Consider the following 57,671-nt stretch of genomic DNA (forward strand, 5'->3'; position numbering starts at 1 on the left):
CTTTCGTTCATGGAACCTCCAAGTTGGCGAAATCATATCGCCCTTAAGAGGTGTCCGGAATTATTAGGCCAGTTCAGGCTCGCTCCTACAGGGGGTCGGGTTTCAGGCGAGGGCTTTGAGGGTGGCGTCGATCTGCTGCAACACCTCGGCCTCGCCCTTCTCGCCCCAGTACAACGTGATCATTTGCTTGTCCGCCTCGACTTTGTAGACGTTGGCCGGCAATTTTTCGAAATGATCGAGCAGTGCCCTGTCTTCACAGATTTCCTGCCATTGATTGACCCAGACACCCGGTGATTTTTGCCAGTAACTCCAGCACGCCGGCTGATTGCCACGTCGAGGACGATGGTACTGGGCGCAGGGGCTCGGCGGCTCCTGGCTGAGCCAGTGCGGCCACTCCTGAGGCGCCAATTGCATGGCCAGCCCGATGCGCCGAGCCTCCATCCGCAAGGCGATGCGCCCGCTCTGAACTCGCGACGGCCGCAACCATGCCAGCGGACTCAGCACCACCAGCAGGATTGACACCACTATCCAGACCGTCATATCTGTACTCCCGAATTTGAATGAGCCCATTGTGTCACTTTGGAACCAATGCGCTTGAAACCAGCCATACTTACCAATATTGCATCCCTCAGGAGGAGCACCTCATGCCCTACAACCATATTCTGGTCGCTGTAGATCTGACCGAAGAGTGCGACCCTGTGATTCACCGCGCTCGCGAACTGTCGGTGAGCAACGGTGCGAAATTGTCGCTGGTGCACATTGTCGAGCCGATGGCGATGGCCTTCGGCGGCGACGTGCCGATGGACCTGTCACAACTGCAACAGCAGCAGTTCGATCAGGCCAAGGAGCGCCTTGACCGCTTGATCCTGAAATACCCGGAGCTCTCCAGGGAATACAGCCACCTGACCTACGGACAGCCACGCCAGGAGATCCACCACCTGGCCAAGGAGCAAACCTGCGACCTGATCGTGGTGGGCAGCCATGGCCGGCATGGTCTGGCACTGTTGCTGGGCTCCACCGCCAATGACGTGCTGCATGGCGCGCCTTGTGATGTGCTGGCGGTGCGTCTGCAAAACAAAAGCTGACAACACACCCTTGTAGGAGCGAGCCTGCTCGCGATGGTCGTCAACGATGACACGGGAAGCCTGACACCCCGCGGCGCTCTCAAGTTCATCGCGAGCAAGCTCGCTCCTACAGGGGGATTGCATTTCATATGAAAAGCCCGGCGTTCATCACTGAACGCCGGGCTTTTTTTGTTACCGGGTCAATCAGGCATCCAGCTCGGCCCAACGCTCGACCATGATGTCGAGTTCAGCCTGCAACTGCTCCAATTGAGCAATCACCGCAGCCGTTTCGGCCGCCGGACGCTGATAGAAGCCGGCATCCGCCATCTGTGCTTCAACGGCGGCAATCTGCTGCTCCATGGCCTCGATCTGCCCCGGCAACGCTTCCAGTTCGCGCTGCAATTTGTAGCTTAGCTTTTTCTTCGCCACTGGCGCTTCGACGGCTGCAGCAACCGGCGCAGGCTCGGCCTTCACCACCGCGGAGTTCAGGTCGGCCTTGCCGGACTTGCTCTCGGTCACACCCAGCAGACGCGGCGAGCCGCCCTGGCGCAGCCAGTCCTGGTAACCACCGACGTACTCGCGAACCTTGCCTTCACCTTCGAAGACCAGGGTACTGGTGACCACGTTGTCGAGGAATGCCCGGTCGTGGCTGACCATCAGTACGGTGCCGTTGAAGGTGAGCAAGACCTCTTCCAGCAGTTCGAGGGTTTCGACGTCGAGGTCGTTGGTCGGTTCGTCGAGTACCAGCAGGTTCGCCGGCTTGCTGAACAGCTTGGCCAGCAACAGACGGGCACGCTCACCACCCGACAGCGCCTTGACTGGCGTGCGAGCACGCTGCGGGCTGAACAGGAAGTCGCCGAGGTAGCTCAGCACGTGGCGGCTCTGGCCATCGATATCGATGAAGTCGCGACCTTCGGCCACGTTGTCGATCACGGTTTTTTCCAGATCCAGCTGATGGCGCAACTGGTCGAAGTAGGCGACATCGATCCTGGTGCCCTCTTCCACTTTGCCGCTGGTCGGCTGCAAGCCGCTGAGCATCAGTTTCAGCAGGGTGGTCTTGCCGGTACCGTTGGCGCCGAGCAGACCGATACGGTCGCCGCGCTGCAGCACCATGGAGAAATCCTTGATCAGGAACGGACCGTCCGGGTGAGCGAAACTCACGTTATCGAGGACCATTACCTGCTTGCCGGACTTGTCGGCGGTTTCCAGCTGGATATTGGCCTTGCCGGTACGCTCACGGCGCTCGCTGCGTTCGACACGCAAGGCTTTGAGCGCACGTACGCGGCCTTCGTTACGGGTGCGACGGGCCTTGATGCCCTGGCGAATCCACACTTCTTCCTGGGCCAGGCGCTTGTCGAACAGCGCGTTGGCGGTCTCCTCGGCCGCCAGTGCGGCTTCCTTGTGCACGAGGAAACTGGCGTAGTCGCCGTTCCAGTCGATCAGGCCGCCGCGATCCAGTTCGAGGATGCGGGTTGCCAGGTTCTGCAGGAAAGAACGGTCGTGCGTGATGAACAGCACGGCGCCCTGGAAATCCTTCAGCGCTTCTTCAAGCCAGGCGATGGCACCGATGTCCAGATGGTTGGTCGGTTCGTCGAGCAGCAGCAGGTCCGGCTCGGACACCAGGGCCTGGGCCAGCAGGACGCGACGACGCCAGCCGCCGGACAACTCGGCGAGGGTCTTGTCGGCCGGCAGTTGCAGGCGGCTCAAGGTGCTGTCGACGAGGGTCTGCAAGCGCCAGCCATCGCGGGCTTCGAGGTCGTGCTGGACGTGCATCAGCTTGTCCAGATCGGCGTCAGTGACGATGTTCTGGCTCAGGTGGTGATATTCGGCGAGCAAGGCGCCAACGCCGTCGAGGCCTTCGGCCACCACGTCGAACACTGTCCGCTCGTCGGCCACCGGCAATTCTTGCGGCAATTCGCCGATCTTGAGCCCGGGTGCGCGCCAAACGGAGCCGTCATCGGGCTTCTGGTCGCCCTTGACGAGCTTCATCATGCTGGACTTGCCAGTGCCGTTGCGGCCGATGATGCACACCCGCTCACCACGGGCGATCTGCCAGGACACCTTGTCCAACAACGGCATAGCGCCGAAAGCAAGGGACACATCGCTGAATTTGAGCAGGGTCATGAGCTTCTCCAAAAACCGGGCGCGCATTCTACCTGACTTGAGGCTTCAGAAGGCCGGCAATTTCACTCTCGTAGCACTCTGCATGACAAATGTTGCGAACTGATGCGGGAAGACCCGCAAAGCTTTCACCGGCTGCTGGCAAAAGGCTAAGCTACAGACAATTCAGCGCGGGCCTGGCCCGCGCTTGTCATGATTTTTCTCTGCCCGGACGTCTCATGCGCAGTCGCCTTTTCAATCTTTTATCTGCTTTTTTACTGTCTGCCGCTGCCGTTCAATCCGCCCAGGCGGTGGACCTGTCCACCCAACGCCAGTATTACGATGAAGCCAAGCGCGCCCTGGCCAAGGGCGATAGCGGCCCGTATTTCCGTTACAGCCAGGCCCTCGCCGATTATCCGCTGGAACCCTACCTGGCGTACGACGAGCTGACCGCGCGCCTGAAAACCGCGAGCAACGCCGAAATCGAGAAATTCCTCGCCGAACACGGCGACCTGCCCCAGGCCAACTGGATGAAGTTGCGTTGGTTGCGCTGGCTGGCGGAACGGGGCGACTGGGCGACCTTCGTCAAGTACTACGACCCGAAAATGAACTTCACCGAACTGGACTGCCTGAATGCGCAGTACCAGATCAGCCACAACCTCAAAGCCGAAGGTTACGCCAACACTGAAAAGCTCTGGCTGACCGGTAAATCCCAGCCCGAAGCCTGCGATGCCCTGTTCGGCATGTGGGCCGCCGATGGCCAGTTGACCGAGCAAAAACGCTGGGAACGCGCCAAACTCGCCGCCCAGGCGCGCAACTATCCCCTGGCCAACAGCCTGATCAACGGCATGACCACCCTCGCCCCTCGCGGCCGCTTGCTGGTGGACGTGGCGCAGAAACCGGAACTGCTCAACCAGCCGTCACGCTTTACCCCGGCCGATGAAGCCATGTCCGATGTGGTCAGCCTCGGCCTGCGCCGCCTGGCTCGTCAGGACCCGGACAGGGCCATGAATCTGCTCGACGGTTACGCCAGCAGCATGCATTTCTCCCGGGATGAAAAAGTGGCGATCGCCCGGGAAATCGGGCTGACCCTCGCCAAACGTTTCGACAGTCGAGCCCTGGACGTCATGACCAAATACGATCCGGAACTGCGCGACAACACGGTTTCCGAATGGCGCTTGCGCCTGCTCCTGCGCCTGGCGCGCTGGGACGATGCCTATCAGTTGACCCGCCGCCTGCCCCAGGACCTGGCCACCACCAACCGCTGGCGTTACTGGCAGGCCCGCACCCTGGAGCTGGCGCAACCGCAGAACCCGGAAGCCCAGACCCTGTATCGAAGCGTGGCTCGTGAGCGCGACTTTTATGGGTTCCTCGCGGCGGATCGCTCGCAGTCACCCTATTCGCTGAATAACAAGCCGCTGGTGATGAGCCAGGCGCTGATCAACAAAGTGCGCAACACCCCCGGCATACGTCGCGCCCTGGAGTTCCACGCTCGCGGGCAAATCGTCGACGGGCGCCGCGAGTGGTACCACGTCAGCCGTCACTTCAGCCGCGACGAAATGGTCGCCCAGGCCAAACTGGCCTACGACCTGAAATGGTACTTCCCGGCCATTCGCACCATCAGCCAGGCGCAGTACTGGGACGATCTGGATATCCGTTTCCCGATGGCCCACCGCAACACGCTGGTGCGTGAAGCGAAGAATCGCGGCCTGCATCCGAGCTGGGCGTTTGCCATCACTCGCCAGGAAAGCGCCTTCATGGAAGATGCCCGCTCCGGGGTCGGCGCCTCGGGCCTGATGCAACTGATGCCCGCCACCGCCAAGGAAACCGCACGCAAGTTCAGCATTCCCTATAGCTCGCCACAGCAACTGTTCAACCCGGACAAGAACATCCAGCTCGGCGCCGCATACCTGAGCCAGGTGCACAGCCAGTTCAACGGCAACCGCGTCCTCGCCTCCGCCGCCTACAACGCCGGCCCGGGCCGAGTGCGCCAATGGCTGCGCGGTGCGGACCACCTGAGTTTCGACGTGTGGGTGGAAAGCATTCCGTTCGACGAAACCCGCCAGTACGTGCAAAACGTGCTGTCGTATTCGGTGATCTATGGCGAGAAGCTCAACTCGCCGCAGCCAATCGTGGATTGGCATGAGCGGTATTTCGACGATCAATGATCACTGCAGGAGCGAGCCTGCTCGCGATGGACATTAGAGTGCCGCTGGGTGTCAGGCATCCCGCGTCATCGTTGACGACCATCGCGAGCGGGCTCGCTCCTACAAGAGTTCCCCAGCGTTAATCAATCCATCACTGAACTGCAACGCCGCCAACCGCGCATACAACGCATTGCTGGCAATCAGCTCCAGATGCGTGCCCACCGCCACCAGTTTCCCCTGGTCCATCACCGCAATCCGGTCGGCGTTTTTCACCGTGGCCAGGCGATGGGCGATCACCAGGGTGGTCCGGTTTTTCATCAGTGTCGGCAGCGCCTGCTGGATCAGGTGTTCGCTTTGGGCGTCGAGGGCGCTGGTGGCTTCGTCCAGGAGCAGGATCGGCGCATCCACCAGCAACGCACGGGCAATGGCCAGGCGTTGGCGCTGGCCGCCGGACAAGCCGAGGCCACCGTCCCCCAGATGAGTCTGGTAACCATTGGGCATGGCTTCGATAAAGTCATGGGCGTAAGCGATTTTTGCCGCTTCCTGTACCTCGGCCAACGTCGCGTGCGGATTGCCGTAGCGAATGTTTTCTTCAATGCTGCCGAAAAACAGCGCCGGGGTTTGCGACACCAGGGCAAAACAGCGACGCAGGTCCAGCGGGTCGAGTTGAGTCAACGGCACGCCATCGAGCAGGATGCGCCCCTCGGCCGGGTCGTAAAAACGCAGCAGCAAGTCATACACCGTGGATTTTCCGGCCCCCGATGGCCCGACCAGCGCCAGCGTCTCACCGGCATTGACGGTCAGGCTCAACCCGTCGACAGCATAATTTTCCGGCCGCGACGGGTAGGAAAAACGCACATTGTGCAGTTGTAGTTGGCCATTGACCCGCTCCGGCAGCTTCACCGCGTCCGCCACCGGCGGCAGGATGATGTTTTCCGAACGCAGCAACTCGGCAATCCGCTCGGCCGCGCCGGCTGCCCGCTGCAACTCGCCAATCACTTCGCTCAACGTACCGAACGCGCTGCCGACAATCAGGCTGTAGAACACGAACGCCGCCAGCTCGCCAGCGGAAATTCGCCCGGCGATGACGTCCATGCCACCAACCCAGAGCATCACCCCGACCGCACCCAAGACCAACACGATCACCAGGGTAATCAGCCAGGCCCGCTGGAAGATGCGTTTGCGCGCGGTGTTGAACGCCTCTTCCACCGTCACGGCAAACCGTCGCTCGTCCTGGGCCTGATGGTTGTAGGCCTGCACGGTCTTGATCTGCCCCAGGGTTTCGGACACATAACTGCCGATATCGGCAATCCGGTCCTGACTCAGGCGTGAGAGGTTACGCACCCGGCGTCCGAAGATCAGGATCGGCGCGATCACCAGGGGCAAGGCAACCACCACGATGCTGGTGAGTTTGGGGTTAGTGATGAACAGCAGGACGATCCCACCGATCACCATCAGCAAATTGCGCAGGAACAATGACAGCGAAGAACCGATGACCGATTGCAGCAGCGTGGTGTCGGCGGTCAGGCGGGACTGGATTTCCGAGCTGCGATTGTCTTCGTAAAACCCCGGGTGCAGGTAAATCAGATGATTGAACACGTTGCGGCGGATATCGGCGACGCAGCGTTCGCCGATCCACGACACAAGGTAAAACCGTGCAAAGGTTCCGATCGCCAATCCCGCCACCAGTAACATGAACAGACCGATGGACTGATTGAGCAGATGCGGTGACTGGGTCATGAACCCCTCGTCCACCAGCAGGCGGATGCCTTGCCCCATGGACAAGGTGATGCCAGCGGTGACGATCAGCGCCAGCAAGGCGCCAAAGGCCTGCCAGCGATATGGCGCGATGAAGCGACTGGCCAGGCGAATGGCACGGCGGTGACGGGCAGAGAGCATCGTAATCATCCTGGACAAGGCAATCATTAGGGTCAGCCTATACCGCTCAATGGGGTGGCTTGCTGCAAATCACAATGAGTCGGGTTAATTATGTCCGCCAACACTAGAGGCTAGACGCTATTGGTCTAAAGTTCGGGTAGCCACGTGGTGGCATTTCTGGTGGACTGGTTCTGCCCCCCAGGAAAGATCGCAGGGAGTTGTCATAGCCCGGTCACCTGGCGGTTCTACAGTAAGCACACAACCTGATGAGGAGACAGGCCATGTCCTTGCAACACAGCAGCGATGACAAGATTCAAGTGATCCGCACGCAACCAGACCAGTCTCTGGGTTGCTCGATTATTGACGAGCAGGGTCGCGAAGTACCGATCACTGAAGAAATGATCCAGAAAGCTTGCAGCGAACTGGATAAGCGATTGGTCAAACCTGCCAAACAAAAGTGATGTAGCCACCGTCTTCTTGACCCGGCCCATTGTTGGCCGGGTTTTTTATTGCCGGCAAAAAAGACAATTACCCCCTCTCTGTAGGAGCGAGCCCTGCTCGCGATGAACCTGAGAGCACCACGGGGTGTCAGGTTTCCCGCGTCATCGTTGACGACCATCGCGAGCAGGGCTCGCTCCTACAGGGGATTTGTGGTGCATGAAGATCCTGTGTGGGAGCGGGCTTGCTCGCGAAGGGGCCACCGCGGTCTATCAGATTGTCGTTGCCCCCAACGCCGCCACAATCCTCTGCAACTCAGGCGCATCCCCCTCGATCCGCACCTGCAATCCGTCGATCTCTCGACGCGAAGGATAATTCTTGCGCAACGCATCAAATGCCGCTCGCTGTTCGCTGACACTGCCGACAAGGCTGCGACGGAAGTCCGCATCGTCACGTCGCGGGTCATACACGCCACGGCACAGCATCGCCAACGCCCAGGCCGGGTCACTTTGCGCATTGAGGGTCACGTGCGACAGCCACGGCGCCGGCAGCAAATCGCCCAGGCTGACCCGGGCTGGCTGCCCAAGGAAATCGCAATAGGCCTGATAAATCTGCGCGGTGCCCCGCTGCTTGCCGTCGAGGCTGTAGCCGGCAATGTGTGGCGTTGCCAGCACGCAGAGTTCGGCCAGCGCCACGTCGACTTCAGGCTCGCCTTCCCAGACATCGAGCACCGCTTGCAGGTCTTCGCGCTCCAGCAGCACGTCGCGCAGTGCTGCATTGTTGACCACCGGCCCGCGACTGGCATTAATCAGCCAGGTGCCGGACCTGAGCTGGTTCAGGTGTTTTTCATCGAACAAATGCCAGGTCGATTGCTGACCCTGTTTAGTCAATGGCGTGTGCAGACTGATGACGTCGCACTCGTCGATGATCTGCTCGAGGCTGACGTAGTCTCCACCTTCCGCAGTTTGCCGTGGCGGATCGCACACCAGCACCTTCCAGCCCAGGCCTTGCAATACCTTGACCAGGCGTCCACCCACTTCGCCGGCACCGACCACGCCGTAGGTACGCCGGGTCAGGTCGACACCCTCGATTTCGGCCAGGGTCAGCAGACTGCCGAGCACATAGTCGACCACACCACGGGCATTGCAGCCCGGCGCGCTGGACCAGGTGATACCGGCCTGCTGAAAGTAATTCAGGTCCAGATGATCGGTGCCGATGGTGCACGTACCGACAAAGCGCACCTTGCTGCCCTCGAGCAGCGCGCGATTGACGTTGGTCACCGAGCGCACCAACAGCACATCGGCCTGCTCGACCGTGGCACGGTCGATGGCGCGACCCGGTACCCGGCGGATTTCACCGAAGCCTTCGAAGAAGGCATCGAGCAGAGGGATATTTTCGTCGGCAACAATCAGCATGGCAGGCTCCTTTGGCGGGTTGGCAGTGTAGGCGCAGAATTCATCTCTGTGTAGGAGCGAGCATGCTCGCCATGGGCGTTAACGATAACGAGGGCTGCCTGAATGAACGCGGCGCCCTCACATTCATCGCGAGCGAGCTCGCTCCTACAGAGAGAGCGGAGCGATTACAAATACCCAACACAGTCTTTTCCTGACCGAAGCGTCAACGCGTAGAATGCGCAGCCCTGCGCATCAAAACCTCTGGACGCTTCGCTTGTGAATTCCGTGACTGACACTACCGCCGCCCCACGCACGACCCCGGTTCGCCTGGAACTCAAGGGCCTGCTCGGCCTGGCCCTGCCGATCATGATCGCGCAACTGGCCACCACGGCCATGGGCTTCGTCGATGCGGTGATGGCCGGCCGCGTCAGCCCGCGGGACCTGGCATCGGTGGCCCTGGGCAATTCGATCTGGATTCCGGTCTACCTGTTGATGTCCGGCGTCCTGCTGGCAACCACACCCAAGGTCGCGCAACGCTTTGGCGCCGGGCAGTTTGACGAAATCGGCCCGCTGGTCCGCCAGGCGCTGTGGCTCGCATTGTGTGTCGGGTTGATCGGCAGCGGCCTGTTGCTCGGCGCCGAGCCGATCCTGCATTGGATGAAAGTCGATCCGCAATTGATCGAGCCGAGCATGGGTTACCTGCACGGAATCGCCTTCGGCTTGCCGGGCATGGCGTTCTATTACGTGCTGCGCTGCTACAGCGATGGCATGGGTCGGACCCGTCCGAGCATGGTCATCGGCTTGTGCGGCCTACTGCTGAACATCCCGCTGAACTACACGTTGATCTATGGCCATTTCGGCGCACCGGCCCTGGGCGGCGTCGGTTGCGGCTGGGCCAGCGGCATCGTGATGTGGTTCATGGCGTTGAGCATGGCCGGCTGGACCTTCTGGGCCCCGTTCTATGCCCGCACCCGTGTGCTGGTGCACTTCGACCGGCCGAAATGGGCCGTGATCAAGCGCCTGGTCAGCATTGGCCTGCCGATCGGTATCGCCGTCTTCGCCGAGTCCAGCATCTTCGCGGTCATCGCCCTGTTGATCGGCAGTCTCGGCTCCACCGTGGTGGCAGGGCATCAAATCGCCCTGAATATCAGCTCGTTGCTGTTCATGATTCCTTACTCGCTGGGCATGGCGGTGACCGTGCGGGTCGGCCAGGCACTGGGGGCCGGCAATCCTTGGCAGGCGCGCTTCGCGGCGAAGGTCGGGCTAGGCGCGGCACTGGTGTTCGCGGCGTTCTCGGCGGCACTGATCCTGCTCCTGCGCGAACCTATCGCCTCGATCTACACGCCTGACAAGGCCGTGATCCAGATTGCGTCGATGTTGATTGTGTATGCCGCGCTGTATCAGTTTTCCGATGCCATCCAGGTGATCTGCGCCGGCGCGCTGCGTGGGTACCAGGACACCCGGGTGACGATGATCCTGACCTTGTTCGCCTATTGGGGCATCGGCCTGCCGGTCGGCTACGTGCTGGGACTGACCGATTGGTTCGGTCCGGCCAGCGGCCCGAGCGGGCTGTGGGAAGGGTTGATTGCCGGTTTGAGCTGTGCGGCGCTGATGCTGTCGATCCGACTGACGCTCAGTGCGCGCCGGCGGATTCGTAACAGCCAGGGTTGATCGCCACAACCCTGTAGGAGCGAGCTTGCTCGCGAAGGTCGTGAACGATAACGCGCGAAAACCAGATGCCCAACGGCGCCTTCGTTATTTTCGCGAGCAAGCTCGTTCCTACAGGGGGGTTGTTGGTTAAACAGACTTCTTGCGAATCCAGTAGAGGTAGGTGCCCTCATCTTCGTGCTGTGCCACCAGTTCATGGTCGAGAAACACACAGAACTTGGGAATATCGCGACGGGTCGACGGGTCAGTGGCGATCACCTTGAGCAGGCCGCCGGGCACCAGATCACGGATGTGCTGGTGCAGCATCATCACCGGCTCGGGGCAATTGAGGCCGGTGGCGTCGAGGGTGCCGTCTACCGGCGTATCAAGCATTTCACTCATGATTCACTCCTGAAACTGGCCGGCATTGTCGCGCATTGCCGGGTGTAACGTCATCTGTGGCATTACGCCGCCCCCTTGTAGGAGCGAGCCTGCTCGCGATGATCGTCAACGATGACGCGGGGACCTGACACCCCGTGGTGCTCTCAGGTCCATCGCGAGCAGGCTCGCTCCTACAGGGGATTGCGGTGTTTCAGCGGGACTTGGGTTTCTTCACGTCCAGTCGACGCAAATGGCAGGTCACTTCCTCGCGGTCGTGGTACAGCTGCTTGCAGCCAATCTCGACCTTGATACCCCGGGCCTTGAAGCCATCGGCAATGCGCTCGAGCAAACGCTTCACTTCGGCATAGCGCTGTTTCATCGGCAGCTTGAGATTGACCACCGCCTCGCGGCAATGGCCGTCGCCGATCCACTCTTCCAGCATCGCGGCATTGCGCGCCGGCTTCTCGACGATGTCGCAGACCATCCAGTCCACCGGCTGCTTGGGCTTGAAGGTGAAACCGTCGGCCATCAGATGTTGCACCAGACCGGTGTCCATCAGGCTTTCGGCCATCGGGCCGTTGTCGATGGCGGTCACCAGCATGCCACGGTTGACCAGTTGCCAGGTCCAGCCACCAGGGGCGGCCCCCAAGTCAACGCCGGTCATGTCACCATGCAGGCGCTCGTCCCACTGGTCGCGCGGGATGAAGTGGTGCCAGGCCTCTTCCAGCTTGAGGGTCGAGCGGCTCGGCGCCTCGCGGGGGAACTTCAAACGGGGAATGCCCATCGGCCACATCGCCGAGTTGTTCGACTCCGCCAGGCCCATGAACACTTCACGACCGCTCTTGAACGTCAGCAGCAAACGCGGCTTGTGGGCATCTTCCACCAGCTTGCCGGCCGCCATCAGCGCCTTGCGCAGGTGCACTTCGAATTTCTTGCAGAAGTTCGACAGTTCCTTGCCGTCGTTGGTGTCGACCATTTCCAGCCACAGGCTGCCGCACAGCGGAAAGTCCGCCATGTGGGCGAGGATCACACTGATGCGGTCGGTTTCCGGCAGATCGATGAAAATCCCCCGGGCCCATTGGCGCGGGAAGATCAGCTCGGCAAAACGCTGCCCGCGCATCAGGCGCTCGGCGCCGTCTTCTTCGGTGCAGACAAACTCGGCGCAGGCAGTAGCCGCCTTGGCCTTGGCATAACCGGCCACGTTCAAGCGCGCGGCGAGGTCGGAAATCTCGGAACAGACTTCGCCTTCGAAGCCCGGCCGGCAATGCATAAAGAGGGTGTTCATTAATACTCCTGGACCCTGTAGGAGCGAGCTCGCTCCCACAAAGAGAGACCGCTTGCCCTGAAGCAAAGCCTGTCACGAAAACCGGCGCATGATAGCCGAGATCGGAAGCTGGAGCTTGTCGATAGAACCCGGTTATTAGCCAGCTACTGAAAACAGAGCTAGGTTTAATGTTCTGCCCATCCCCTCAGTCCGTAGCCGTGCGGACTCAAAGGAGTGATCGCAATGCCGTCCCTCGATAGCCTGAATACGCTCAAGACCCTGCAAGTCGGCAACAAGACCTACCACTACTTCAGCCTGCCCGAGGCCGCCAAAAGCCTGGGTGATCTGGACAAGTTGCCGATGTCGTTGAAAGTCCTGCTGGAAAACCTGCTGCGCTGGGAGGACGAAAAAACCGTCACCGGTGCCGACCTCAAGGCATTGGCCGCGTGGCTCAAGGAGCGTCGTTCCGACCGCGAGATCCAGTACCGCCCCGCGCGGGTGCTGATGCAGGACTTCACCGGCGTACCGGCGGTGGTCGACCTGGCCGCGATGCGCGCGGCGATGGCCAAGGCCGGCGGCAATCCGCAACGGATCAACCCGCTGTCGCCGGTGGACCTGGTGATCGACCACTCGGTGATGGTCGACAAGTTCGCCAGCAGCAGCGCCTTCGAGCAGAACGTCGACATTGAAATGCAGCGCAATGGCGAGCGCTATGCGTTCCTGCGCTGGGGCCAGAGTGCCTTCGACAATTTCAGCGTGGTGCCGCCGGGCACCGGGATCTGCCACCAGGTGAATCTTGAATACCTCGGCCGCACGGTCTGGACCAAGGACGAGGACGGCCGCACTTACGCCTTCCCGGACACTCTGGTTGGCACCGATTCCCACACCACCATGATCAACGGCCTCGGCGTGCTTGGCTGGGGTGTCGGCGGTATCGAGGCGGAAGCGGCGATGCTCGGGCAACCGGTGTCGATGCTGATTCCCGAAGTCATCGGTTTCAAACTCACCGGCAAGCTCAAGGAAGGCATCACCGCCACCGACCTGGTGCTGACCGTGACCCAGATGCTGCGCAAGAAAGGCGTGGTGGGCAAATTCGTCGAATTCTACGGCGACGGCCTTGCCGACCTGCCCCTGGCCGACCGCGCGACCATCGCCAACATGGCCCCGGAATACGGCGCCACCTGCGGTTTCTTCCCGGTGGACGACATCACGCTGGAATACCTGCGCCTGTCCGGCCGGCCCCCGGAAACGGTGCAACTGGTCGAGGCCTACAGCAAGGCCCAGGGCCTGTGGCGCCTGCCCGGCCAGGAACCGGTGTTCACCGACAGCCTGGCGCTGGACATGGGCAGCGTCGAAGCCTGCCTCGCGGGGCCGAAACGCCCGCAGGACCGGGTGACGCTGCCGAATGTCGCGCAAGCGTTCAGCGACTTCACCGACCTGCAATTCAAGCCCACCAGCAAGGAAGAAGGCCGCCTGGAAAGTGAAGGCGGTGGCGGTGTTGCCGTCGGCAATGCCGATATGGCCGGCGAAGCCGATTACGATTACGAAGGCCAGACCTATCGCCTGAAAAACGGCGCCGTGGTCATCGCCGCGATCACCTCCTGCACCAACACCTCCAACCCCAGCGTGATGATGGCCGCCGGGCTGGTGGCAAAGAAGGCCGTGGAAAAAGGCCTGCAACGCAAACCCTGGGTGAAGAGCTCGCTGGCCCCCGGCTCGAAAGTGGTCACCGACTACTACAAGGCGGCCGGCCTGACCCAGTACCTCGATGAATTGGGCTTTGCCCTGGTCGGCTATGGCTGCACCACTTGCATCGGCAACTCCGGGCCGCTGTCGGAGCCCATCGAGAAAGCCATCCAGCAAGCCGACCTCACCGTGGCCTCCGTGCTCTCGGGCAATCGCAACTTCGAAGGGCGGGTGCATCCATTGGTGAAAACCAACTGGCTGGCCTCCCCGCCACTGGTGGTGGCCTATGCGCTGGCCGGCACGGTGCGCACCGACCTCAGCCGCGAGCCTCTGGGCGATGGCAAGGACGGCAAACCGGTGTACCTGCGGGACATCTGGCCAAGCAGCAAGGAAATTGCCGACGCCGTGAATCAGGTCAACACCGCCATGTTCCACAAGGAGTACGCCGAAGTGTTTGCCGGTGACGAACAATGGCAGGCAATCAAGGTTCCGCAGGCGGCGACCTATGTCTGGCAGGACGACTCGACTTACATCCAGCACCCGCCGTTCTTCGACGACATCGGCGGCCCAGCGCCCGTGGTCAAGGATGTCAGCGGCGCCAGGATCCTCGCACTGCTCGGCGACTCGGTGACCACCGACCACATTTCCCCGGCCGGCAACATCAAGGTCGACAGCCCGGCAGGACAATACCTGCGCGACAAAGGCGTGGAACCGCGGGACTTCAATTCCTACGGCTCGCGGCGTGGCAACCATGAAGTAATGATGCGCGGCACCTTCGCCAACATTCGCATACGCAACGAAATGCTCGGCGGCGAAGAAGGCGGCAACACCCGCTACATTCCCACCGGGGAAAAAATGTCGATCTACGACGCCGCCATGCGCTATCAGGCTTCGGGCACGCCGCTGGTGGTGATCGCCGGCCAGGAATACGGCACCGGCTCGAGTCGCGACTGGGCGGCCAAGGGCACCAACCTGCTGGGGGTGAAAGCGGTCGTCGCCGAAAGCTTCGAACGGATTCACCGCTCCAACCTGGTGGGCATGGGCGTGCTGCCGTTGCAATTCAAGCTGGATCAGAACCGCAAGAGCCTGAAACTGGGCGGCAGCGAAACCCTGGACATCCTCGGCTTGACCGGCGTCGAGCTGACGCCACGGATGAACCTGACGCTGGTCATCACCCGCGAAGACGGCAGCCGCGAGAAGATCGAGGTGTTGTGCCGCATCGATACGTTGAATGAGGTGGAGTACTTCAAGTCCGGAGGGATTCTGCATTATGTGTTGCGGCAGTTGATCGCGTCTTGACCGACCGCTGACAAAGACACCGCCTTCGGGCGGTGTCTTTGTTTGGGCCACGAAAAGCCATGTGGGAGCGAGCTTGCTCGCGATATGGAGAGAACATTCAACATTGTTGCCGACAGTCGGTAAGCTATCGCGCGCAAGCTCGCTCCCACAGGGGTTTGACAGTGCATCGCAAATCCCGACAAAAGGACTTCAAATGATTGCCCTGCCATGGACGCTTCTGGCCCTGCTTTCCTTCGGCTACGGCCTGGCGCTGACCTACGGCCATCTCGGCTGGCTCTCAGCAATCTCGGTGTTCCTGTTGCTGGTCGCAGGTGTCGCCGTCCGCCAACGCGACATCCCTTTTGCCCGCAACCTCGGCCACGGCCTGTTCATCGTTCTGGCCCTGGCATTGGCGACGCATTGGCTACCCGGCTTCTATAACGGTCGCGCCATCGACCCCCAGCGTTTTACCGACAATGCCGTGTCATTCGCCATGCACCTGAACCTGGACAAACCGCTGATCGGCTTCTGGCTGCTACTGGTTTGCCCGTGGATTGTCGGCCGCCGTTCGCTTCGGTTGTCACTGTATGCCACCGTACTGGCCCTGACCTTGAGCGCCATGCTGGCATTGGGTGGTGCGCTGTTGCTGGGCGTAATCGCCTGGGCGCCGAAATGGCCGGATCAAGCCTGGCTGTGGTTGCTGAACAATCTGCTGCTGGTGACGCTGGTCGAAGAGGCGCTGTTCCGTGGCTACATCCAGGGCGGCCTGACCCGGTATCTCAAAGACCGGCCCTACGGTGAGCACCTCGCCCTGCTGCTGGCGTCATTGGTCTTCGGCCTGGCCCATGCCGGCGCGGGATGGCAGTGGGTATTGCTGGCAACGCTGGCCGGGGTCGGCTATGGCCTGGCCTATCGGTTCGGGGGGCTGGGTGCCGCCATCGCCAGCCACTTTGGCCTGAACCTGCTGCACTTCGGTCTGTTCACCTATCCGATGCTCGCCGGCTGACGCAAGGGTCATTTTGCGACGCATTGCCGATTATCGAAAAATAATCTCAACAATCCGCCAGCCTTGCCGATACAGCACTTGAAAGCCTTGCGGATTAAAAAAGCCATGCGTAACAACCAGCCAATTACACAACGCGAGCGGACCTTCCCGGCGCAGCAACGGTTGATTTCCACCACCGATGCCAAGGGCATGATCACCTACTGTAACGACGCTTTCGTCGAGATCAGCGGGTTTTCCCGAGAGGAATTGATCCGTGCACCGCACAACCTGGTCCGTCACCCCGACGTCCCGGCGGCGGTGTTCGCACACATGTGGGACACGCTGAAACAAGGCTTGCCATGGATGGGCATTGTCAAGAATCGCTGCAAGACCGGTGATCATTACTGGGTGAACGCCTATGTGACACCGATCTTCGAAGGCAATCAGGTGATCGGTTATGAGTCGGTGCGGGTCAAGCCCACCGCCGAACAGATCCGCCGTGCCGAAGCGCTCTACCAGCGCATCAACCAGGGCAAGTCAGCCATTCCCTCCTCGGATAAATGGTTGCCGGTCCTGCAGGACTGGCTGCCGTTCATTCTGGTCAGCCAATTGAGCTTCATGATCGGTGCCTCGTTGAACTCCCACTGGGGGTTTGCCCTGGCTGCCGGTCTTTCGGTGCCACTGGGCCTGATGGGCCTCCAGTGGCAACAGCGAGGCCTCAAGCGTTTGCTGCGCCTGGCGGAGCAGACTACCTCCGATCCGTTGATCGCACAGATGTACACCGACAGTCGCGGCGCCCAGGCGCGTCTGGAAATGTCCATCCTCAGTCAGGAAGCACGCCTGAAAACCTGCCTGACGCGTCTGCAGGACACGGCCGAACACCTGACCGATCAGGCCCGACAGTCCGACGCCCTGGCGCACAACAGCTCCAGCGGCCTGGAACGTCAACGGGTCGAGACCGAGCAAGTGGCCACCGCGGTCAACCAGATGGCCGCGACCACCCAGGAAGTCGCCAGCCACGTGCAACGCACCGCCGACGCCACCCAGGAAGCCAACCGCCTGACCGGTCGTGGTCGTGACATCGCCGGGGAACCCCGCGAAGCCATCCAGCGCCTGTCGGTAGTCGTCGGTGAAACCGGCGTGACCGTGACCCAACTGGCCAAGGACAGCAACGAAATCGGCGGCGTGGTCGACGTGATCAAAGGCATCGCCGACCAGACCAACCTGCTGGCCCTGAACGCCGCCATCGAAGCGGCCCGTGCCGGCGAAATGGGTCGTGGTTTTGCGGTGGTGGCCGACGAAGTCCGTCAGCTGGCACAACGCACCAGCGAGTCCACCGGGCAGATTCACGCACTGATCGCCAAGCTCCAGCACACCGCCGGCACTGCCGTGCAAACCATGGAAGCCGGGCATCGTCAGGCGGAAGAAGGCGTGGCGCGGGTACTGGAAGCGGACCAGGCCCTGGTGGGGATCAGCGAAGCGGTGGCCAATATCACCGACATGACCACCCAGATCGCCGCCGCGACTGAAGAGCAAAGTGCCGTGGCCGAAGAGATCAGCCGCAACATCAGCAACATTTCGGAACTGGCGGACCAGACCTCGGAACAGGCACAGAACTCGGCGTTGCTGAGTGAAGAGCTGACCAAGACTGCCAATACACAGTATTCGTTGGTGGAGCGGTTTAACCGCTGATTGCTGCTGGAATGATAAAAACCCGGACAGTGAGAGCTTCCGGGTTTTTTATTGAGCCGGTGACAGTGATGTTGTCTGGTAGTCCCCCATCGCGAGCAAGCTCGCTCCCACAGGGTTTTGAGCCACACCACAAATCACTGTGGGAGCGAGCTTGCTCGCGATGGGGGCCTTACAGCCCGCACAAAACCTCACTGAAGGAATGAAGCCACCTTCTGCGCCGCCGCCGCCAAATGCTGCTCATGGTTAAACCCCGAAGCCTTCAGCGGCTTCAAGTCATGATCCCCCGCCACCAGCCAGAACACCTCGATACCCGGCGATAGCGCGTAACCCTCGACCGCCTCCCGGTTGCCCAACGCATCGCGCTCACCTTGCACGATTAAGGTCCGCGCCTTCAACTCCGCCAAATGCTCAACCCGTGGCTTCTCCGGTTTACCCACCGCATAGAACGGATAACCCAGGCACACCAGCCCATCCGCGCCCAACTCATCCGCCAGCAGACTGGCCATGCGCCCGCCCATGGACTTGCCGCCGATGGCCAGCGGCCCAGTGACATGGCGTCGCACCTGGGCATACACCTCACGCCAGCATTCCAGCAGTTTCGGCGCGGGGTTCGGCGGACGTCTACCGCCATCGAGGCGCAGTTGCGCCATGTAGGGAAACTCGAAGCGCAACACGTTGACGCCTTGAGCGGCGAGGCGCGCAGCCATGTCGCTCATCCAGCCGCTGTCCATCGGTGCGCCGGCGCCATGGGCGAGGATCAGCGTCGCCGCTGCCTTGCCAGCGGCGGCATCCCACAACCATCCATGATCCCGCACGCACTGCGCCCATTGATCCCCGTCAATACCGGCCTTGTGCCCTTTGTCCATGCTTGCCTCGCTTTTAGTCTGCCTATAACTCCGGCCGAAGGGTGCACTGCCTTGCGCTGCGCGCTCACTTCGGCTGAACCGTGGATGGGGAACCATGAACACTTCTATCAGTACCGCCTACAACTACAAGGTGGTCCGCCAATTCGCCATTATGACGGTGGTGTGGGGCATCGTCGGCATGGGGCTCGGGGTTTTTCTCGCTGCCCAGTTGGTCTGGCCCGAACTCAACTTCAATTTGCCGTGGACCAGCTTCGGCCGCCTGCGCCCACTGCACACCAACGCCGTGATCTTCGCCTTTGGCGGCTGCGCGTTGTTTGCCAGTTCGTTCTACTCGGTGCAACGCACCTGCCAGACCCAATTGTTTGCGCCGAAAATCGCCGCGTTCTGTTTCTGGGGCTGGCAGCTGGTGATCCTGCTGGCGGCCATCAGCCTGCCGCTGGGCTACACCAGCTCCAAGGAATACGCCGAGCTGGAATGGCCGATCGACATCCTGATCACCATTGTCTGGGTCGCCTACGCCATCGTGTTCTTCGGCACGATCATGCAGCGCAAGACCAAGCACATCTATGTCGGTAACTGGTTCTTCGGTGCGTTCATCGTCACCGTGGCGATCCTGCACATCGTCAACAACATGGAACTGCCGGTCAGTTTCACCAAGTCCTACTCGCTGTACTCCGGTGCCACCGATGCGATGGTGCAATGGTGGTACGGGCACAACGCCGTAGGCTTCTTCCTCACCGCCGGTTTCCTCGGAATGATGTATTACTTCGTGCCGAAACAGGCCGAACGTCCGGTGTACTCCTATCGTTTGTCCATCGTGCACTTCTGGGCGCTGATCACCCTTTACATCTGGGCCGGTCCGCACCACTTGCACTACACGGCGCTGCCGGACTGGGCGCAGTCGCTGGGCATGGTGATGTCGCTGATCCTGCTGGCGCCGAGCTGGGGCGGGATGATCAACGGCATGATGACCCTGTCCGGTGCCTGGCATAAGTTGCGCAGCGACCCCGTCCTGCGCTTCCTCGTGGTGTCACTGGCGTTCTACGGCATGTCGACCTTCGAAGGGCCGATGATGGCGATCAAGACGGTCAACGCCCTCTCCCACTACACCGACTGGACCATCGGCCACGTACACGCAGGCGCCTTGGGCTGGGTGGCGATGATCTCCATCGGCGCGCTGTACCACATGATCCCGAAAGTCTTCGGACGCGAGCAGATGCACAGCATCGGCCTGATCAACGCGCACTTCTGGCTCGCCACCATCGGCACCGTTCTGTACATCGCCTCGATGTGGGTCAACGGCATCGCCCAGGGCCTGATGTGGCGTGCGGTGAACGAGGACGGCACGCTGACCTACTCCTTCGTCGAAACCCTGGTGGCCAGCCACCCAGGCTTCGTCGTGCGGCTGGTGGGTGGCGCGATCTTCCTCAGCGGCATGTTCCTGATGGCCTACAACACCTGGCGCACCGTGCGGGCCTCGCAGCCTGCCGAAGTCGCCGCTGCCGCGCAGATGGCCTGAGGAGTCCGCCATGAAACACGAAACTATCGAGAAAAACGTCGGCCTGTTGCTGCTGCTGATGATCCTGGCCGTGAGCATCGGCGGCCTGACCCAGATCGTCCCGCTGTTCTTTCAGGACGTGACCAACAAACCGGTGGAAGGCATGAAGCCCTACACCGCGCTGCAACTGGAAGGTCGCGATATCTATATCCGCGAAGGCTGTGTCGGCTGTCACTCGCAAATGATCCGTCCGTTCCGTGCCGAGACCGAACGCTACGGGCACTACTCGGTGGCTGGCGAAAGCGTGTGGGATCACCCGTTCCTGTGGGGCTCGAAACGCACCGGGCCGGACTTGGCCCGTGTCGGTGCGCGCTACTCCGATGACTGGCACCGCGCGCACTTGTACAACCCGCGCAACGTCGTGCCGGAGTCGAAGATGCCGGCGTACCCGTGGCTGGTGGCCAACCCGGTCGACAGCAGTCATACCGAAACCAAGATCAAGGCCATGCGTACCCTGGGCGTGCCGTACACCGACGAAGACATCACCGGCGCCGTCGCTTCACTCAAGGGCAAGAGCGAAATGGATGCATTGGTCGCCTACCTGCAAGTGCTCGGCACTGCCATCAAGAGCAAGAGGTGAGCCATGCCCCTGTCTTTTATAGAGATCGAATTGAGCACTGGAATGATCCGCGGCCTGGGCACCGTCGTGGTGTTCGTGGCCTTCGTCGGCCTGACACTGTGGGTATTCAACGGCAAGCGCAGCCCGGAATTCGCCGAAGCGCGCCTGCTGCCGTTCGCCGACGAGCCACAACCCGACATCACTGACGAATCAGCAACAAGGAGCACCCGGCCATGACCACCTTCTGGAGTACGTGGATCTGCGTACTGACCATCGGCAGCCTGATCGGCCTGACCTGGTTGCTGCTCAGCACCCGCAAGGGCGAAACCAAGGGCAGTGTCGACCAGACCATGGGCCACAGCTTCGACGGTATTGAGGAGTACGACAATCCGTTGCCGCAATGGTGGTTCATGCTGTTCGTTGGCACCTTGGTGTTTGCCGTCGGCTATCTGATCCTCTATCCGGGCCTGGGCAACTGGAAAGGCATCCTCCCCGGCTACGAAAACGGCTGGACCGGGGTGCACGAATGGGAAAAGGAAATGGCCAAGGCTGACACGAAGTTCGGGCCGATCTTCGCCAAATTCGCGGCAATGCCCGTGGAAGAAGTGGCCAAGGACCCGCAGGCTCTGAAAATGGGCGGCCGCCTGTTTGCCTCCAACTGCTCGGTGTGCCACGGCTCGGACGCCAAGGGTGCATTCGGCTTCCCCAACCTGACCGACAGCGACTGGCGCTGGGGCGGCAACCCGGAAACCATCAAGACCACCGTCATGGGCGGCCGGATGGCGATGATGCCGGCCTGGGGTGAAGTCCTGGGGGAGGAAGGTGTGAAAAACGTCGCCGCTTATGTGCGCCATGATCTGGCCGGCCTGCCGTTGCCCGCCGACAGCAAAGCCGACCTGCAAGCCGGACAGCAAGCCTTCAGCACCACCTGCGTCGCCTGTCACGGAGCCAATGGCCAGGGCACTGAAGCCATGGGCGCACCGAACCTGACCCACCCGGCCGGCTTCATTTACGGTACAAGCCTGACGCAGCTTGAACAGACGATTCGGCATGGTCGCCAAGGCCATATGCCGGCGCAGAACGAACTGCTCGGCAACGATAAGGTGCAGTTGCTGGCTGCGTATGTGTACAGCCTGTCCCACGGTTTGAATACCGAGCGCCTGCAGGCTGAAGACAACCGCAAATAAATTCCGACCGCTCTGCTGCCGCATTCTCCCGGATGCGGCAGTTCCCTGCCCCTTTGCGACCCATTGTCGCACCCTCGCACAGACTTTCTTTCGGAACCCCGGATTCGAGTCTAAGCTTCCCCCGATGCGGACTGGCCGGTGCCGGTTCCAGGTCGACCCTGAACGATGTGTTCGACGAATCTGCCCGATGACAGGCCGCAAAGGCTGGTAGATACCGGCTGTCGCGCCAGTTGCCTTCGGTCAGCCAAACGTTGCGTTTGAACACACCGCGTTACATCCGACCTGACCCCCTCGCCTGATCAGTCCGCCGGGACGTTTTGCCCACGGGCAATTTTGTCCCTACGCGGCGCATGGAAAGGCCGCAGAATCAGCTTTTGAAAGCATTGACCCAGGTCATGGCGCGTTGCAATGCCCCCCTGCTTTCTCCATACTTGCGGCCGATTTTTAATCCTAATAAAACACCCAAACCGTGGAACCTTAGAATGAGCACAGCAATCAGTCCGACTGCTTATAACTATAAGGTAGTCCGCCAGTTCGCCATCATGACGGTGGTCTGGGGGATCCTTGGCATGGGGCTTGGTGTCTTCATCGCCTCGCAACTGGTCTGGCCGGAGTTGAACTTCGGTCTGGCATGGACGAGCTTTGGACGCCTGCGCCCGTTGCACACCAACCTGGTGATTTTCGCCTTCGGTGGATGTGCACTGTTTGCCACTTCTTATTACGTCGTGCAGCGAACCTGCCAAACGCGACTGATTTCCGACAGCCTCGCCGCCTTCACCTTCTGGGGATGGCAAGCGGTGATCGTCGGCGCGATCATTACCTTGCCGATGGGTTTCACCACCACCAAGGAATACGCGGAACTGGAATGGCCCCTGGCTATTCTGCTGGCCATTGTCTGGGTCACCTACGGTCTGGTGTTCTTCGGCACCATCGTCAAGCGCAAGACCAAGCACATCTATGTGGGTAACTGGTTCTACGGCGCGTTCATCGTCGTGACCGCGATGCTGCACATCGTCAACCACATGTCGCTGCCGGTCAGCCTGTTCAAGTCCTACTCGGCCTATTCGGGTGCGACGGACGCGATGATCCAGTGGTGGTACGGCCACAACGCCGTGGGCTTCTTCCTGACCACCGGCTTCCTGGGCATGATGTACTACTTCGTGCCGAAACAGGCCGAACGTCCGATCTACTCCTATCGCCTGTCGATCGTGCACTTCTGGGCGCTGATCACCCTGTACATCTGGGCCGGTCCGCACCACCTGCACTACACCGCGCTGCCGGACTGGGCTCAGTCCCTGGGCATGGCAATGTCGATCATCCTGCTGGCGCCAAGCTGGGGCGGCATGATCAACGGCATGATGACCCTGTCGGGCGCCTGGCATAAGCTGCGCACCGACCCGATCCTGCGCTTCCTGGTCGTCTCCCTGGCGTTCTACGGCATGTCGACCTTCGAAGGCCCGATGATGGCCATCAAGACCGTCAACTCCCTGTCGCACTACACCGACTGGACCATCGGCCACGTACACGCCGGCGCTCTGGGCTGGGTTGCGATGATCTCGATCGGCGCCATCTACCACATGATCCCGAAACTGTTCGGTCGTGCGCAGATGCACAGCACCGGCCTGATCAACACGCACTTCTGGCTCGCAACCATCGGTACCGTGCTCTACATCGCCTCGATGTGGGTCAACGGCATCACCCAGGGCCTGATGTGGCGTGCAATCAACGATGACGGCACCCTCACCTACTCGTTCGTCGAAGCGCTGCAAGCCAGTCACCCGGGCTTCATCGTCCGTGCCCTGGGCGGTGCGTTCTTCGCCACCGGCATGTTGTTCATGGCCTACAACGTATTCCGTACCGTACGCGCCTCGAACCCGGCTGAAGCCAAAGCCGCCGAACAGATTGCCGTAGTTGGAGCTCACTGATGAAGCATGAAGCAGTCGAGAAGAATATTGGCCTGCTGGCCTTCTTCATGGTCATCGCCGTCAGCATCGGCGGCCTGACCCAGATCGTTCCGCTGTTTTTCCAGGATGTCACCAACAAGCCGGTCGAGGGCATGAAGCCCCGCACCGCCCTTGAACTGGAAGGCCGGGACGTTTATATCGCCAACGGTTGTGTCGGCTGCCACTCGCAGATGATCCGCCCGTTCCGTGCTGAAACCGAACGCTATGGCCACTACTCCGTCGCCGGTGAAAGCGTCTGGGACCACCCGTTCCTGTGGGGTTCCAAGCGTACCGGTCCGGACCTGGCCCGCGTCGGCGGTCGTTACTCCGATGACTGGCAGCGTGCGCATTTGTACAACCCGCGCAACGTGGTGCCTGAGTCGAAAATGCCAGCCTACCCGTTCCTCGTGGAAAACAAGCTCGACGGCAAAGACACCGCCAAGAAAATGGAAGTCTTGCGCACGCTCGGCGTCCCTTACACCGACGAAGACATCGCCGGTGCCAAGGATGCTGTGAAGGGCAAAACCGAAATGGACGCGCTGGTGGCCTATCTGCAAGGCCTGGGCACCATCATCAAAAGCAAACGGTGATCTAAATGGATATCGGGATGATTCGTGGCCTGGGCACCGTCGTTGTGATGGTGGCCTTCATCGGTCTGGCGCTGTGGGTATTCAGCCCCAAGCGCAAGTCTGAGTTTGAAGACGCGACCTTGCTGCCTTTTGCGGATGATCCCGAAGCCATCAAGCACGTCGAGCAAGCTTCTAGGAGTAACAAAGAATGACTACATTCTGGAGTCTGTACGTCACAGTCCTCAGTCTCGGTACGATCTTTTCCCTGACCTGGCTGTTGCTGTCGACCCGCAAGGGCCAGCGCAGCGAGCAGACAGACGAGACCGTCGGGCACTCCTTCGATGGCATCGAGGAGTACGACAACCCGCTGCCGAAATGGTGGTTCATGCTGTTCGTGGGCACCATCATCTTCGCACTGGGTTACCTGGTGCTGTATCCGGGCCTGGGTAACTGGAAAGGCCTGCTGCCGGGTTATGGCTACCTCGACAACGAGAAGCAGACCCCGTTCGCCAACGGCCAGACCGGCTGGACCGGCGTTCACGAGTGGGAAAAGGAAATGGCCAGGTCGGACGCCAAGTTCGGTCCGATCTTCGCCAAGTTCGCGGCCATGCCAATCGAAGAAGTGGCCAAGGACCCGCAAGCCCTGAAGATGGGCGGCCGCCTGTTCGCCTCCAACTGCTCGGTTTGCCACGGTTCCGACGCCAAGGGCGCCTACGGCTTCCCTAACCTGACCGACGCCGACTGGCGCTGGGGCGGCGACGCGCAAGCCATCAAGACCACCATCATGGGCGGCCGTCACGCGGTGATGCCTGCGTGGGCTGAAGTGATCGGAGAGCAAGGCGTGGCCGACGTGGCCGCGTTTATCCTGACCAACCTCGATGGCCGCAAGCTGCCGGAAGGCGCCAAGGCCGACCCGGCTGCCGGGCAGAAACTGTTCGCCACCAACTGCGTGGCGTGCCACGGTCCGGAAGGCAAGGGTACGCCAGCAATGGGCGCACCTGACCTGACTCACCCGGCAGCGTTCATCTACGGCTCGAGCTTCGCTCAACTGCAGCAGACCATCCGTTACGGCCGTCAGGGCCAGATGCCTGCACAAGAGGCAATGCAGGGTAACGACAAGGTTCACCTGCTGGCCGCTTACGTCTACAGCCTGTCTCACGGTGAGAAGGCAGCGGACGCCGAGTAAGGCAAACGCTTGAAGCAACAAAAAACGGCCCCGCCAATGTGAATTGGCGGGGCCGTTTTCATTTCAAGTCTACGCACGCTTATTTGCGCATAGTTCCATGGACTTGCTGGCGAGTCATCCGGGTTATTATTTTTCACGCACTCTTCGATCAACCAATGTAAAACGGCTTCGCCATTTTTAGTTGGCAAAACCGTTTTAGACGCTCATGAACACACTTCGCATTCATGCGTATTGGTTGTAATCAAGGAAGGTTACCGCCACCCAGACTGTCCAGACCACCAGTCCCTTTCTTGTTGCCTGAAGAGCGATTTTCCTGAACTTTTTTCGCCGTCGGCGCCATCATATCCACAGTCGTGGCTGGTGCCGGAATCGTGCAGTCTGTACCAGGCTCATGAGCTTCGACAGTGACTGGTCCAACAGACTGAGTTGCCCAGGTGCAATCTTTATCATTAATAGACATTTTTACTTATCCTTAAGTAGATTTTTAAATATACGACGCGCAATACCACAATCAAATCTTATTGCTGCCGCAGTGACAACTTATTAAATCAATAACCAAACATCCATCGACCAACAATCACAAAGTATGACCAAGGTTAAAAACATATTCTTTATACAGCAGACTTTTGATATCTCTTTCCACCCAGGCACCCGTCGACGCTCGACGGAGAAAAAAGATAAATCGTCTATAGTCAATTGACCTGCATCATGTTTTGTTACATCTGCTACACCATTCATGATTTTTCCCCAACGCGACCAAAGGTCGCACCCGCAGGCTAGAGCGACAGGCGTATCATTGCGCCACTGCAACACCCCTTTTTGACCGCGGTCGGCACGTACTGACCGAGGCATTTTTCCACTGCCGTGGGATGCAATGATGAGCAACCAGATTCCGGTACACGACGTCACTCCACCCACCAAAAACGCGAACAACAGCGTCGACCTCTACGCCTCCAGGGAAAAAATCTACACCCGCGCCTTCACCGGCCTGTTTCGCAACCTGCGGATGACCGGCGGAGCCCTGTTGTTCCTGCTGTACTTCGGCACGGTGTGGCTGGATTGGGGCGGTCATCAGGCCGTGTGGTGGAACCTGCCGGAGCGCAAGTTCTTCATTTTCGGCGCCACCTTCTGGCCTCAGGATTTCATTCTGCTGTCCGGCATGTTGATCATCGCCGCCTTCGGCCTGTTCTTCATCACCGTGTACGCCGGACGGGTCTGGTGCGGCTATACCTGCCCGCAAAGTGTCTGGACCTGGATTTTCATGTGGTGCGAAAAAGTCACCGAAGGTGACCGCAACCAACGCATCAAGCTCGACAAGGCGCCGATGAGCGCCAACAAATTTGTGCGCAAGTTCAGCAAACACAGCTTGTGGCTGTTGATCGGCTTCGTTACCGGCATGACCTTCGTCGGCTACTTCTCGCCGATCCGCGAACTGGTGTTCGAATTTTTCACCGGCCAGGCGGATGGCTGGTCGTACTTCTGGGTCGGTTTCTTCACCCTCGCCACTTACGGCAACGCCGGCTGGTTGCGCGAACAGGTGTGCATCTACATGTGCCCGTACGCACGCTTCCAGAGCGTGATGTTCGACAAGGACACCCTGATCGTTTCCTACGATCCGCGCCGTGGCGAAGGCCGTGGACCGCGTAAAAAAGGTATCGACTACAAGGCCCAGGGCCTGGGTGACTGCATCGACTGCACCATGTGCGTGCAGGTCTGCCCGACGGGCATCGACATCCGCGACGGCCTGCAAATCGAATGCATCGGTTGCGCCGCCTGCATTGATGCCTGCGACGCCATCATGGACAAGATGGACTACCCTCGCGGACTGATCAGCTACACCACCGAGCACAACCTGTCCGGACAGAAAACCCATAAACTGCGCCCGCGCCTGATTGGCTATGCCATTGTGCTGCTGGCGATGATCAGCCTGCTGGTAACGGCATTCTTCATGCGTGCGCTGGTGGGTTTCGATGTCAGCAAGGACCGCGTGCTGTACCGCGAGAACGCCGAAGGTCGGATCGAAAACGTCTACAGCCTGAAAATCATGAACAAGGACCAGCGCGACCATACCTACCTGCTCGAAGCATCCGGCCTGCCGGATCTCAAATTGCAGGGTCGACGCGAGATCAAGGTCGCGGCCGGCGAGATCGTCAGCCAGCCTGCCGAGCTGTCCGTTGCACCGGAAAAACTGCCGTCGAGCACCAACGAGGTGAAATTCATCCTCAAGGACGCCGATGACGACAGCGTCCACATTGAAGCCAAGAGCCGGTTCATCGGCCCACAGAATCGTTGAGAGAACTGAACATGCCCGCAGCAAATGCCGCAAGCCCCTGGTACAAGCACCTCTGGCCGTGGATCATCATCGGGATCCTGGCCTGCTCGGTGGCCCTGACCTTGTCCATGGTGACCATCGCGGTGAACAACCCGGACAACCTGGTCAACGACAACTACTACGAGGCCGGCAAAGGCATCAACCGCTCCCTCGACCGTGAGCTGCTGGCCCAGACCCTGAAAATGCGCGCCAGCGTTCATCTCGACGGCATGACTGGCGAAGTTGACCTGCGCCTGAGCGGCGACAGCCAGCCCAAGACCCTGGAACTGAACCTGATCTCGCCGACCCAGCCGGAAAAGGATCGCAAGATCACCCTGACCCGCAGCGAAACCGAACAGGGCCGCTACATCGGCCAGTTGAGTGACAAGATCGAAGGCCGGCGTTTTGTCGAGTTGCTTGGCACTCAGGACGAGCACATCTGGCGCATGTTCGAAGAGGAACCGGTCAGCCATGACAAGGATCTGCTGCTGGGTGACGAACCGCTGCAAGGTGCTGAAGACCTGAAAAAGTAAAGCCGCGCTTCGCGCATCGCGAGCAAGCTCGCTCCCACAGTTGATCCCTGTGGGAGCGAGCTTGCTCGCGATGAGGCCCTATCCGACGATAGAGATTCAGCAGTACTAGTGAATACTCCATGACCACCACCCCACTCCCCTGCTACCACTGCGCCCTGCCCGTCCGGGCCGGCAGCCGCTTCACCGCTGCGGTCCTGGGGCAAACCCGCGAATTCTGCTGCCCAGGTTGCCAGGCCGTGGCCGAGGCCATTGTCGCCGGCGGCCTGGAAAGCTATTACCAGCACCGCAGCGAAGCCTCGGCCAACCCTGAAGCGCTGCCGGTGCAACTGGTGGATGAACTGGCGCTGTACGACCGCGCCGATGTGCAGCAGCCCTTTGTCCGCCACGATGGCGAACTGGCCGAAACCACACTGCTGATGGAAGGCATCAGCTGCGCGGCCTGCGGCTGGCTGATCGAAAAACACCTGCGCAACTTGCCGGCCGTGGCCGAAGCGCGCCTGAACCTGTCCAACCATCGCCTACACGTACGCTGGGCCGATGGGCAGTTGCCGCTGAGCCAGGTCCTCAGCGAACTGCGTCACATCGGGTACGCCGCACACCCGTATCAGGCCGACCGGGCCAGCGAACAACTGGCCAGCGAAAACCGCCTGGCCCTGCGCCAGCTCGGCGTGGCCGGTCTGCTGTGGTTCCAGGCGATGATGGCAACCATGGCCACCTGGCCTGAATTCAACATCGACCTCAGCCCCGAACTGCACACCATCCTGCGCTGGGTCGCGCTGTTCCTCACCACCCCGATTGTGTTCTACAGCTGCGCGCCGTTTTTCAAAGGCGCCATGCGCGATCTGCGCACCCGCCACCTGACCATGGACGTTTCCGTGTCGCTGGCCATCGGCAGCGCCTACATCGCCGGGATCTGGACGTCCATCACCGGGGTCGGCGAGCTGTATTTCGATGCCGTCGGCATGTTTGCCCTGTTCCTGCTGGCCGGGCGTTATCTGGAACGCCGCGCCCGCGAGCGCACCGCCGCCGCCACCGCGCAGCTTGTGAACCTATTGCCCGCCTCGTGCCTGCGATTGACAGCCGACGGCCAGAGCAAACGCATTCTGCTCAGTGAACTGCGTGTCGGCGATCAGGTGCTGGTTCATCCGGGCGCCATTCTCCCGGCTGACGGCAAGATCCTCGACGGCCAGTCGAGTGTCGACGAGTCACTGCTGACCGGCGAATACCTGCCGCAACCACGCACCCTCGGCGACGCGGTCACCGCCGGCACAATGAACGTCGAAGGCGCACTGACCGTCGAGGTCCAGGCCCTGGGCCAGGACACTCGCCTCTCGGCCATCGTTCGCCTGCTCGATCGTGCCCAGGCGGAAAAACCGCGCCTGGCGGAAATCGCCGACCGCGCCGCGCAATGGTTCCTGCTGTTATCGTTGATCGCTGCCGCCGCGATTGGCCTGCTGTGGTGGCAGTTGGATGCCTCGCGAGCCTTCTGGATCGTGCTGGCGATGCTGGTGGCGACCTGCCCGTGCGCCTTGTCGCTGGCGACGCCGACCGCCCTCACCGCCGCCACCGGCACACTGCACAAACTCGGTCTGTTGCTGACCCGCGGCCATGTGCTGGAAGGCCTGAACCAGATCGACACGGTGATTTTCGACAAAACCGGCACCCTCACCGAAGGACGCCTGGCGCTGCGCTCGATCCGCCCCCTCGGCGCGCTCGACAGCGATCAATGCCTGAGCCTCGCTGCCGCCCTGGAAAACCGCTCCGAACATCCGATCGCCCGCGCTTTCGGTCGTGCGCCGACGGCTGCCGAAGAAGTCCACAGCACACCGGGCCTTGGCCTGGAGGGGCTGGTTGATGGGCGGCGTCTGCGTATCGGCCAACCGCGTTTTGTCTGCGAACTCAGCGGCGCCATGGTGCCATCGATGCCCGAAGAACCCGGCCAATGGCTGCTACTCGGCGACACCGACGGGCCGCTGGCCTGGCTCGTCCTCGATGATCGCTTGCGTGCCGATGCGCCCGCGCTACTCGCCGCGTGCAAGGCGCGTGGCTGGCGCACGCTGCTGCTGTCCGGCGACAGTTCGCCGATGGTCGCCAGCGTGGCCGCGGAACTGGGTATCGATGAAGCCCGCGGCGGCTTGCGTCCGGACGATAAACTGCAGGTCCTGCAACAACTGCACAAGGAAGGTCGCAAGGTGTTGATGCTCGGTGACGGGGTCAATGACGTGCCGGTGCTGGCGGCTGCGGATATCAGCGTCGCCATGGGCTCGGCCACCGACCTGGCGAAAACCAGTGCCGACGCCGTGCTGCTGTCCAACCGCCTCGACGCGCTGGTGCAAGCCTTCAGCCTGGCGCGGCGCACCCGTCGGGTCATTATCGAGAACCTTCTGTGGGCCGGGTTGTACAATGGCCTCATGTTGCCCTTCGCCGCCCTCGGCTGGATCACTCCGGTATGGGCGGCGGTGGGCATGTCGATCAGTTCGTTGACCGTGGTGTTGAACGCGCTGCGCCTGACTCGCATGCCGAGCGCGCCCGCCCCCGACACCACGCCAGAAACCCGCCCGCTGCCGGCCTGAGCCGCACGGGCATGGAGTCCAGATGCCAGCTCTTTACGTGATGATTCCCGCTGCGCTGCTGATCGTGGCCATCGCCGTCTATATCTTCTTCTGGGCGGTGGACAGCGGTCAGTACGACGACCTTGACGGCCCGGCCCACAGCATCCTGTTCGACGACCAGGACCCGAACCACACCGCCGCCGTCGACGAGGCCAGCGGCCAACCGGCCAAAACGGACGACAAGGCCCCGCCCCATGCTTGAATTGACGCCACTGCTGGTGTCTGCGGTGATCCTCGGCTTGCTCGGCGGCGGCCATTGCCTGGGCATGTGCGGCGGCTTGATGGGCGCGCTGACCCTGGCGATTCCCAAGGAGCAACGCAGCCGCCGCTTTCGTCTGCTGCTGGCCTATAACCTGGGCCGGATTCTGAGCTATGCCTGTGCCGGACTGCTGATCGGCCTGGCCGGATGGGCCGTGGCCAGCAGCCCGGCGGCGATGTTCCTGCGCATCCTCGCCGGCTTGCTGCTGATTGCCATGGGCCTGTACCTGGCCGGCTGGTGGAGCGGCCTGACCCGTATCGAAAGCCTCGGTCGAGGCCTGTGGCGGCATATCCAGCCAGTCGCCAACCGGTTACTGCCGGTGTCGAACGTTCCGCGTGCGCTGCTGTTGGGCGCGCTGTGGGGCTGGCTGCCGTGCGGCCTGGTCTACAGCACCTTGTTATGGTCGGCCAGCCAGGGCAACGCGCTGGACAGTGCGTTGTTGATGCTCGCGTTCGGGCTCGGCACCTGGCCGGTGCTGCTGGCGACAGGCCTTGCCGCCGAGCGCATCACCGCACTGTTGCGCAAGCGCAGCGTGCGGATGGCGGGCGGATTGCTGGTGATGCTGTTCGGCATCTGGACCTTGCCGGGGCCGCATCAGCATTGGCTCATGGGGCATTAAACCGGCGGCGCGCCCATCGCGAGCAAGCTCGCTCCCACAGGGGGAGTCGCTGTGTACACAAAACCTGTGGGAGCGAGCTTGCTCGCGATGAGGCCCTCACAAACGACAAAGATTCTGACCTTGATGCAAATCAAGATGCCCCACCCCGCCCTCGCATAAAGTGGCCGACACTGCCAGCCTATCCGGGGGAATGCCCGCATGATGCTCGACGCCATTCGTTGGGACACCGATCTGATCCGCCGTTATGACCTGGCGGGACCACGCTACACCTCGTACCCGACCGCCGTGCAATTCAACAGCCAGGTCGGCACCTTCGACCTGTTTCATGCCCTGCGCGACAGCCGCAAGGCCCAACGCCCGTTGTCGCTGTACGTGCACGTGCCGTTCTGCGCGAACATTTGCTATTACTGCGCCTGCAACAAGGTCATCACCAAGGATCGCGGGCGGGCGCAGCCGTACTTGCAGCGCCTGGAACAGGAAATCCAGTTGATCGCCTGCCACCTCGACCCTACGCAGAAAGTCGAGCAATTGCACTTCGGTGGCGGCACACCGACCTTTCTCAGCCACGACGAACTGCGCCAGTTGATGGCGCATTTGCGCAAACACTTCAATTTGCTGGACGACGACTCCGGCGACTACGGCATCGAGATCGACCCGCGCGAGGCCGACTGGTCGACCATGGGCCTGCTGCGCGAACTGGGTTTCAATCGGGTCAGCATCGGCCTGCAAGACCTCGACCCGGCCGTGCAACGTGCAGTCAATCGCCTGCAAAGCCTGGAAGAAACCCGCGCGGTGATCGACGCCGCCCGCACCTTGCAGTTTCGCTCGATCAATATCGACCTGATCTACGGCCTGCCGAGACAGACGCCGGAGAATTTCGCCCGCACCGTGGAAGAGGTCATCCGCCTGCAACCGGACAGATTATCGGTGTTCAACTACGCCCACCTGCCGGAACGCTTCATGCCCCAGCGGCGCATCAACAGCGATGAACTGCCGACACCTGCGCAGAAACTGGAAATGCTGCAGCGCACTATCGAGCAACTGATCAGCGCCGGCTACCGCTACATCGGCATGGACCACTTCGCCCTGCCCGACGATGAGCTGGCGATTGCCCAGGAAGAATCGACCCTGCAACGCAATTTCCAGGGCTACACCACCCACGGCCATTGCGACTTGATCGGCCTCGGCGTGTCGGCAATCAGCCAGATCGGCGACCTGTACTGCCAGAACAGCAGCGACCTGAACCAATACCAGAACGCGCTCGCATCCATGCAACTGGCCACCAGCCGCGGCCTGCTGTGCAATGCCGATGACCGGCTGCGGCGTGCGGTCATCCAGCAATTGATCTGCAATTTCAGTCTCGAATACGCTGACATCGAGCAGGCCTTCAACATCGATTTTCAAGGCTACTTCGGCGAACTCTGGCCTCAACTGCAGGACATGGCCAAAGACGGGCTGATCGAACTCGATCGCGACAGGATCACCGTCCTGCCCGCCGGGCGACTGTTGGTGCGCTCGGTGTGCATGGTGTTCGACGCGTACCTGGAACAACACAGTCGCCAGCGATTTTCACGGGTAATCTAATTCTGCAAGCTAGCGCCCCAGACTGGCCTCGATATCCTATGGTGAGTTACCCTTACGTCTTATGTGTGAATTCCCACAAGGATTGAAGAAATGTCCGAGCCAGTAAAACTGCGCGCTCATAATCAAGCCCATTGCAAGGATTGCAGCCTGGCCCCTCTTTGCCTGCCACTTTCGCTGAATCTGGAAGACATGGATGCGCTGGACGAAATCGTCAAACGTGGCCGGCCGCTGAAAAAAGGCGAATTTCTGTTCCGTCAGGGCGATACCTTCGATTCTGTCTACGCGGTCCGTTCTGGCGCCCTCAAGACCTTCAGCCTGAGCGACACCGGTGAAGAACAGCTCACCGGCTTCCACCTGCCCAGCGAACTGGTCGGTCTGTCGGGCATGGACACGGAAAAGCACCCTGTGTCGGCACAAGCCCTGGAAACCACCTCGGTGTGTGAAATTCCTTTCGAACGTCTCGACGAACTGGCCCTGCAATTGCCGCAGTTGCGCCGTCAGCTGATGCGGGTGATGAGTCGCGAAATCCGTGACGACCAGCAGATGATGCTGCTGTTGTCGAAAAAGACCGCCGACGAACGCATCGCCACCTTCCTGGTCAACCTTTCGGCACGTTTCCGCGCCCGGGGTTTTTCCGCCAATCAGTTCCGCCTGAGCATGTCGCGTAACGAAATCGGCAACTACCTGGGCCTGGCGGTGGAAACCGTGTCCCGCGTCTTTACCCGCTTCCAGCAAAACGAGCTGATTGCGGCAGAAGGCAAGGAAATCCGGATTATCGACCCGATCCAGCTGTGCGCCCTGGCCGGTGGCTCACTGGAAGGCTGAAACAAAACGTTGCGGCTGAGCGAAACGGGTCAGCCGCCGTTATACTGCGTCGTTTGCAGCCCTGCCAGGACACCACGACGATGGTCTTCGACTCCTTCGACATCAAATCCCTCATCCGCCCTGTCATCGACTTCCCGAAACCGGGTGTGATCTTTCGCGACATCACCCCGCTGTTCCAGTCGCCCACGGCCCTGCGCCTGGTGATGGACAGCTTCGCCCACCGTTATGTCGAGGCTGACTTCACCCACATCGGCGCGATGGACGCCCGTGGCTTCCTGATCGGTTCGGTACTGGCCTATCAGTTGAACAAGCCGCTGGTGCTGTTCCGCAAGCAAGGCAAGCTGCCAGCCGACGTGCTGGCCGAGGGCTATGCGACCGAATACGGCGAAGCCTTCCTGGAAGTGCACGCCGACAGCCTGTGCGAGGGGGATTCGGTGGTGATGTTCGATGACCTGATCGCCACCGGCGGCACCCTGATTGCCGCCGCCAACCTGATCCGCCGCATGGGCGCCCGGGTGCATGAAGCGGCGGCGATCATCGATCTGCCGGAGCTGGGTGGCTCGCAGCGTCTGGAAGACATGGGCATTCCTACGTTCTGCCTGACGCAGTTTGCGTTGAGCGACAAGTAAGCGGCGCCTGTCAGACCGCCATCGCGAGCAGGCTCGCTCCCACATTCGACCGCGTTCTGTCAGAAAGAATGCAATCCACTGTGGGAGCGAACTTGCTCGCGATGGCGTCAGCGGCAACACCACTAAATTCAAGATCGGTTCAAAGCCCCATCTGCTTGCTGATGATCTCATTCATCACTTCCCGCGTCCCGCCGCCAATCGACAGGATGCGGTTATCGCGATACAGCCGCTCCACCAGGCTCTCGCGCATGTAACCCAGCCCTCCGAGTATCTGCACCGCATCGTTCACGATCCGGTCCGCAGTATCCGTCGCAAAATTCTTGGCCATGGAAATCTCCTTGATCACGCTCTGCCCCGCCGCCATTTTCGCGGCCTGGCGGTATGTGAACTCCCGGGACACCTCCAGCGCGGTCGCCATCTCGGCGAGGCGATGCTTGATCACCTGAAACTTGCCGATCGGTTTGCCAAAGGCTTCGCGCTGGCGCGCCCATTTCAGGCTCTCTTCCAGCGCCAGCTGTGCGGTCATGTTGGCCATCAATGCCAGGGCCAGGCGCTCGCTCTGGAAGTTGCCCATGATGCAGGCGAAGCCCATGTTCTCGGCGCCGATCAGGTTTCCTGCGGGCACTGGGCAATCATCGAAGAACAGTTCAGCGGTGTCTGACGCCCACCAGCCCATTTTCTTCAGCTGCCGTCCCACGGTGAAACCCGGTGTGCCTTTCTCGATCAGTAACAGGCTGATGCCACCGAAACCCGGTTCGCCCGTTCGCACTGCGACGGTATAGAAATCCGCGCGCACGCCGCTGGTGATAAAGGTCTTGCTGCCACTGACCCGGTAAAAGTCACCGTCGCGCACGGCACGGGTTTGCAGGTTGGCGACGTCGGAACCGCCGCCGGGCTCGGTGATGGCCAGGGCGCTGATCTTCTCTCCCGACAGCACCTGGGGCAGCACTCGGTCCCGCACTTCGGGTCGGGCCCACTTGAGGATGGGCGGCAAGCCGATATCCAGCGACCCCAGGCCGGCAACCAACCCGCCTGAGCCACAACGCATCAACTCTTCACTGGCGGCAACCTTGGCGAACAGATCCCCTTCGTGGCTGCCTCCGTAGGCCTCCGGGTACCCGATGCCGAGAACCCCCGCCGCGCCGGCCTTGAGGTAGAGCTCGCGAGGAAAGCTTTCGGCTTCTTCCCACTGCGAGACGTCAGGAAGAATCTCGCGTTCGACGAAACGTCTGACGCTGTCGCGGACCAATTGGTGGCTGGGGTCGAAGTATTCCTGAAAGGCAGACATCGGCGAGCTCCACTGAAGGGGTCAGTGAAGTTAACCGAGCGCTTGCTTGGTTTTCAACAGGATTGTGTCATTCAGACGGACCGCGCCGCCTGCATCGCGAGCAAGCTCGCTCCCACAGGGGTTCTGCGGTGCACACAAAACCAATGTGGGAGCGAGCTTGCTCGCGATGGCGTCAGCATGGACGCCACATGAACTCAGAGCGAAATCGGCTTACGCCCGGCAAACGAATGTGCCAGCGTCCCGCCATCCACCAGCTCCAGCTCGCCACCCAGCGGTACGCCATGGGCGATGCGCGAGGCGATCAGGCCTTTGCTGCTGAGCAATTGGGCGATGTAGTGCGCCGTGGCTTCACCTTCCACAGTCGGGTTGGTGGCCAGAATGACTTCGGTGAAGGTGCCGGCCTCTTCGATCCGTGCCATCAACTGCGGAATGCCGATGGCTTCCGGCCCCAAGCCGTCGAGCGGCGACAGATGGCCCTTGAGCACGAAATAGCGCCCGCGGAAACCGGTCTGCTCCACCGCATAGACGTCCATCGGCCCTTCCACCACGCAGAGCAAGGTATCGTCGCGACGGGTATCGGCGCATTGCGGGCACAGATCATCTTCCGTCAGCGTACGGCACAAGCGGCAGTGACCGACCCCTTCCATGGCCTGGCTCAGGGCCAGCGCCAGGCGCGAGCCGCCGCTGCGGTCACGCTCGAGCAACTGCAACGCCATGCGCTGGGCGGTTTTCTGACCCACGCCTGGCAGAATTCGCAGGGCGTCGATCAGTTGGCGAATCAAAGGGCTGAAGCTCATGGTGGAAAAGTCCGACAAAACAACGAGACGCGGTTTATACCCGCGCCTCGGTTGAGCGTCAAATTGCAGCGTGAATTACTCAGTCCCGGGAAACCCGAACCACCAATTTACCGAAGTTGCGCCCTTCCAGCAGGCCGATGAACGCATCAGGCGCCTGTTCCAGGCCATCGACCACGTCTTCGCGGAACTTCACCTTGCCATCGCGTACCCAGGGCGCCATGGCACTGAGGAATTCCGGCTGGCGATCACCATAGTCATCGAACACGATGAAGCCCTGGATGCGCACCCGCTTGGTCAACAGGGTGCGCTGCAACAGTGGCAGGCGATCCGGGCCGCTCGGCGCCTCATGGGCGTTATAGGACGCGATCAAGCCACACAGCGGAATCCGTGCCTTGGGATTGAGCAATGGCACCACGGCGTCGAATACCTTGCCGCCGACGTTTTCATAATAGATGTCGATGCCCTTGGGACAGGCTTGCGCCAGTTCGTCGGCAAAGTCCGGGCTCTTGTGGTCGATGCAGGCGTCGAAGCCCAACTCGTCGACCACATAACGGCACTTTTCCGCACCGCCTGCCACACCGACCACGCGCAACCCCTTGATCTTTGCCACCTGGCCGACCACCGAGCCCACCGCCCCGGACGCCGCTGCGACCACCAGGGTTTCGCCGGCTTTCGGCTGGCCGATGTCCATCAGGCCCATGTACGCGGTCATGCCGGGCATACCCAGCACCCCGAGGGCCATGGAAGGGCTTGGCAGCGCGGGAATCGGAATGATGCTGCGACCGTCATTGATGCTGTGGCTTTGCCAACCGGTGGCACCCACCACCAGGTCACCTTCCTGAAACTTCGGATTGAGCGAGCGCTCGACCCGGCTGACAGCGCCCCCGGTCATGACTTCGCCGATTTCCACCGGTGCGGCGTAGGACGGTGCGTCACTCATGCGCCCGCGCATGTAGGGATCCAGCGACAGGAAAACGGTCTTGAGCAGCACCTGACCGTCGGCCAGGTCCGGCAGCGCCACCCGCTCCATACGGAAGTTTTCCGGCGTTGGCGCGCCCACCGGGCGAGAAGCCAGGACAATGCGTTGATTGAGGGTCATGGGGTCGGACATGGCAGCGTCTCCTGTGATCGATGAGGTTCAGTGATGTAGGGAGCAGACCTTTGTGGCGGTATGGTGTTCGATGTTTATTCAGCAAGACCGAGGCGAATTCATCGCGGGCAAGTCGGATCGCCGCACCGCCGCTCCCACATTTGGAATGCAACCCCCCCTGTGGGAGCGAGCTTGCTCGCGATGACGGCATTCCAGACACTACATCTCCAATGCCGAAAACAAAAATGCCAGGCGCTATGCCTGGCATTTTTGTAACTCATCTGCCGCCTGAAGGCGAATCAGAATGGCAGTTTCATGCCCGGCGGCAGTTGCATGCCGGCAGTCATGCTGCCCATTTTGTCCTGGCTGTTGGCTTCGATCTTGCGCACGGCATCGTTGACCGCGGATGCGATGACCGCTTCCAGCATTTCCTTGTCGTCTTCGCTCATGCCTTCGACCAGGCTTGGGTCGATGGTCACGCTCTTGACGTCATGACGACCGGTCATCACCACGGTGACCATATCGCCACCGGCCTTACCGGTGACTTCGGCGTTGGCCAGTTCTTCCTGCATCTTGGCCATTTTTTCCTGCATCTGCTGCGCCTGCTTCATCAGGCCGGCCATGCCACCTTTCATCATGGTAATCACCTCAAAAGTACTTGGATTAAAACAGCGCCCGGCCCATGCGGCCAGGTGCCTTCAGTTATTAGCCCTGAGTGACCAGGGCGTCGACAGGTTCAATAGTATCGTTACGGACCACCGCACCGAACTGCTGCATCATTTGCTGGATGAACGGATCACCGTGGATCGATTCCTCTGCCTCGCGCTGACGGTTGGCGCGGCGGCGCGAAGCCGCTTGTGCCGGGGTTTCCTGCTCGGGCTTGATCAGCTCGATGCTCAGGGTCAGCGTGCGCTGGTGATACTGGTTCAGCGCATCGTTGAGGCGACGCTGTTGAGTGGCGTTGAACAAGGCACTGTGGGCCGGGTCCAGGTGCATCAGCCAATTGTCGCCATCGACCGCGATCAGCGTGCAGTTGGCGGCGATACTGCCGGTCATGCCGGAGATCGGCAATTTCGGGAACAGCTCCAGCCATTGCAGGGCCAGACCAGTGGCCGGCATCGCCGCGGGCTCAGGCTCGGGCTCCGGAGCCGGGTCGGCGGCATGCTCGCTGGCCAGTTCGTCGAGGTAACTGTAGGCCGAATCCATGTCCGGCTCGATGTAATCCTCGTCCAGCGGCGGCTCGTCATCCAGGTCCATGCCCGGCGTCGCGGCATCGACGTCGGCCACCGAAGGTTCCGGGATCGGCGCGGCGGCCCACTCCGGGGCGTCCGGCACCACGCTGTCCGGCGTCGGCATCGGCGGTAATTCGGGTTGTTCGCTGGCGGTTTCCAGCACCGGCTCTGCCGCCGGTTGCTGGACGGGCGCTGGCTCGACCGGGTCATTCCACGGCAGGTCGACAACCTCTTCGACCACGACCGCTTCAACCACAGGCACAGGCGCAGGTTCTGGCACAACGACCGGCGCAACCGGTTCCGGTGCAGGCGCTGGAGCTGCCACTGGCGCAGCCGCTATCGGCGCAACGGCCGCCGCGACTACCGGCGCAACAACCGGCGCGGCAGCCACTGAGTTTGCGGAATCAACTGTGGCCTGGCTGATCCCCACTGGCTTTAGCGGTTGCCTCGGGGCATCCGCGGTGTCTGCGGGCCGGAACGCCAGCATCCGCAGCAACACCATTTCAAAACCGCCCCGGGGATCCGGCGCCAGCGGCAGGTCGCGGCGCCCGATCAGGCCCATCTGGTAGTAGAACTGCACGTCTTCGGCCGGCAACGCCTGGGCCAGTGCCAGCACGCGATCACGGTCGCCGTGACCGTTGTCGACACCTTCCGGCAAAGCCTGGGCGATGGCAACGCGGTGCAGCACATTGAGAATTTCCGAAAGCACGCCGTTCCAGTCCGGGCCTTGTTCGGCCAGATGGCGGACGGCTTCGAGCAACGCCTTGGCATCGCCTTCGATCAGGGCATGCAGGACGTCGTAGACCTGCCCGTGATCGAGGGTCCCGAGCATCGCCCGCACGTCGGCGGCCATGACCTTGCCTTCACCGAAGGCAATCGCCTGGTCGGTCAGGCTCATGGCATCACGCATCGACCCGTCGGCGGCACGGCCCAGCAGCCACAGCGCATCGTCTTCGAACGGCACGTTCTCGACACCCAGTACGTGGGTCAGGTGCTCGACAACGCGTTCCGGCGTCATGTTCTTCAGGGAGAACTGCAGGCACCGCGACAGAATCGTTGCAGGAAGTTTCTGCGGGTCAGTGGTCGCCAGGATGAACTTGACGTAGGGTGGCGGCTCTTCGAGGGTTTTGAGCAGTGCGTTGAAGGAATGGCTGGAGAGCATGTGCACTTCGTCGATCAGGTAGACCTTGAAGCGCCCGCGGCTCGGGGCGTACTGCACGTTGTCGAGCAATTCGCGGGTATCTTCGACCTTGGTGCGGCTCGCGGCGTCGATCTCGATCAGGTCGACAAAGCGGCCTTCGTCGATTTCGCGACACACCGAGCATTCGCCACAGGGGGTCGAAGTGATACCTGTCTCGCAGTTAAGGCATTTGGCAATGATCCGCGCGATGGTGGTCTTGCCGACCCCACGGGTACCGGTAAAGAGATAGGCGTGGTGCAGCCGCTGGCTGTCCAAGGCATTGATCAGAGCCTTGAGCACATGGGTCTGGCCGACCATTTCGCGGAACGAGCGCGGACGCCATTTACGTGCAAGAACCTGATAACTCATCGAAAACCGTCGCAGCGAAGGAAGCAGAAGCGGCTAATGCTAGCGGAGCAAGGGACAAATTGCATCCGGTGCGCTCGTGTATTGTGGCTAAGCTGCACATCGGGGGCTTTTAACGGAGTGTTTATGCGGCTGGCCTTGGGGGCATTGCTGTTGATCAGCCTGGACGGCGTGGCTGCGCAAGCACCGCTGCGCTTCGTGATATCCGACAGCTGGACCATGCCCATGGTGCAGCTTGAACGGGGCAAGCCGACCCAGGGCATCCTGTATGACGTGATGCTCAGCCTCGCGACCCAGGTCGGCGTGCCGGCCGAATTCCATGTATTGCCTCGCGGGCGGGTGGAAAACGCCATGGCGCAAGGCGAGGTCGATGTCCGCTGTTATGCCGCGCAATCGTGGCTGCCCGATCAGCCTGACGATTATCTCTGGAGCATCCCGCTCTTCATTCAACCTGACTTGTTGATCACCCGGCATGCGCCGCCCGGCGCAGTCAACCCCGCCAACTTGCCGGAACAGCCCATTGGCACCGTGCTCGGTTACAGCTACCCGACCCTGCAGCCGCTGTTCGACACCGGCCAACTGCAGCGCGACGACGCACGCAATCAGGAACAAGTGCTGGAAAAGCTCCTGGCCGGCCGCAATCGCTATGCCGTCAGCAATCAATGGAGCCTGGACTGGTTCAATCACCGCCTGCTGCCGGAGCAGCAACTGCAAGGCGTGGCAGTGCTGCAGGAAAACCAAATCGGTTGCTACATTCGCAACGACCCGAAGATCCCGGTGCAGAGCATCCTGCGCACCCTGGCGCGGATGAAGATGTCCGGGGAGATCGATGAGGTTGTTCGGCTGTATATCGGTGGCGAGCCTGCGGCTGTGGATAAACCGCAAACGGCAAAAAACCGCCCTGGACAAGATCCTGGCAGCTAGCGAAAGTCTGATTTCAGAAGAATAACGCGAGAGAACACTCGCGTGGCGTTAAGGTGGTAACCCTACCAGCCACACCCCGGCACACAATGTCACCGCTGCGGCTGCTCCCTTCCAGGCCTGACCGGGTTCACGGCTGATCGTTGCGGGGGGACCGATAGGGTCACCATAACGACGCTCACCTGTCGGCGAGCCGCGCCATTGTACCTATCTGAGGCGAAGTTACAACCGTTGGTTTCGGATTAAAAACATGAGGGGCTTCAAGCACTTGCTATTGCGCCTCAAGCACCTCGTCCACCCTGCCGCCCTCCTGCTGAATCACCAGATGAATAAAGTGCAGCTTGGCAATGACGGATGGCGGCAGGACGAACGGATAGAAATCCGGCTGCCCCATGCTACGTGACAATTCGTTGAGCATGCCCGCCAGTTCGATCCAGGCATTGACGAACGACAGGAACGCCGCGCCGCCGGGATGCTGCGGATCGTAAAGGGTTTGAGGTGGAAACGGCTGATAGTCGAAGTCCATTTCCCGGGCACTCATGCCAAACCCCAGCGCAGTGTCTACCGCATCCATCATGTGCAGGTAATGCGCCCACGTTTCCGCCCAGTCTTCCCACGGATGCATGGTCGCATAGGCGCTAACGTAGTGCTGCTGCCAGTCGAGCGGTGCGCCCTGCTGATAATGCCGCTCGAGGGCTTCGGCATAGCTGGCGCGCTCATCGCCGAACAATTCGCGAAAAGGCTCAAGCCACTGGCCATTGGCGATCAATCGATCCCAGTAGTAGTGCCCGACTTCGTGACGAAAATGCCCGAGCAGCGTGCGATAGGGTTCGTGCATTTGCACTCGCACCTGCTCGCGGTGCGCATCGTCGGCTTCCTTGATATCGAGGGTGACCAGGCCGTTGGCGTGCCCGGTAGTGGGCGGTTTGCCTTCGAGGTCCACGCCGATGAAATCGAAGGCAAGGCCCGTGTCTTCATCGACGGTTTTGGGAATCACCTGTAACCCCAGGCTGAGCAGTTGCGCGACCAGACGCCGCTTGGCGGTTTCCACCTTGCGCCAGCGCTCGTGGTTGTCGGCTATCGATAGGTCAGGAATGGTGCGATTGAGGCTGCAGGCAATGCACAAGACGTCACGGTCATTGGCAGGCAGCAACCAATTACAGGCCGCCGGGGAGTCGAGATTGGCGCAGCGTCGAAACAGGCCCGCCCCGGGATCGGCACCCAGCCGCCAGGTGCCTGCCTGCACACCCGGTTGCAGCGCAGACAAGCGACTCTGCTCCGGCTGATAACCCAACGCCGCTGAACAGGCCAGGCACTGGCTGTTGCGAAAGAACAGCGACTGCCCGCAACGACAGGACCAGACCTTGCTGTTGCGCGAGCTTTCGCCCATGAACGGCGCGGCGATGCGCGAGCTGAGTTGCTCGAAGAAAGGGTACATGGCGATCTCTCCCTGGGGCTTGCCAAGACTAGATCATTTCCAAGAAATGATTGCTCCCATGGTGCGAATGGAATGCTTGCACCTGATAGCAAGTCGAGCGCAACACCTGTGGGAGCGAGCTTGCTCGCGATGGCGGCAGATCAGCCAATATTAATGTCGGCAGTAACGCCCTCATCGCGAGCAAGCTAGCTCCCACATTTAAATCGCGCCTTTAATCGGTCTTGCCATACTCGCGCAACGTTTTGATAAGTGCCTCTTCATCCAGCACTTTCAAGCCCAGCTCATTGGCCTTGGTCAACTTCGAACCGGCACCCGGCCCAGCCACCACGCAATGGGTCTTGGCCGACACCGAGCCGGCGACCTTGGCGCCGAGGCTTTCGAGTTTGTCCTTGGCGATATCGCGGCTCATCAGCTCCAGCGAACCGGTCAGCACCCAGGTCTGCCCGGCCAGCGGCAAGCCTTCGACGACCTTCTTCTCGCTCTGCCAGTGCATGCCGAAATCGGCCAGTTGCTTCTCCGCCGCTTCGGCCAATTGGCGATTGGCCTCGACCGCGAAGAACTCGCGCACCGAATTGGCCTGTTTTTCCGGCAGCGCCTGGCGCATATCCAGCCAGTCAGCACCGATCACAGCCTGCAGCGAGCCGAATTTGTCCGCCAGTTTCTGCGCCCCGCCCGGCCCTACCAAGGGGATATGCAGCTTGTCGAGGAAACCGCCCAGCGTGGTGCTCGCCGAAAACTCGGCACCCAGCTCGCCCTGATCCTGAATCTGCAGGCCATGCCTGAGCAAATCAGCGATCACCTGCCGGTTATGCTCATCCTCGAAGAAACTGTGGATCTCGTGCGCGACTTCCAGGCCAACATCCGGCAAGTACGTCAGCACCTGCGGCAAGGCCTGTTGCACCCGCTCCAGCGAACCCAGGGAGCGGGCCAGGACCTTGGCTGTCTCCTCGCCGACATCAGGAATCCCCAGGGCGTAGATGAACCGCGCCAGCCCCGGCCTCTTGCTGTCTTCGATGGCGCCGAGCAGGTTCTTGCTCGACAGTTCGGCAAAGCCTTCCAGATCGACGATCTGCTCGAAGGTCAGGGCGTACAGATCCGCAGGCGAGCTCACCAGGCCTTCGTCGACCAGTTGCTCGACACTCTTCTCACCCAGGCCTTCGATGTCCATGGCGCGACGGGAAACGAAGTGAATGATGGCCTGTTTGAGTTGCGCACCACAGGCCAGCCGACCGACGCAGCGATACACCGCGCCTTCACTGACCGTTTCGCGCCCCTTGCTGCGCTTGATCAGTTGCGTGCGCTCGACATGGGAACCGCACACCGGACATTGCTCGGGAATCTGTACTGGCCGGGCGTTTTCCGGACGACGCTCCATGACCACTTGCACCACTTGCGGAATCACGTCACCGGCACGGCGGATGATCACCGTGTCGCCGATCATCAGGCCCAGGCGCGCGACTTCGTCCATGTTGTGCAACGTGGCGTTGGCCACCGTGACGCCCGCGACCTTGACCGGTTTCAGACGCGCCACCGGCGTCACCGCCCCGGTGCGGCCGACCTGGAACTCCACATCGAGCAGCTCGGTGAGCTCTTCCATCGCCGGGAATTTGTGGGCGATGGCCCAGCGCGGTTCGCGGGCGCGGAAACCCAGTTCGCGTTGGGAGGCAATGCTGTTGACCTTGAACACCACGCCGTCGATTTCATACGGCAGCGCGCTGCGACGCTCACCGATGTCGCGGTAGTAATCCAGGCACTCGGCGATGCCGTGCGCCAGTTTCAACTCATGACTGATCGGCATGCCCCAGGCCTGGAGTTGCTGCAAATTGCCGATGTGCGTATCGGCGATATCCGCCGACACCTGGCCGATGCCGTAGCAGCAGAACTCCAGCGGGCGATTGGCGGTGATCTTCGAGTCCAGCTGGCGCAAACTGCCCGCCGCCGCGTTGCGCGGGTTGGCGAAGGTCTTGCCGCCGACTTCCAGTTGCGTGGCGTTGAGCCGCTCGAAACCGGCCTTGGACATGAACACTTCGCCGCGCACCTCCAAGGTCGCCGGCCAGCCGGTGCCGTGCAGCTTGAGCGGAATGTTGCGTACGGTGCGCACGTTGACGCTGATGTCTTCGCCGGTGGTGCCATCGCCGCGGGTCGCGCCGCGCACCAGCACGCCATCCTGATACAGCAGGCTGACGGCCAGGCCATCAAGCTTGGGCTCACAGCTATATTCAACGGTTGCGCCGCCACCGAACAGGTCGCCCGCCGGCAGGTCCAGGCCTTCGGTCACCCGACGGTCGAACTCACGCATGTCGGTTTCTTCGAAGGCGTTACCGAGACTGAGCATCGGCACTTCGTGACGCACCTGGGTAAACGCCGACAGCGCCGCGCTGCCCACTCGCTGGGTTGGCGAGTCGCTGGTGATCAGTTCGGGATTGGCCGCTTCCAGAGCCTTGAGCTCGCTGAACAAGCGGTCGTACTCGGCGTCCGGAATGCTCGGTTCGTCGAGCACGTGGTAACGATAGTTGTGCTGATCCAGCTCAGCGCGCAGCTCTAAAATACGGTTCTTGGCGGCGGTCATGGGTGTTCTCTCATAAAGCAAAAGAGCAGCCGAGGCTGCTCAATCTGTTTTGCCGATCATCCCGCGCACCGCGCGGGAATAACCATTTCAATCAACGTTTCTGGGTCAGGGCGCGGCGTTCGAACTCGACAATGCGCTGACGGTAGTGCTCGATCGTCTGGGCGGTCAGCACGCTGCGCTGGTCGTCCTTGAGCTCACCGTTGAGCTCCTGGGACAGTTTACGCGCCGCTGCCACCATCACGTCGAAGGCTTGCTTCGGATGGCGAGGACCTGGCAGACCCAGGAAGAAACTCACCGCCGGGGTGCTGAAGTGGTCGATGTCGTCCAGGTCGAATACGCCAGGCTTGACGGCGTTGGCCATGGAGAACAGCACTTCACCGTTGCCGGCCATGCTTTCGTGGCGATGGAAAATATCCATCTCGCCGAAACGCAAACCGCTCTCCAGAATGTTCTGCAACAGCGCCGGGCCCTTGAAGCCGGCAGCGTCGCGGCAGATCACGCTGATCACCAGCACTTCTTCAGCTTGCGGCTGATCCTTGTCGTTGACCGCTGGCGCGGACTTGGTGTTGTCCGGGAAATCGTCGTCGCGGCTGCTGAAGCTCGGGCCGCCGTCCAGATCCAGGCTGAGGTTCATGTCGCCCTGGGAAGGCTCGCTGTGGCCACGCTTGCCGCGTTTGGAGCCCGACTCGCGAGGCTCCCGGGCCGGCATGCTCACCGACGGCAGATCCTGCTCGTCCAGTTGCGGCTCTTTATGTGCGTCCAGCACGCGCGGCGGGCCCAGCAGCTCGGCGCTGCTGTCCTCGTCCGGCAGGTTGGACAGACTTCGATCAAGACGGAACTTCAGTTTTCCCTTGCCGCCGCGCATACGGCGCCAGCCATCGAAAAGAATACCGGCAATGACAATAATGCCGATGACGATCAGCCACTCGCGCAGACCGATTTCCATGTAATCCCGTGCCTCTATAAAAAATGCTGAAAAATAAGGGGTTTACAACCTGCAAACCGCTTTAAAACGTGGCGCCAACTCTATGTTCTGACAGGCGTTTTGCCCACGTATACGAAAAATTGACATTAAACTAGCACGACCAAAGGCAACTTTACACCGTCTACCACGTTGGCTAGCGCGAATATGTCGATTGGCCAGCAAGTCGAAGCCAGGAAAAGAGTCCTACAAACCGCAAACACTCTTCCTACAACCACGACTCAGGCATCCACCATCGCCATCGCCTCCTCGACATCCACCGCCACCAGACGTGAACAACCGGGTTCGTGCATCGTCACACCCATCAGTTGTTCGGCCATTTCCATGGCGATCTTGTTGTGGGTGATATAGATGAACTGCACTGTCTGTGACATCTCTTTTACCAATCGCGCGTAGCGTCCAACGTTAGCGTCATCCAGTGGCGCGTCAACCTCATCGAGCATGCAGAACGGCGCCGGGTTCAACTTGAAGATCGCAAAAACCAGAGCCAATGCGGTCAGGGCCTTTTCGCCGCCGGAGAGCAAATGGATGGTGCTGTTCTTCTTTCCTGGCGGCTGCGCCATGATTGTTACCCCTGTATCGAGTAGATCTTCGCCCGTCAGTTCCAAATACGCGCGGCCTCCACCGAAAACTTTTGGGAAAAGCGCCTGTAAACCGCCATTGATCTGATCAAAGGTATCCTTGAAACGGTTGCGGGTTTCCTTGTCGATCTTGCGAATCACGTTCTCAAGGGTTTCAAGGGCTTCCACCAGATCGTCGTTCTGCGCATCCAGATAACGCTTACGCTCCGATTGTTGCTGGTACTCATCGATGGCCGCCAGGTTGATCGCGCCCAGACGCTGGATCCGGGCGGCGATGCGCTCGAGTTCTTCCTCGGCTTCCTTCTCGCTGGCCTCGGCAGTCAGGGTCGCGAGTACGCCGTGGAGATCGTAGCCGTCTTCCAGCAATTGGTCCTGCAAAGTCTTGCGGCGTACGGTCAGGGCTTGCCATTCCATGCGCTGGGTTTCGAGCTGGCTGCGAATCAACTGGGATTGCTGTTCGGCCTGGCTGCGGCGCTTCTCGGCGTCGCGCAGTTCGCGGTCGGCATCTTCGAGGGCGATCTGCGCGGTCTTGAGTTCTTCGTCGACGGTCATGCGCTTGTCGAGCAACTCCTCGAGTTTCAGGCGCAGCTCTTCCAGTGGCGCTTCGCCCTCCTCCAGATTGAGGCTCAGTTGCTCGCGTTTTTCGGTCAGGCGCTCGGACTGCATCTCGAGACGCTCCAGCGCCTGGCGCGTCGAATCATGCTGCGCCTTGAGCGAGCCCAGACGCACCGCCAGCTGATGGGCGTGATCCTTGTGCTGCCGCGCTTCCTGACGCACCCGGTCCAGACGCTCACGCAGGCTGTCGCGCTGGGCCAGCAGCAACTCACGCTGCTCGGTGTCCTGCGCCATGCTGTCGAGGGCTTCCTGCAATTGCAGGCGCGCTTCGCCGATGTTTTCGTGTTCCAGCGCTCGCTGCTCATCGAGTTCGATGAGCTCTTCGTCGAGGCGGGTACGGCGCAGGGTCAATTGTTCGGCCTTGGCCTTGCCGGCAGACAATTGAGCCTTCAACTCACCTTGCTGACGTGCTTCGTCCTGCAGCAAACGGCGCAGATGTTCGCGACCGTTCTCCTGCTGACGCTGCTGTGCCCTGAGATTTTGCAGTCGGGTTTCCAGGGTTTCGACAGCGGCTTCGCGTTCTTCGCGCTCCAGGCCCAGTTGCTGGATTTCCTGACCCCGGGCGAGCACGCCGCTTTCCGCTTCACTGGCCCGACGCACCCGCAGAAAATGCCGACCGACCCAGTAACCGTCGCGGCTGATCAGGCTCTGCCCGGCAGCCAATTGAATGCGCAAGGCCAAGGCCTGTTCGAGGCTGTCCACCGGCTTGACCTGCCCCAGCCATGGCGACAGATCGAGCTGCGCCTCGACCTTGTCCAGCAGGCTGCCCGGCACCCGTACGCCATCGCTGGACGGGCTGAGCAAGCGCAAGTCGCCCTGGGCAAACCCGGACAGATCGAAATCGTTGAAGTCGTCCACCAGCACCGCTTGCAGGTCGGCACCCAGCACGGTTTCCACCGCCAGTTCCCAACCGGCCTCAACCTTCAGGCCTTCGGCCAGGCGCGGGCGATTCGCAAGATTCTGTTCGCGCAGCCATTCGGCGGTACCGGTGCCGGGGTCGAGCGCGGCTTGCTGCAAAGCTTCGAGTGAAGCCAGCCGACCGTTGAGGCGCTGCAAATCGCCTTGCGCCTGCTGCTGCGCGGTCAGCGCTTGCTGCAATTCCTGACGCAACTGCTCAAGCTTTTCGACCTGGGCTTCTTCGCTGGTCTGCAAATCCTCGAGCGTCGCTTCGGATTCGGCGAGCTGCTCGCTGAGCGCCATGATCGCCGCGTCTTCCGGGTCCGCCGAGAGCAAGGCGCGTTCTTCGCCAAGACGCTTCTGGCGATCGGCCAGGCGCTCCAGGCTGGTTTCCAGCTGCTGGATCCGCGATTGCTGCACTTCGGCCTGACGGCGCGGCTCGGCGGCGGTGAGGTTGAACGTATCCCACTGCTCTTGCCAGCCGTGCATGGTGGTTTCGGATTCTTCCAGCGCGGCAGCGGCCTCTTCGGCGGCGGCGCTGGTGACTTCCTGCTCCGGGGTGAGCATGTCCAGCTCTTCGCCGAGGGTCAGCAGCAGCGTGCGGTCGTGGCCCAGGTGCGATTCGGTTTCCAGGCGCGCGCGCTCGGCCTCTTTCAGGTCATCCTGCAACTGGCGCAAACGCTGCTGACCGTGCTGGATGCTCTGCTCGACCCGGGCAATGTCGCCGCCGACCGAGTAGAAGCGCCCCTGCACCAGGTTGAAGCGTTCCGACAGGTCGTGGTGCCCGTCACGCAGGCGCTCGATGCTTGCGTCGGCATTGCGCTGTTCGGCCACCAAGGCTTCGAAAGAAACTTCCTGGTTGCCGATGATCGCTTCACGCTGGCCGACCTGATCGTTCAGCGCCTGCCAGCGCAGGGCCGACAGCTGGGCCTTGAGCTGACGCTCCTCGCCCTTGAATTCCTGATACTTCTTGGCGGCCTCGGCCTGGCGGTGCAAGCGTTCGAGCTGACGCTCAAGCTCTTCGCGCAGGTCGGTCAGGCGCTCAAGGTTTTCGTGGGTGCGGCGGATGCGGTTTTCCGTCTCGCGCCGGCGCTCCTTGTACTTGGAGATACCCGCGGCTTCTTCGATGAAGTTGCGCAGGTCTTCGGGCTTGGACTCGATCAGCTTGGAGATCATCCCCTGCTCGATGATCGAGTAGCTGCGCGGGCCAAGGCCGGTGCCGAGGAAGATGTCGGTGATGTCGCGGCGCCGGCATTTGGTGCCGTTGAGGTAATAGGTAGTCTGGCTGTCGCGGGTCACTTTGCGGCGAATGGAGATTTCCGCATAAGCGGCGTACTCCCCGAGCAAGGTGCCGTCGGAGTTGTCGAACACCAGTTCGATGCTCGCCTGGCTTACCGGCTTGCGGCTGGTGGAGCCGTTGAAGATGACGTCGGTCATCGATTCGCCGCGCAGGTTCTTCGCCGAACTCTCACCCATCACCCAGCGCACGGCGTCGATGATGTTCGATTTGCCGCAGCCATTGGGCCCGACCACCGCCGCCATGTTACTGGGGAAGTTCACCGTGGTCGGGTCGACGAAGGATTTGAACCCCGCCAGCTTGATGCACTTGAGCCGCAAGATCAGGCGTCCGTCAAGGCGGATATCACCAGATCGCAACTGCGCTGGGCGTAAGCCGTCAGCACTTCGCGAATCTGCACAAAGTCACGGGCCAGCACCGCAGCGAGCAAGCGTTCGAACAGTTCGAGGAATTCGCTCATCGACGCTTTGCGCTGCTCCAGCGCGAGAAAATACGCACGGCTCATGGCCGGCTGCAGATTCTCGACTGTCTCCTGCAAGTACGGGTTGTTGGCGAACGGGTACGCGGCGCGCATCACGTTGAAGCTGTCGTCGACGAAAGTGCGGATGTCCTGACGCTCGTAGCTGGCAGTCAGGCGTTGCTGGATCTGCACGAACGGCGCCATGTCGGCCTGGGTTTTCCAGCCGCTGGCCACGGAGTTACCGAGCAGGATATAGAGTTCGCTCATCAGCGTGCACAGGCTCTGCACCTTGTGCGGTGTGAGCTCGGTGACGTGGGCGCCACGTCGCGGCAGGATCGCGATCAGGTGCCGACGCTCGAGGATCAGCAAGGCCTCGCGGACCGAACCACGGCTGACGTTGAGGGCCAGCGTGACCTTCTGTTCCTGGATGCGCTCTCCGGGCTTCATTTCGCCGCGAATGATGCGTTCGGCGAGGTGGTGAGCGATTTGCTCGGCGAGGCTGTCCGGCGCCTTGAACGTCATGGTTGTCCTTCAAACTCTTTGATCTGTACAAGCGGCGCAGTGTAGCGCAATTGCTGCGTCAGGGCGGAGTGCCCGCCCGGAGGTTTTTGGCACGATTCAAGCAAATTCAAGCAAAAAAGCAGGCTATCGAACCAGCGACAATAATTAAGGAACAGGTGGTTAATCGACAAATTGCAATTTCCTGACCTTTAAGTCAGAAAATCATTGACCGAAAAGTCAGACCTGCTAAATTCAGTTCCTATCGGTTAACAACAATAATGAGTCTGCGAGGCCTTCCGTGATCCAGTTTTTACTAAACCAGGAACTCCGTAGCGAGCACGCCCTGGACCCGAACCTGACCGTGCTCAATTATCTGCGCGACCATGTGGGCAAGCCCGGCACCAAAGAAGGCTGCGCCAGCGGTGACTGCGGCGCCTGCACCGTGGTGGTCGGCGAATTGCAGACCGATGATGACGGCCGCGAACACATTCGCTATCGCAGCCTCAACTCGTGCCTGACCTTCGTGTCGTCCCTGCACGGCAAGCAACTGATCAGCGTCGAAGACCTCAAGCACAAAGGTGAACTGCACAGCGTGCAGAAAGCCATGGTCGAGTGCCACGGCTCGCAATGCGGCTTCTGCACCCCAGGCTTTGTGATGTCGCTGTTTGCCCTGCAAAAGAACAGCGATGCACCGGATCATGCCAAGGCCCACGAAGCACTGGCCGGCAACCTCTGCCGTTGCACCGGCTACCGGCCGATCCTGGAAGCCGCCGAGCAGTCCTGCTGCGCCAAGCAACCGGACCAGTTCGACGCCCGCGAGGCCGACACCATCGCACGCCTGAAAGCCATTGCCCCGACCGATATCGGCGAACTCAACAGCGGCGACAAACGCTGCCTGGTGCCGCTGACCGTGGCCGACCTGGCCGACCTCTACGACGCTTATCCACAGGCCCGCCTGCTGGCCGGCGGTACTGACCTGGCGCTGGAAGTCACGCAGTTCCACCGCACCCTGCCGGTGATGATCTACGTCGGCAACGTCGCCGAGATGAAGCGCATCGACCGCTTTGACGATCGCCTGGAAATCGGCGCCGCCACGTCCCTGTCCGATTGCTACGAGGCCTTGAACGCCGAGTACCCGGACTTTGGTGAATTGCTGCACCGCTTCGCGTCCTTGCAGATCCGCAACCAGGGCACCCTGGGCGGCAACATCGGCAACGCCTCGCCGATTGGTGACTCGCCGCCCCTGCTGATCGCCCTCGGCGCGCAAATCGTGCTGTGCAAAGGCGAAACCCGCCGTACCCTGGCGCTGGAAGATTACTTCATCGATTACCGTGTCACTGCGCGCCAGGAAAGCGAGTTTATCGAGAAGATCATCGTGCCCCGCGCCAGCGTCGAAAAACTGTTCCGTGCCTACAAGGTTTCCAAGCGCCTGGACGATGACATCTCGGCAGTCTGCGCCGCCTTCAACATTCGCCTGGAAAACGGCGTCGTCGCTGAAGCCCGCGTCGCCTTCGGCGGCATGGCCGCCATCCCGAAACGCGCCGCAGCCTGCGAAGCCGCGTTGCTCGGCTCGCCATTCAATAACGCCACTGTCGAACGCGCCTGCGCTGCCCTGGGCGAAGACTTCACGCCGCTCTCGGACTTCCGCGCCAGCAAGGAATATCGCCTGCTCAGCGCACAGAACCTGCTGCGCAAATACTTCATCGAACTGCAAACACCGCACATCGAGACTCGGGTGACCGCTTATGTCTAATCATCACGCCGTAGAGAAGACCCAAGCCGAATTGGCTGAACTGTTCGCCAAAGACCTGACCACCGGTGTCGGCCGCAGCGTCAAGCACGACAGCGCCGCCAAGCATGTGGCCGGTGAAGCGCAATACATCGACGACCGCCTGGAGTTTCCGAACCAGTTGCACGTTTATGCGCGCATGTCGGACCGTGCCCACGCCCGGATCATCAGCATCGACACTTCGCCCTGCTACGCCTTTGAAGGCGTGCGCATCGCCATCACCCACGAAGACGTGCCGGGCCTGAAGGACATCGGTCCGTTGCTGCCGGGCGATCCGCTGCTGGCGATCGATACCGTGCAATTCGTCGGTCAACCGGTGATCGCCGTGGCAGCGAAAGACCTGGAAACCGCGCGCAAGGCGGCGATGGCCGCGATCATCGAATACGAAGACCTGGAGCCTGTGCTGGACGTGGTCGAAGCCCTGCGCAAGCGCCACTTCGTACTCGACAGCCACACCCACAAACGCGGCGATTCGGCCACTGCGCTGGCCACTGCCGAACATCGCATCCAGGGCACGCTGCACATTGGTGGCCAGGAACACTTCTACCTGGAAACCCAGATCTCTTCGGTGATGCCGACCGAAGACGGCGGCATGATCGTCTACTGCTCCACGCAGAACCCCACCGAAGTGCAGAAGCTGGTGGCAGAAGTGCTGGACGTGTCGATGAACAAGATCGTTGTCGACATGCGCCGCATGGGCGGTGGTTTCGGCGGCAAGGAAACCCAGGCGGCCAGCCCTGCGTGCCTGTGCGCGGTGATCGCGCACCTCACCGGCCAGCCGACCAAGATGCGTCTGCCACGGGTCGAAGACATGCTGATGACCGGCAAGCGTCACCCGTTCTATGTCGAGTACGACGTGGGCTTCGACAGCACCGGCCGCCTGCACGGTATCAACCTGGAACTGGCCGGCAACTGCGGTTGCTCCCCTGACCTGTCGGCGTCGATCGTCGACCGCGCGATGTTCCACTCGGACAACTCGTACTACCTGGGCGATGCGACCATCAACGGTCACCGCTGCAAGACCAACACCGCGTCGAACACCGCCTACCGTGGTTTCGGCGGCCCGCAAGGCATGGTCGCCATCGAAGAAGTGATGGATGCCATCTCTCGCCATCTGGCCCTGGATCCTTTGGCCGTGCGCAAGGCCAACTACTACGGCAAGACCGAGCGCAACGTCACCCACTACTACCAGACCGTCGAGCACAACATGCTCGAGGAAATGACCGCGGAACTGGAAGAAAGCAGCCAATACGCCGAGCGCCGCGAAGCGATCCGTCGCTACAACGCCAACAGCCCGATCCTGAAAAAAGGCCTGGCACTGACCCCGGTGAAATTCGGTATTTCCTTCACCGCCAGCTTCCTCAACCAGGCCGGTGCCCTGGTGCACGTCTACACCGACGGCAGCATCCACCTGAACCACGGTGGCACCGAAATGGGCCAGGGCCTGAACACCAAGGTCGCGCAAGTCGTGGCCGAAGTGTTCCAGGTGGAAATGGACCGCGTGCAGATCACCGCGACCAACACCGACAAAGTACCGAACACCTCGCCGACCGCCGCTTCCAGTGGCGCCGACCTCAACGGCAAGGCCGCGCAGAACGCCGCCGAAACCATCAAGCAACGCCTGGTGGAATTCGCGGCTCGCCAGTACAAGGTCAGCGAAGAGGACGTGGAATTCCACAACGGCCACGTGCGGGTTCGCGATCACATCCTGACCTTCGAAGCGCTGATCCAGCAGGCGTATTTCGCCCAGGTGTCGCTGTCGAGCACCGGCTTCTACAAGACCCCGAAAATCTACTACGACCGCAGCCAGGCTCGCGGCCGTCCGTTCTACTACTTCGCCTTTGGCGCGGCCTGCTGCGAAGTGCTGGTCGACACCCTGACCGGCGAATACAAGATGCTGCGCACCGACATCCTCCACGACGTCGGCGCCTCGCTGAACCCGGCCATCGACATCGGTCAGGTCGAGGGCGGTTTCATCCAGGGCATGGGCTGGCTGACCATGGAAGAGCTGGTGTGGAACAACAAGGGCAAGCTGATGACCAACGGCCCGGCCAGCTACAAGATCCCGGCCGTAGCGGACATGCCGCTGGACCTGCGGGTGAAGCTGGTGGAAAACCGCAAGAACCCCGAAGACACGGTGTTCCATTCCAAGGCCGTGGGCGAGCCGCCGTTCATGCTCGGCATCGCCTCGTGGTGTGCGATCAAGGACGCCGTGGCGAGCCTGGGCGATTACCGGCATCAACCGAAAATCGACGCCCCGGCGACGCCGGAGCGAGTGCTGTGGGGCTGTGAGCAGATGCGCCAGTTGAAGGCGGCGAAGGCTGTCGAGGCTGAGACCGAGTTGGCTTCGCTCTAGGACCGAGGTGCGGCTATCGCGAGCAAGCTCGCTCCCACAGGGTTATGTGCTGACTGATGGACCTGTACAAATCCAATGTGGGAGCGAGCTTGCTCGCGATGGCGGACTAACAGACACACAGATGTCGAGGTGAACATGTACAACTGGATCGACGCCCTCGCCGACCTGCAAAACCAGGGTGAGCCCTGCGTGCTGGTTACCATCATCGAAGAGCTCGGCTCGACGCCGCGCAACGCTGGCTCGAAGATGGTCATCAGCGCGAACCAGAGCTTCGACACCATCGGTGGCGGGCACCTGGAATACAAGGCCATGAAGATCGCTCGCGAGATGCTCGCCAGCGGCAAGCAGGACACCCATCTGGAGCGCTTCAGCCTCGGCGCCAGCCTCGGCCAGTGCTGCGGTGGCGCGACCGTATTGCTGTTCGAACCGATGGGCCAGGTTCAGGCGCAGATCGCCGTGTTCGGTGCCGGCCACGTAGGCCGCGCGCTGGTGCCACTGCTGGCCAGCCTGCCCTGCCGGGTGCGCTGGATCGATTCGCGGGAAGATGAATTCCCCGAGCAGATCCCCCATGGCGTGCGCAAGATCGTCAGCGAAGAACCGGTGGATGAAATCGATGATCTGCCGGCCGGCAGCTACTACATCGTGATGACCCACAACCATCAACTCGACCTCGAACTGACCGCTGCGATCCTCAAGCGCAACGACTTCGCCTACTTCGGCCTGATCGGTTCGAAGACCAAACGGGTGAAGTTCGAACATCGCCTGCGCGACCGCGGTTTCGACAACAGCGTCGTGCAACGCATGCGCTGCCCGATGGGCATCGGCGAAGTCAAAGGCAAGCTGCCTGTGGAAATCGCCATCTCCATCGCCGGCGAAATCATCGCCACCTATAACGCGAACTTCGGCCAGCAAACCTCCAGCGCCGGATCGATTGCCAAACTGCTGCCTGCCTCACGCCGCAGCCAAGCCTCCAACTGAGAATTCTCATGCCTCTGACTCGCAAAGCCTACCGCGCCGCCATCCTGCACAGCATCGCCGACCCAGCCGTCGTTGGCATCGAAGCCTCCTACGAGTATTTCGAAGACGGCTTGCTGGTTGTGGATAACGGCCAGATCAGCGCCCTCGGTCACGCCAGCGAACTGCTGCCGACCCTGCCGGCGGACGTCGAAATCACCCACTACCAGGATGCACTGATCACCCCCGGCTTCATCGACACCCACATCCACCTGCCGCAAACCGGCATGGTCGGCGCCTATGGCGAGCAACTGCTGGACTGGCTCAACACCTACACCTTCCCGTGCGAAAGCCAGTTCGCCGACAAGGCCCACGCCGACCAGGTCGCGGACATTTTCATCAAGGAACTGCTGCGCAACGGCACCACCACTGCGCTGGTGTTCGGCAGCGTGCACCCGCAATCGGTGAACTCGTTCTTCGAAGCGGCCCAGCAGCTCGACCTGCGGATGATCGCCGGCAAGGTGATGATGGACCGCAACGCCCCGGACTACCTGACCGACACCGCCGAATCCAGCTATGTGGAAAGCAAGGCGCTGATCGAGCGCTGGCACGGCAAGGGTCGTCTGCACTACGCGGTCACCCCACGCTTCGCACCGACCAGCACCCCGGAACAGCTAACCCTGGCCGGCCAGCTGCTGACCGAATACCCGGATCTGTACATGCAGACCCACATCAGCGAAAACCTCAAGGAAATCGAGTGGGTCAAGGCGCTTTTCCCGGAGCGCAAGGGTTACCTGGACGTCTACGATCACTACCAGTTGCTCGGCGAGCGCTCAGTGTTCGCCCACGGTGTGCACCTGTGCGATGACGAGTGCGCGCGACTGGCAGAAACAGGTTCGGCCATCTCGTTCTGCCCGACCTCGAACTTCTTCCTCGGCAGCGGCCTGTTCAACCTGCCGATGGCCGAGAAGCACAAGCTCAATGTCGGTATCGGCACCGATGTGGGTGGTGGCACCAGTTTCTCGCTGCTGCAAACCCTCAACGAAGCCTACAAGGTCATGCAACTGCAAGGTGCACGCCTGAGCCCGTTCAAGTCGCTGTACCTGGCCACCCTCGGCGGCGCCCGCGCATTGCGCCTGGAAGACAAGATCGGCAACCTGCAAC

General features: G+C 61.2%; 46 protein-coding genes and 1 other RNA gene (1 of these 47 running past the window's edge). 28 read left to right on the plus strand and 19 right to left on the minus strand.

The features are described from left to right. Positions 1–102 precede the first annotated feature (102 nt). Positions 103–540, minus strand: a complete 438-nt coding sequence (locus AC1Q6Y_RS21920; protein ID WP_090454096.1) for a hypothetical protein — start codon at positions 538–540, stop codon at positions 103–105. A gap of 104 nt (positions 541–644) precedes the next feature. On the opposite strand from AC1Q6Y_RS21920, the gene AC1Q6Y_RS21925 reads away from it, so the two are divergent. Next, positions 645–1,085 (plus strand): universal stress protein, encoded by a 441-nt coding sequence (locus AC1Q6Y_RS21925; RefSeq protein ID WP_046041383.1) that lies wholly within the window; start codon positions 645–647, stop codon positions 1,083–1,085. 183 nt (positions 1,086–1,268) lie between these two features. On the opposite strand, the gene AC1Q6Y_RS21930 is transcribed toward AC1Q6Y_RS21925, so the two are convergent. Next, a complete protein-coding gene (locus AC1Q6Y_RS21930) occupies positions 1,269–3,188 on the minus strand; it encodes an ATP-binding cassette domain-containing protein (RefSeq protein ID WP_008022990.1) in 1,920 nt (639 codons plus the stop codon). A 215-nt stretch (positions 3,189–3,403) separates the two neighbouring features. On the opposite strand from AC1Q6Y_RS21930, the gene AC1Q6Y_RS21935 reads away from it, so the two are divergent. Next, positions 3,404–5,332, plus strand: a complete 1,929-nt coding sequence (locus AC1Q6Y_RS21935) for a transglycosylase SLT domain-containing protein (protein WP_057715658.1) — start codon at positions 3,404–3,406, stop codon at positions 5,330–5,332. A gap of 99 nt (positions 5,333–5,431) precedes the next feature. Here AC1Q6Y_RS21935 and AC1Q6Y_RS21940 read toward each other — a convergent pair whose 3' ends face one another. Beyond that, the gene (locus AC1Q6Y_RS21940) at positions 5,432–7,219 is read right to left on the minus strand and encodes an ABC transporter transmembrane domain-containing protein (protein ID WP_492625198.1); all 1,788 of its coding nucleotides are present in this window, start codon (positions 7,217–7,219) and stop codon (positions 5,432–5,434) included. 251 nt (positions 7,220–7,470) lie between these two features. Here AC1Q6Y_RS21940 and AC1Q6Y_RS21945 point away from each other — a divergent pair, with 251 nt between their 5' ends. Next, positions 7,471–7,650 carry a PA1571 family protein gene (locus AC1Q6Y_RS21945; protein WP_057715660.1) on the plus strand — a complete coding sequence of 60 codons (180 nt, stop codon included), beginning with the start codon at positions 7,471–7,473 and terminating at the stop codon, positions 7,648–7,650. A gap of 249 nt (positions 7,651–7,899) precedes the next feature. Here the strand turns inward: AC1Q6Y_RS21945 and pdxB are convergent, their stop codons facing one another. Beyond that, positions 7,900–9,042, minus strand: coding sequence for a 4-phosphoerythronate dehydrogenase PdxB (gene pdxB / locus AC1Q6Y_RS21950; protein ID WP_492625155.1), 1,143 nt, complete (start codon positions 9,040–9,042; stop codon positions 7,900–7,902). A gap of 255 nt (positions 9,043–9,297) precedes the next feature. Between pdxB and AC1Q6Y_RS21955 the strand changes: the two genes are divergently transcribed. Continuing rightward, a complete protein-coding gene (locus AC1Q6Y_RS21955) occupies positions 9,298–10,692 on the plus strand; it encodes an MATE family efflux transporter (protein WP_492587962.1) in 1,395 nt (464 codons plus the stop codon). A 126-nt stretch (positions 10,693–10,818) separates the two neighbouring features. On the opposite strand, the gene tusA is transcribed toward AC1Q6Y_RS21955, so the two are convergent. Both tusA and rlmM read right to left on the minus strand, forming a co-directional pair. After that, entirely contained in the window at positions 10,819–11,070 is a 252-nt protein-coding gene (gene tusA / locus AC1Q6Y_RS21960; RefSeq protein ID WP_056721984.1) for a sulfurtransferase TusA, read from the minus strand. Positions 11,071–11,260: 190 nt separating this feature from the next. Next, positions 11,261–12,334 (minus strand): 23S rRNA (cytidine(2498)-2'-O)-methyltransferase RlmM, encoded by a 1,074-nt coding sequence (rlmM, locus tag AC1Q6Y_RS21965; protein ID WP_057715663.1) that lies wholly within the window; start codon positions 12,332–12,334, stop codon positions 11,261–11,263. Between the two features lie 222 nt (positions 12,335–12,556). Here rlmM and acnA point away from each other — a divergent pair, with 222 nt between their 5' ends. From acnA to AC1Q6Y_RS21980, 3 genes are all read left to right on the plus strand, one after another. After that, positions 12,557–15,298, plus strand: a complete 2,742-nt coding sequence (gene acnA / locus AC1Q6Y_RS21970; protein ID WP_492587963.1) for an aconitate hydratase AcnA — start codon at positions 12,557–12,559, stop codon at positions 15,296–15,298. Between the two features lie 193 nt (positions 15,299–15,491). Beyond that, the gene (locus AC1Q6Y_RS21975) at positions 15,492–16,283 is read left to right on the plus strand and encodes a CPBP family intramembrane glutamic endopeptidase (protein ID WP_090454089.1); all 792 of its coding nucleotides are present in this window, start codon (positions 15,492–15,494) and stop codon (positions 16,281–16,283) included. A gap of 105 nt (positions 16,284–16,388) precedes the next feature. After that, complete coding sequence (locus AC1Q6Y_RS21980) at positions 16,389–17,954, plus strand: methyl-accepting chemotaxis protein (RefSeq protein ID WP_492625156.1); 1,566 nt, start codon at positions 16,389–16,391, stop codon at positions 17,952–17,954. A 188-nt stretch (positions 17,955–18,142) separates the two neighbouring features. On the opposite strand, the gene AC1Q6Y_RS21985 is transcribed toward AC1Q6Y_RS21980, so the two are convergent. Continuing rightward, positions 18,143–18,820 (minus strand): alpha/beta family hydrolase, encoded by a 678-nt coding sequence (locus tag AC1Q6Y_RS21985; protein WP_492625157.1) that lies wholly within the window; start codon positions 18,818–18,820, stop codon positions 18,143–18,145. A gap of 94 nt (positions 18,821–18,914) precedes the next feature. On the opposite strand from AC1Q6Y_RS21985, the gene ccoN (AC1Q6Y_RS21990) reads away from it, so the two are divergent. The 8 genes from ccoN (AC1Q6Y_RS21990) to ccoP (AC1Q6Y_RS22025) all read left to right on the plus strand — a co-directional run bounded on the left by ccoN (AC1Q6Y_RS21990) (position 18,915) and on the right by ccoP (AC1Q6Y_RS22025) (position 25,822). Next, positions 18,915–20,339 (plus strand): cytochrome-c oxidase, cbb3-type subunit I, encoded by a 1,425-nt coding sequence (gene ccoN, locus AC1Q6Y_RS21990; protein ID WP_102668942.1) that lies wholly within the window; start codon positions 18,915–18,917, stop codon positions 20,337–20,339. Between the two features lie 10 nt (positions 20,340–20,349). Continuing rightward, entirely contained in the window at positions 20,350–20,958 is a 609-nt protein-coding gene (ccoO, locus tag AC1Q6Y_RS21995) for a cytochrome-c oxidase, cbb3-type subunit II (RefSeq protein WP_057715669.1), read from the plus strand. An 18-nt stretch (positions 20,959–20,976) separates the two neighbouring features. Then, a complete protein-coding gene (locus AC1Q6Y_RS22000) occupies positions 20,977–21,174 on the plus strand; it encodes a cbb3-type cytochrome oxidase subunit 3 (RefSeq protein ID WP_159390382.1) in 198 nt (65 codons plus the stop codon). Further along, positions 21,171–22,124 (plus strand): cytochrome-c oxidase, cbb3-type subunit III, encoded by a 954-nt coding sequence (gene ccoP / locus AC1Q6Y_RS22005; protein WP_057715671.1) that lies wholly within the window; start codon positions 21,171–21,173, stop codon positions 22,122–22,124. Before AC1Q6Y_RS22000 ends, ccoP (AC1Q6Y_RS22005) begins: the two co-directional genes overlap by 4 nt. A gap of 482 nt (positions 22,125–22,606) precedes the next feature. Continuing rightward, positions 22,607–24,049, plus strand: coding sequence for a cytochrome-c oxidase, cbb3-type subunit I (gene ccoN, locus AC1Q6Y_RS22010; protein WP_008050393.1), 1,443 nt, complete (start codon positions 22,607–22,609; stop codon positions 24,047–24,049). Next, positions 24,049–24,657 (plus strand): cytochrome-c oxidase, cbb3-type subunit II, encoded by a 609-nt coding sequence (gene ccoO, locus AC1Q6Y_RS22015; protein ID WP_009042961.1) that lies wholly within the window; start codon positions 24,049–24,051, stop codon positions 24,655–24,657. Before ccoN (AC1Q6Y_RS22010) ends, ccoO (AC1Q6Y_RS22015) begins: the two co-directional genes overlap by 1 nt. A gap of 5 nt (positions 24,658–24,662) precedes the next feature. Next, positions 24,663–24,848 (plus strand): CcoQ/FixQ family Cbb3-type cytochrome c oxidase assembly chaperone, encoded by a 186-nt coding sequence (locus AC1Q6Y_RS22020; protein WP_003175465.1) that lies wholly within the window; start codon positions 24,663–24,665, stop codon positions 24,846–24,848. Beyond that, the gene (gene ccoP / locus AC1Q6Y_RS22025) at positions 24,845–25,822 is read left to right on the plus strand and encodes a cytochrome-c oxidase, cbb3-type subunit III (RefSeq protein ID WP_057715672.1); all 978 of its coding nucleotides are present in this window, start codon (positions 24,845–24,847) and stop codon (positions 25,820–25,822) included. Before AC1Q6Y_RS22020 ends, ccoP (AC1Q6Y_RS22025) begins: the two co-directional genes overlap by 4 nt. A 241-nt stretch (positions 25,823–26,063) precedes the next feature. Here the strand turns inward: ccoP (AC1Q6Y_RS22025) and AC1Q6Y_RS22030 are convergent, their stop codons facing one another. After that, complete coding sequence (locus tag AC1Q6Y_RS22030) at positions 26,064–26,282, minus strand: hypothetical protein (protein ID WP_492625158.1); 219 nt, start codon at positions 26,280–26,282, stop codon at positions 26,064–26,066. A gap of 417 nt (positions 26,283–26,699) precedes the next feature. On the opposite strand from AC1Q6Y_RS22030, the gene ccoG reads away from it, so the two are divergent. The 8 genes from ccoG to AC1Q6Y_RS22070 all read left to right on the plus strand — a co-directional run bounded on the left by ccoG (position 26,700) and on the right by AC1Q6Y_RS22070 (position 35,194). Then, complete coding sequence (gene ccoG / locus AC1Q6Y_RS22035) at positions 26,700–28,115, plus strand: cytochrome c oxidase accessory protein CcoG (protein ID WP_090454077.1); 1,416 nt, start codon at positions 26,700–26,702, stop codon at positions 28,113–28,115. A gap of 11 nt (positions 28,116–28,126) precedes the next feature. After that, a complete protein-coding gene (locus AC1Q6Y_RS22040) occupies positions 28,127–28,666 on the plus strand; it encodes a FixH family protein (RefSeq protein ID WP_057715675.1) in 540 nt (179 codons plus the stop codon). A gap of 119 nt (positions 28,667–28,785) precedes the next feature. Further along, on the plus strand, positions 28,786–31,239 hold the full coding sequence (locus tag AC1Q6Y_RS22045; protein WP_492625159.1) for a heavy metal translocating P-type ATPase: 2,454 nt from the start codon (positions 28,786–28,788) through the stop codon (positions 31,237–31,239). Positions 31,240–31,261: 22 nt separating this feature from the next. Then, the gene (gene ccoS, locus AC1Q6Y_RS22050) at positions 31,262–31,480 is read left to right on the plus strand and encodes a cbb3-type cytochrome oxidase assembly protein CcoS (protein WP_056721958.1); all 219 of its coding nucleotides are present in this window, start codon (positions 31,262–31,264) and stop codon (positions 31,478–31,480) included. Then, a complete protein-coding gene (locus AC1Q6Y_RS22055; protein ID WP_492625160.1) occupies positions 31,473–32,156 on the plus strand; it encodes a sulfite exporter TauE/SafE family protein in 684 nt (227 codons plus the stop codon). The genes ccoS and AC1Q6Y_RS22055 overlap by 8 nt, the downstream gene beginning before the upstream one ends. Positions 32,157–32,357: 201 nt before the next feature. Further along, a complete protein-coding gene (gene hemN / locus AC1Q6Y_RS22060; RefSeq protein ID WP_492625199.1) occupies positions 32,358–33,740 on the plus strand; it encodes an oxygen-independent coproporphyrinogen III oxidase in 1,383 nt (460 codons plus the stop codon). 90 nt (positions 33,741–33,830) lie between these two features. Continuing rightward, positions 33,831–34,565 (plus strand): fumarate/nitrate reduction transcriptional regulator Fnr, encoded by a 735-nt coding sequence (gene fnr, locus AC1Q6Y_RS22065; protein WP_046041331.1) that lies wholly within the window; start codon positions 33,831–33,833, stop codon positions 34,563–34,565. Positions 34,566–34,645: 80 nt separating this feature from the next. Beyond that, complete coding sequence (locus AC1Q6Y_RS22070; protein WP_008057870.1) at positions 34,646–35,194, plus strand: adenine phosphoribosyltransferase; 549 nt, start codon at positions 34,646–34,648, stop codon at positions 35,192–35,194. 139 nt (positions 35,195–35,333) lie between these two features. Here AC1Q6Y_RS22070 and AC1Q6Y_RS22075 read toward each other — a convergent pair whose 3' ends face one another. The 5 genes from AC1Q6Y_RS22075 to dnaX all read right to left on the minus strand — a co-directional run bounded on the left by AC1Q6Y_RS22075 (position 35,334) and on the right by dnaX (position 41,150). Continuing rightward, positions 35,334–36,482 carry an acyl-CoA dehydrogenase family protein gene (locus tag AC1Q6Y_RS22075; protein ID WP_407515285.1) on the minus strand — a complete coding sequence of 383 codons (1,149 nt, stop codon included), beginning with the start codon at positions 36,480–36,482 and terminating at the stop codon, positions 35,334–35,336. Between the two features lie 194 nt (positions 36,483–36,676). Further along, positions 36,677–37,279, minus strand: coding sequence for a recombination mediator RecR (gene recR, locus AC1Q6Y_RS22080; RefSeq protein WP_057715679.1), 603 nt, complete (start codon positions 37,277–37,279; stop codon positions 36,677–36,679). A 79-nt stretch (positions 37,280–37,358) separates the two neighbouring features. Beyond that, positions 37,359–38,390: an NADPH-dependent curcumin/dihydrocurcumin reductase gene (gene curA / locus AC1Q6Y_RS22085; RefSeq protein ID WP_102668953.1), complete on the minus strand. Its 1,032-nt coding sequence runs from the start codon at positions 38,388–38,390 to the stop codon at positions 37,359–37,361. Between the two features lie 278 nt (positions 38,391–38,668). Beyond that, positions 38,669–39,007 carry a YbaB/EbfC family nucleoid-associated protein gene (locus tag AC1Q6Y_RS22090; protein ID WP_007971455.1) on the minus strand — a complete coding sequence of 113 codons (339 nt, stop codon included), beginning with the start codon at positions 39,005–39,007 and terminating at the stop codon, positions 38,669–38,671. 67 nt (positions 39,008–39,074) lie between these two features. Continuing rightward, on the minus strand, positions 39,075–41,150 hold the full coding sequence (gene dnaX / locus AC1Q6Y_RS22095) for a DNA polymerase III subunit gamma/tau (RefSeq protein WP_492625161.1): 2,076 nt from the start codon (positions 41,148–41,150) through the stop codon (positions 39,075–39,077). Between the two features lie 123 nt (positions 41,151–41,273). Here dnaX and AC1Q6Y_RS22100 point away from each other — a divergent pair, with 123 nt between their 5' ends. Continuing rightward, positions 41,274–42,071 carry a substrate-binding periplasmic protein gene (locus AC1Q6Y_RS22100; protein ID WP_492625162.1) on the plus strand — a complete coding sequence of 266 codons (798 nt, stop codon included), beginning with the start codon at positions 41,274–41,276 and terminating at the stop codon, positions 42,069–42,071. A 60-nt stretch (positions 42,072–42,131) separates the two neighbouring features. Here AC1Q6Y_RS22100 and ffs read toward each other — a convergent pair. The 6 genes from ffs to AC1Q6Y_RS22130 form a co-directional block, all read right to left on the minus strand. Next, positions 42,132–42,228, minus strand: an RNA gene (gene ffs, locus AC1Q6Y_RS22105) — signal recognition particle sRNA small type. A 111-nt stretch (positions 42,229–42,339) separates the two neighbouring features. Further along, entirely contained in the window at positions 42,340–43,506 is a 1,167-nt protein-coding gene (locus AC1Q6Y_RS22110) for a zinc-binding metallopeptidase family protein (protein ID WP_492625163.1), read from the minus strand. Positions 43,507–43,717: 211 nt separating this feature from the next. Beyond that, positions 43,718–46,075, minus strand: a complete 2,358-nt coding sequence (gene ligA, locus AC1Q6Y_RS22115; protein WP_492625164.1) for an NAD-dependent DNA ligase LigA — start codon at positions 46,073–46,075, stop codon at positions 43,718–43,720. 91 nt (positions 46,076–46,166) lie between these two features. After that, the gene (gene zipA, locus AC1Q6Y_RS22120) at positions 46,167–47,021 is read right to left on the minus strand and encodes a cell division protein ZipA (RefSeq protein WP_407515280.1); all 855 of its coding nucleotides are present in this window, start codon (positions 47,019–47,021) and stop codon (positions 46,167–46,169) included. 257 nt (positions 47,022–47,278) lie between these two features. Next, positions 47,279–50,767, minus strand: coding sequence for a chromosome segregation protein SMC (gene smc / locus AC1Q6Y_RS22125; RefSeq protein WP_492625165.1), 3,489 nt, complete (start codon positions 50,765–50,767; stop codon positions 47,279–47,281). Between the two features lie 2 nt (positions 50,768–50,769). Next, positions 50,770–51,429 carry a GntR family transcriptional regulator gene (locus AC1Q6Y_RS22130; protein WP_057715686.1) on the minus strand — a complete coding sequence of 220 codons (660 nt, stop codon included), beginning with the start codon at positions 51,427–51,429 and terminating at the stop codon, positions 50,770–50,772. 277 nt (positions 51,430–51,706) lie between these two features. Here AC1Q6Y_RS22130 and xdhA point away from each other — a divergent pair, with 277 nt between their 5' ends. The 4 genes from xdhA to guaD form a co-directional block, all read left to right on the plus strand. Next, complete coding sequence (gene xdhA / locus AC1Q6Y_RS22135; protein WP_150812383.1) at positions 51,707–53,161, plus strand: xanthine dehydrogenase small subunit; 1,455 nt, start codon at positions 51,707–51,709, stop codon at positions 53,159–53,161. Beyond that, a complete protein-coding gene (xdhB, locus tag AC1Q6Y_RS22140) occupies positions 53,154–55,553 on the plus strand; it encodes a xanthine dehydrogenase molybdopterin binding subunit (protein WP_150758869.1) in 2,400 nt (799 codons plus the stop codon). Before xdhA ends, xdhB begins: the two co-directional genes overlap by 8 nt. A gap of 135 nt (positions 55,554–55,688) precedes the next feature. Continuing rightward, positions 55,689–56,531, plus strand: coding sequence for a xanthine dehydrogenase accessory protein XdhC (xdhC, locus tag AC1Q6Y_RS22145; RefSeq protein WP_057715689.1), 843 nt, complete (start codon positions 55,689–55,691; stop codon positions 56,529–56,531). 8 nt (positions 56,532–56,539) lie between these two features. Then, positions 56,540–57,671, plus strand: the 5' portion of a protein-coding gene (gene guaD, locus AC1Q6Y_RS22150; RefSeq protein ID WP_218496748.1) for a guanine deaminase. 173 nt of this gene lie beyond the right edge of the window; 1,132 of the gene's 1,305 nt are visible here — the first part of the coding sequence; its start codon is at positions 56,540–56,542; its stop codon lies beyond the right edge, outside the window.

It is taken from the genome of Pseudomonas sp. GW823-FHT06E10 (genome assembly GCF_058794995.1).

What these genes read in the sequence shown, in the direction of transcription:
- ccoG (WP_090454077.1), top strand. Translation starts at nt 26,700, where the DNA reads ATGAGCAACCAGATTCCGGTACACGACGTCACTCCACCCACCAAAAAC.
- xdhC (WP_057715689.1), top strand. Translation starts at nt 55,689, where the DNA reads ATGTACAACTGGATCGACGCCCTCGCCGACCTGCAAAACCAGGGTGAG.
- ccoN (WP_102668942.1), top strand. Translation starts at nt 18,915, where the DNA reads ATGAACACTTCTATCAGTACCGCCTACAACTACAAGGTGGTCCGCCAA.
- AC1Q6Y_RS22130 (WP_057715686.1), bottom strand. Translation starts at nt 51,429, where the DNA reads ATGACGTTCAAGGCGCCGGACAGCCTCGCCGAGCAAATCGCTCACCAC.
- ligA (WP_492625164.1), bottom strand. Translation starts at nt 46,075, where the DNA reads ATGACCGCCGCCAAGAACCGTATTTTAGAGCTGCGCGCTGAGCTGGAT.
- acnA (WP_492587963.1), top strand. Translation starts at nt 12,557, where the DNA reads ATGCCGTCCCTCGATAGCCTGAATACGCTCAAGACCCTGCAAGTCGGC.
- zipA (WP_407515280.1), bottom strand. Translation starts at nt 47,021, where the DNA reads ATGGAAATCGGTCTGCGCGAGTGGCTGATCGTCATCGGCATTATTGTC.
- AC1Q6Y_RS22045 (WP_492625159.1), top strand. Translation starts at nt 28,786, where the DNA reads ATGACCACCACCCCACTCCCCTGCTACCACTGCGCCCTGCCCGTCCGG.
- fnr (WP_046041331.1), top strand. Translation starts at nt 33,831, where the DNA reads ATGTCCGAGCCAGTAAAACTGCGCGCTCATAATCAAGCCCATTGCAAG.
- AC1Q6Y_RS21980 (WP_492625156.1), top strand. Translation starts at nt 16,389, where the DNA reads ATGCGTAACAACCAGCCAATTACACAACGCGAGCGGACCTTCCCGGCG.
- ccoP (WP_057715671.1), top strand. Translation starts at nt 21,171, where the DNA reads ATGACCACCTTCTGGAGTACGTGGATCTGCGTACTGACCATCGGCAGC.
- AC1Q6Y_RS21935 (WP_057715658.1), top strand. Translation starts at nt 3,404, where the DNA reads ATGCGCAGTCGCCTTTTCAATCTTTTATCTGCTTTTTTACTGTCTGCC.
- xdhB (WP_150758869.1), top strand. Translation starts at nt 53,154, where the DNA reads ATGTCTAATCATCACGCCGTAGAGAAGACCCAAGCCGAATTGGCTGAA.
- AC1Q6Y_RS22075 (WP_407515285.1), bottom strand. Translation starts at nt 36,482, where the DNA reads ATGTCTGCCTTTCAGGAATACTTCGACCCCAGCCACCAATTGGTCCGC.
- AC1Q6Y_RS22020 (WP_003175465.1), top strand. Translation starts at nt 24,663, where the DNA reads ATGGATATCGGGATGATTCGTGGCCTGGGCACCGTCGTTGTGATGGTG.
- AC1Q6Y_RS21985 (WP_492625157.1), bottom strand. Translation starts at nt 18,820, where the DNA reads ATGGACAAAGGGCACAAGGCCGGTATTGACGGGGATCAATGGGCGCAG.
- ccoP (WP_057715672.1), top strand. Translation starts at nt 24,845, where the DNA reads ATGACTACATTCTGGAGTCTGTACGTCACAGTCCTCAGTCTCGGTACG.
- tusA (WP_056721984.1), bottom strand. Translation starts at nt 11,070, where the DNA reads ATGAGTGAAATGCTTGATACGCCGGTAGACGGCACCCTCGACGCCACC.
- ccoO (WP_009042961.1), top strand. Translation starts at nt 24,049, where the DNA reads ATGAAGCATGAAGCAGTCGAGAAGAATATTGGCCTGCTGGCCTTCTTC.
- AC1Q6Y_RS21975 (WP_090454089.1), top strand. Translation starts at nt 15,492, where the DNA reads ATGATTGCCCTGCCATGGACGCTTCTGGCCCTGCTTTCCTTCGGCTAC.
- AC1Q6Y_RS21930 (WP_008022990.1), bottom strand. Translation starts at nt 3,188, where the DNA reads ATGACCCTGCTCAAATTCAGCGATGTGTCCCTTGCTTTCGGCGCTATG.
- AC1Q6Y_RS22030 (WP_492625158.1), bottom strand. Translation starts at nt 26,282, where the DNA reads ATGTCTATTAATGATAAAGATTGCACCTGGGCAACTCAGTCTGTTGGA.
- recR (WP_057715679.1), bottom strand. Translation starts at nt 37,279, where the DNA reads ATGAGCTTCAGCCCTTTGATTCGCCAACTGATCGACGCCCTGCGAATT.
- AC1Q6Y_RS22055 (WP_492625160.1), top strand. Translation starts at nt 31,473, where the DNA reads ATGCTTGAATTGACGCCACTGCTGGTGTCTGCGGTGATCCTCGGCTTG.
- AC1Q6Y_RS22070 (WP_008057870.1), top strand. Translation starts at nt 34,646, where the DNA reads ATGGTCTTCGACTCCTTCGACATCAAATCCCTCATCCGCCCTGTCATC.
- AC1Q6Y_RS21920 (WP_090454096.1), bottom strand. Translation starts at nt 540, where the DNA reads ATGACGGTCTGGATAGTGGTGTCAATCCTGCTGGTGGTGCTGAGTCCG.
- ccoN (WP_008050393.1), top strand. Translation starts at nt 22,607, where the DNA reads ATGAGCACAGCAATCAGTCCGACTGCTTATAACTATAAGGTAGTCCGC.
- AC1Q6Y_RS21945 (WP_057715660.1), top strand. Translation starts at nt 7,471, where the DNA reads ATGTCCTTGCAACACAGCAGCGATGACAAGATTCAAGTGATCCGCACG.
- ccoO (WP_057715669.1), top strand. Translation starts at nt 20,350, where the DNA reads ATGAAACACGAAACTATCGAGAAAAACGTCGGCCTGTTGCTGCTGCTG.
- ccoS (WP_056721958.1), top strand. Translation starts at nt 31,262, where the DNA reads ATGCCAGCTCTTTACGTGATGATTCCCGCTGCGCTGCTGATCGTGGCC.
- curA (WP_102668953.1), bottom strand. Translation starts at nt 38,390, where the DNA reads ATGTCCGACCCCATGACCCTCAATCAACGCATTGTCCTGGCTTCTCGC.
- dnaX (WP_492625161.1), bottom strand. Translation starts at nt 41,150, where the DNA reads ATGAGTTATCAGGTTCTTGCACGTAAATGGCGTCCGCGCTCGTTCCGC.
- AC1Q6Y_RS22090 (WP_007971455.1), bottom strand. Translation starts at nt 39,007, where the DNA reads ATGATGAAAGGTGGCATGGCCGGCCTGATGAAGCAGGCGCAGCAGATG.
- AC1Q6Y_RS22100 (WP_492625162.1), top strand. Translation starts at nt 41,274, where the DNA reads ATGCGGCTGGCCTTGGGGGCATTGCTGTTGATCAGCCTGGACGGCGTG.
- AC1Q6Y_RS21925 (WP_046041383.1), top strand. Translation starts at nt 645, where the DNA reads ATGCCCTACAACCATATTCTGGTCGCTGTAGATCTGACCGAAGAGTGC.
- AC1Q6Y_RS22110 (WP_492625163.1), bottom strand. Translation starts at nt 43,506, where the DNA reads ATGTACCCTTTCTTCGAGCAACTCAGCTCGCGCATCGCCGCGCCGTTC.
- hemN (WP_492625199.1), top strand. Translation starts at nt 32,358, where the DNA reads ATGCTCGACGCCATTCGTTGGGACACCGATCTGATCCGCCGTTATGAC.
- rlmM (WP_057715663.1), bottom strand. Translation starts at nt 12,334, where the DNA reads ATGAACACCCTCTTTATGCATTGCCGGCCGGGCTTCGAAGGCGAAGTC.
- pdxB (WP_492625155.1), bottom strand. Translation starts at nt 9,042, where the DNA reads ATGCTGATTGTTGCCGACGAAAATATCCCTCTGCTCGATGCCTTCTTC.
- AC1Q6Y_RS21940 (WP_492625198.1), bottom strand. Translation starts at nt 7,219, where the DNA reads ATGATTACGATGCTCTCTGCCCGTCACCGCCGTGCCATTCGCCTGGCC.
- AC1Q6Y_RS22040 (WP_057715675.1), top strand. Translation starts at nt 28,127, where the DNA reads ATGCCCGCAGCAAATGCCGCAAGCCCCTGGTACAAGCACCTCTGGCCG.